Source organism: Candidatus Poribacteria bacterium, from assembly GCA_028820845.1.
In the GTDB taxonomy this organism is placed as follows: Bacteria; Poribacteria; WGA-4E; order WGA-4E; family WGA-3G; genus WGA-3G.
Genome location: JAPPII010000101.1, coordinates 142,934 through 200,604, shown reverse-complemented (window position 1 = coordinate 200,604; position 57,671 = coordinate 142,934). Strand labels below are relative to the sequence as shown.

The window sequence follows — 57,671 nt, the reverse complement described above, 5'->3', positions numbered from 1 at the left end:
ATTGCCTCTGCGGTTTTCTCGGTACGGGTCTGTGAATAAGCGAACCATTCCCCTGGATTCGTGTAGTAAGTTGTCTGCATCAGGCTGCCGACCATATAGGCGAGTCCATGTTTCTCGCGTACTTCCGTCATCAGACGTGAGGTGAACCCACCTTCTCCGAGAATCTCATTCATGACCCGGAGTGCGAAGAAGTCAGGAAAATCGGGAGTACGTTTGATACCGAAATGCCCGATTAACATCGTCGTTTGCGGAAAGTCCTTGAAGATGTAATTAACGGAGGGTTTCGGTGTACCATCCACGGTTGGAACATCCGGAAATGCAATCTTCGCACCTTCCCATCCCTCAAAAACTTTTTCCAGTTGCGCGATTAAGGTTTCTGTATCAAAATCGCCTGTAATTGCGAGCATCATGTTATCAGGATGGTAATACTTTGCGTGAAAGGCTTTGAGGTCGCCAACAGTGATACTCTCTATGCCTTCCATTTCAGTATACCAACCGAAGGGGTGATCCGTTCCGTATAACAGAGCAGAGAAGTTCCGCCATGCGAGTTGGATAGGATTATCGTTGCGTCGCCGGATACGTTCGATTGATTGTTGCTTACGGAGTTCCAATTTATCTTCACGAAACGCTGGATTCCTGAGTACATCGGCAAAGATTTCTAACCCTTTTTCGATGTCTTCGGCGAGTGTTGAGAGGTTAATTGTGCCGTATTCACGGGACATGCCGACTTCCACAGAAGCCGCCATAGATTCCAATTCCTCGTTCAGTGCGTCCGGTTCACGCGACACTGTACCCCCCGTCCGCATGACACTGGCAAATATGGATGACAACCCCACTTTATCCTGTGGATCGTAAATGTCGCCGGTTTTGATTAAACCGTTGATGTTGAAAAGTGGTAACTCGTGGTCTTCAATAAGATAAAGTTTCATTCCGTTCGAGAGTACGCGTTTCTCTGGAACGGGTGGTTTAAATTCAATCGGTTCATAGGTAAGTTCTTCGTATGGTCTTGCGAATGTGGAGGGAACTCCCCACACAACAAGACAAGCGATCAGTGTGACGATGAGAGTCCCTGTAGAAGTCCATTTTTTCATTACTCGTTCCCCTCCGCGTCGTTACCTGTAGGTGCTACGACCCCTTTTTTAACAAGCGTAGCGACGGTGCGGTTGCTTTTTGTAAAATAGGTGTTTGCGACTTTCATGATGTCTTCCGGCGTGATCCTATACATCGTTTCCCGCCAATCAAGGATATAACGCCAATCGCCTGCGATCCCTTCATAGAAGGTTAATTGCCTTGCCATTCCAGCGTTTGAACTCAGTCCGCGGATGAAACCCGCCTCAACCTGTTTGAGGATACGTTTAAATTCCCTTTCCGCAACAGGTTCGGTTTTGAGCCTTTCGAGTTCAGCATAGATTGCTTCTTCAACGTCGGCGGTTGTGTGGGGTGAGCGTGGTGTCGCATTCACAACAAAAAGATTATCGTAGCGTCCACCGGGATATCCGTTTACCGAATTAGCAGAGACAGCTATCCCTTCCTCAACGATGTTTTTATAGAACCGAGAGGTGCGTCCATCGGAAAGAATAGCACTAATCATATCAAACACATAATCGTCAAAATGCGGAATTGTCGGTTTATGGTACCCAATCATGAGTTGGGGTTCTGCGTCAAATTCGACTTCAATCCGGCGTTCCCCTTCTTGAGACGGTTCATCGGTTGTGACCTCAGGTGGGAGGGGTTGGGACGGTATATCACCGAAGTATTTCTCAATGAGCGCGATGGTTTCAGTGGGATTAATGCTTCCAACAATGGCGATAACGGAGTTGTTCGGTGCGTAATGGATGCGGAAAAATTCCGCAGCCTTGCGACGATTTAGCATCGCGATATCCGAGGGCCAACCGATAATCGGCATACCGTACGGATGGGCAGTAAACGCCGTTGCGATAAATTGCTCGTAGAGTTTACCGCCTGCTTGCGTATCAACACGCATCCGACGTTCCTCTTTGACCGCCTCACGCTCGACATAAAATTCACGTAGGACAGCATTCTTGATCCGATCCGACTCAAGCGTTGCCCATAACTCTAATTTGTTAGATGGCAATTCGACCGTATAAATGGTGTAGTCAACAGAGGTGCCGGCGTTGAAGCCTGTGCTACCGTGCTGCGTATAGATTTCGGTATACTCTCCTGTGACAATCCACTCCTTTGCGAGTTCCTGTTGCGTTTTAAGTGCTGCTTCTAATTCCGCAAGCTTAGCCTCATCTGCCCTGGAGCCTTTCGCCCGTTCCATGTCAAGTGCATCGCCTATCCGATCAATTTCGGCAAGGACTTCCTTCTCTTTTTCATAATCTTTTGTGCCGATTGTTTTAGTGCCTTTGAACAACATGTGTTCCAGCATGTGTGCGATGCCGCGTGTATCGTCTGATTCATCAACGGAACCTGCTTTGAAGAGGATGTATGGCGCGATAGTAGGGGAGGTGTGGCGTTCAATCATTAACAACTTCAGACCGTTCGGGAGCGTGTGCTCTATCACCCGATCTGAAAGGTCTTGCGCTGATACTATTCCGTGTAAGGCAATAAAAAATAGGATCAGCAAATAACGTATCTGTTTCATTGATTTCCTTCATTGCAGCAGCCGTCTCTGTTGGACAATGCTGCTTCCTTTCTTTTTATAGTAGATTCTGTAATTACTTATACACTCAGCGAATCAACGTCAGAATGCGCGTGTAGCATTCTGCGGGTGCGGTTAGGAAACCGCACCTACCGGGGGTTGGAAGTGTGTATTTGTTTTTGGAATTTACTATAAAATAAATAAAAATTGTCAGTTATCGGTTATTAGTTAAGAGGTATTTTAGTTAAGAGGTATTAATGTACCAATTCACCACTTCTTGGCGTACGCCAAAAGCGGGTGATTGTCCCAGTAGTCCCTCTAACGAACAACTGAAAACCGTTAACCGATAACCACTACGGCTGACAACCGATAACTACTTAGGATTTCTCAAGGTCACCGAGCAACCCGACGAGGGCAAACCTGATGTGTGATGAGAGTGCAGAATTTTCTGCGCGAAGGTCTGCGTCTTCTGCATCCGGATACATGACATGTGCTGCGACTGCGCGTTTGACCCATCGTTCCGCTCGGTCATCGTAAGGAATGTATTTTTCTTTGGGTGCCGTGCAAGCCGGGCACTCGTCTGGTGGGCTATCTGCTTCCTTCCACAAATAACCGCAAGCGACACAAACAAACATGGTAAAGTCCTTTCTCTATTCCTCAAGAAGATTAACATTTCGTGAAAAAATAATCCTCAGGAGATTCAAAGTTATGGGGTTTAAAGTTACAACTGATTCCTGCATATTAGCAGATTCAGCATTGGAATGCAAGATTTAAATGCTAAAGATTCAATCAGCGTTTTGGACAGCCTGAACCGTCTCTTGTTTCGTTGATTGTTCCTTCAGTTCAACGATACGGTCTCGCAAGGCAGCGGCTTCCTCATAATCGAGTTCAAGGGCAGCCTTTCGCATCTGCCTTGTTAAGTCAGTGATCAACGCTTCAACATCTCCAGGCGCGATACTCTCGACGGTAACCACTGGCTTATCGGGTTTTTTCGTGTTGTACGTATCCTCAGACTCGGCAATCAGTTCTTGGATCGCCTTTTCAATTGTTGCAGGTGTGATGTCGTTATCAACGTTATACTGGAGCTGAATGTCGCGTCGGCGTTGCGTCTCCTGTATGGCTTCCGCCATCGCGTCAGTGATATTATCTCCATAGAGGATAACCTCACCATCAACGTTCCGTGCAGCGCGTCCAGCGGTTTGAACGAGAGATCTGACGGAACGGAGGAAGCCGGGTCGATCGGCATCCAAGATTGCGACGAGAGATACCTCCGGTAAGTCAAGCCCCTCGCGAAGTAGATTGATCCCAACAAGAACATCAAAAACGCCTTCGCGAAGTTGGCGCAGAATACGCGCCCGATCAAACACATCAATCTCGGAGTGCATGTAATCGGCGCGAATTCCTGCTTCGGTTAAGTATTCGGTTAGGTCCTCTGCCATCCGTTTGGTGAGGGTCGTAACGAGGACACGCTGCTTGTGCCTGACACGTTCCTGGATTCTGCCGATGAGGTGATCGACCTGTCCTCTCACCGAGTGGATCGTAATTTTTGGATCAACCAGTCCAGTAGGACGGATGATTTGCTCAACAATTTGCGCACCGTTTTCCATCTCATAGGGACCAGGCGTTGCTGAAACGAAAATAACTTGATTGACACGCGCCTCCACTTCGTCAAAACGCAGTGGACGATTGTCTAATGCAGATGGCAGACGGAACCCATACTCGACGAGCGTCGTCTTTCTTGACCGGTCCCCGCGATACATGCCGCGTAGCTGCGGAATGGTTACGTGGGACTCATCAATAAAGAGCAGAAAATCGTCAGGGAAGTAGTGCATGAGACAATAAGGCGGTTCACCCGGTTGTAATCCAGAGAGATGTCGCGAGTAGTTCTCAATACCGGAACAGTAGCCAACCTCCCGCAACATCTCTAAATCAAAACGGGTGCGTTGTTCAATGCGCTGCGCTTCCAGTAATTTATTTTCCTTCTCAAAAGTTAGGATTCGTTCTTGGAGTTCGAGTTCAATATTAATTAATGCCTCGTCAAAGATTTCGGCATCGGTCATGAAGTGCTTCGCGGGATAAATTTCGAGGGATTCATGTCGTTTTAACACTTCACCGGTTGTGGTGTCAATTTCGTTAATACGATCAATCTCGTCCCCGAAGAGTTCAATACGATACGCGTTCTCGCTATAAGCCGGAAACACCTCAACGACATCGCCGCGTGCTCGGAAGACCCCTTGCCAGAATTCAACGTCGTTGCGGACGTATTGAATATCCACTAAAGCACGTAGGAGACTGTCGCGCCGAATTTCATCACCCACGGTTATCTGAACTCTTTGGTTCTCAAATTCACGCGGAGATCCGAGACCATAAAGGCAAGAAACACTTGCAACAACAATAACATCTCGACGCGATATTAGGGACGCAGTTGCAGCGAGCCGCATTCGCGTGATTTCCTCATTAATACGGACATCCTTTTCAATAAAGGTATCGGTAGCAGGGATGTATGCCTCTGGCTGATAATACTCGTAATCACTGACGAAGTAGTGAACGGCGTTATTTGGAAAAAATGTTCGGAATTCGTTGTAGAGCTGGGCGCAAAGTGTCTTGTTGGGTGAGATGACGAGTGTGGGCAATTGAACGTTTTGGATAACATTCGCCATGGTATAGGTCTTGCCAGACCCCGTCACACCGAGCAAAGTCTGTGCTTTATCACCCCGTAGCAGTCCATTTGTGAGTTTATCAATCGCTGCGGGTTGATCGCCTTGGGGTGTGAAATCTGAGATTAACTCAAATTCCGCATCATTCAATTCGGGGATGTCATTTTCTGGAGCGTCAATCTCCGTTAGCAATTCCCAATTCTCTCTCATTTCGGCTTCTTGCTCCTTCTCACAGATTCCGATTGCCTTTAGGAATCTGGGTTGTGGGGAATGCGTTATCTCGGAACTACAAGAAATTGATATGGTATGCAATGCATTTTATATAGTATACCATATCTTGCCAAAAATGTGTAGAGAGATGTATCTTCTAATGCTGCAAATTACAAAGTTTTTGGGGTTCCTGTCCTTCAATAAACGGCTCTGTGTGAATGTTCTCCTCGGGGCAATCTACCCTTTTAAGAAGTCCGCTCTTCTTATCAATGTCGCGGAAGACAATGCCCTCAGGCACCGGAAATTCCTCATGGGGTCCGCGTGCTGAATCAATTACAAATTGTGCCCAGATTGGCAGCGCTGCTTTCGCGCCTTCCTGATTGTAATTGCGACGACTTGAGCGATTTTTATCAAATCCGACCCAAACACCGACGACCAAATCAGCGGTATAACCGACGAACCATGCGTCCACGTTATCATTAGTAGTTCCCGTCTTACCGGCTGCCGGTCGGGTAAGCCCCATCCGTCCTGCACGTCTACCCGTTCCGTTTTGAATTACATTCTCTAAAGACGAAGTAATCTGATACGCGATCTTTTCATCTAAAACACGGGCGCGTTCGACCTGATGGTCTTCGGACGGATAGATTACGGTTCCCGTTGTATCAAGGATATATTGAATATGTACCGGTTTCGTGTGGATTCCGCCGTTTGCAAAGATGCCATACGCTGAGGTTAACTCAAGGACTGTCATGCCGGACGCGCCTAAAGTGAGCGCAGGTTTGGGGTCCATTGGACTCTCAACACCCATACGTTTCGTTAAATCGACGACGCGATTTATCCCTTCCCAAATACCGTTGTCGCCTATTGGTGTCTCCAAAACGGCTTTCGCTGTCGGCACGTTAATCGATCGCGTTAGTACATCGCGCATCGTGACGTTCCCTCTAAATCTTTCGCTATAATTCCGCGGATACCACGTCTTCTGTCCGGGGAAGGGAACGATCCCCCATCTTTTATCAGAGATGACTGTTGCTGGCGTTATGATGGACGGATCTTCCAATAAAGCAGCGAAAACAATCGGTTTAAAGGCAGATCCAGGTTGCCGCCTTGCGCTTCCAATCGCGCGATTGTAGTAATTAATCTCCGTCTTGGTGATATTGTAATCGCGTCCACCTACCATCGCTTTAACATGTCCAGTCTTCGGTTCAAACGCAATCAGTGCAGCTTGCAAATAACTATTAATCGGATCAATACCGTGCAGATTCCGTTTATTCGTATCATAATTCGGTAGGCTTCTTGGGCCGTACGTGCCATCCATGTAGCGGAGATGCTTTGCGACTTCTCGTTCAGCGACGGCTTGCATAGACATATCTATAGTCGTGTAAACCTTTAGACCGTCACTATACAACTTGTCTTTAAGTTCTGGGAGCCGGACGAGTTCTTCGCGGATATACTCAAGGAAGTGCCCCGCCTCCTTTGCGATAATTCTGGTCCGATTCTCATCCAGATTTTGTGGAAGTAAGGGAGCATTTCGACTGGCAAGCCACTCAGATGCTGGAATGTATTCTTCAGCCAACATTCTGTCAAGGACGACATCACGCCGATACTTAGCATCATGGGGATTGGAAAACGGCGAAAAGGCGAAAGGCCCTTTGGGAAGGGCTGCGAGCAAGGCACATTCGTGGTAGCTGAGTTCTGACACCTCTTTCCCAAAATATCCGAGAGCTGCTTGCTGAACACCGTAAAAAGTTTTGCCGCCATATCTCGATCTACCTAAGTCTACATGATTCAGGTAACGCTCTAAAATTTCATCTTTAGAGAAAACCTTTTCAATCCTCACAGCGAGGAGAATTTCTCTCGTTTTGCGGACGACGCTTCTTTTAGATCTCTGATTAAACAGGTAAATATTTCGCGCTAACTGCTGCGTTAGCGTGCTTGTCCCAGCCAATCGGCTGCCGTGCACAACGGTATTCTTCACTGCCCCGGTGAGGCGTATAATATCAATTCCCCAGTGGTTGGAAAAACGGTGATCCTCAATAGCAATGAATGCCCCTGTCAATTTCGTAGGCATCTGAAGGAGCGGAATCAAACGTCGCGTAGAACCTTCATCATCAGCGAATTCGGCTATCATCTCCGGTTGAAGATAAAAATTCTTGCGCACAGCACCATCACCACTGCGAATGTCGGTTATTCTTCCGTCCCGAACCGAAATTTGAACATGTCCTGCTTCTACGTCAAGATGCGGATATTCAAAATCCCGCAGGTGGATACGTAGGGTGCGGTTCCCTTTAGTATCCACGGTCTCGGCGTACTCACCCGGTTCGCTCAATTTTGGAATAATTTCAGCAACCCGTTTATATTCCAGCCGGTTCAATTTATCAACCAAAAATGCAATTTTATCCGCTTTTCGTACTTCGCAGACCGAAGAATAAACCTCTAAGTGTTGCCGCCATGTTTCGGTATCCACATTATATTCAAGCCGATCGAGATCGATGCCGCGCACATCTTCCCAACACGCGAAGAAAATACCACCCACAAACCCGATTCCGGCGAAGATCGCTATAAATACAAGAATACACACCACCCAAAACAGGCTTAGGACTGCTTGAAAACAATGGTATAAGAATCGAAGCATTTTGTTTTTTCACCTCCACGGTGATGTTCAACAGAGAACGAGGCTATGGACGAGTATTTACGGCGTTCTATCCACACTGGTTTTCCGCACGCGCTTAATGGTACAACCCACCGCTCTGGTCCTTTTGGATTCCTTGGAAATATTTTCTCCAGCAATCACTAAATCTAAGGCGTTCTGGAGATAGTGCTTCGTGGGTTCTTTGGGGCTGTTGTCAATTGCTCCCATGTAACGGAGGGCACGTTTTGCATCGATCAGAAATATCTCAGGCGTTCTTCTGGCTCCAAAATAGTCCGCAATATCGTTCTCTGGGTCCTTTAGTACAGTGAATTCAAATTTGTGCTTCTCACTATATTCCAAAATCTCTTTAACCTTCTCTTGTCTGTTTGAATTGATACCGATAAACTGCACATTTTTTTCGCCATAAGTCTTAGCCAAAGTGACAATCCGTTCCGCATAATCGGTCACTATTGGACATTGCGTAGCGAGAAACAGAACGACAGTAGCAGATTTTTCCTCGCTCAATTTGTATAAAGTGTGCGGGGTCCCCGTAGCGTCTTTGAGCGTGAAGTTCTTGACGACAGCATCAAGTTTTACTTTCTCTACTTTCTCTTGTGCCAATCCGAAACTCGTACTTGTGACGAACAGGACAAACACAATACATAAGCGATGCAAGACAGTAGAGAGGGGTGGGGACTTCTCAACGATAAGATGGCTATGCGTAAAAAAGGATGTAAAGAGTGTTGGACTTTCCATTTCTAAATTTTTCCCTTCAATTAAGACGTTAGCAACCCTGTTCGGTTTCACTTTTGTGGAACTGATTTATGCAAGTTAACATAAAATATTCAATTTTTTCTTGCTTTCTTAACCTGCATATAGTATAATATACGTATATTAACCAACACTTATCATGAGTTAAAGGAGATTTACTCATGGCAAAGAACCTGACCAAAAGGCAGCGCGAGATTTTTAATTTCATCCAGCGATGTATTAAGAACGGTTATCCGCCAACCATTCGTGAGATTGGCAGCCAATTCGGTTTTTCAGAAAAGGCGGCACATGACCACCTCAACGCGCTTGAGAAAAAGAAGTATATTGGACGCGAAGAAGGTAAACCGCGTGCGATTTCCGTTTTGAAGGAAGCACAACCTAAAATCGAGACCAGTAAATGGCTTGAAGAACAGAGCGCGAATCCGATTCTGACAGAAGCAGAACGGGATATTATAGAAATCCCGATTTTTGGACGTGTAGCGGCAGGAACACCTCTTCTCGCTTCACAAAATATTGAAGGCACCCTTCCTATTCCGACGCGTATGGTAAATAACTATGAATGCTTCGCCCTCCGGATCATCGGTTCAAGTATGATCGGGGTCGGTATCTTAGAAGGTGATTATGTTATCGTTAAGAGACAATCGGATGCAGATCCGGGCGATATCGTTGTCGCTATGGTTGAAGACGAAGCAACCGTAAAACGTTTCTTTATTGATGGTGACCAAGTCCGGTTACAACCGGAAAATCCTGCCATTGAACCGAGTATTTTTAACATTAATGAGGTGATAATACTCGGTAAAGTTATCGGTCTCCACCGAGAAATGTAGCGACGAGTTTTTATATTCGCCACTTGGGTTGATGGGCAGAATGAAACGTCTGCCCACTTCCACTCAAAATTTTACGACGCATCCAAAAAATCGGTCAACTCGTGTAGGTGCGAGAGCTTGACATCAACCATAGATGGGTCCGGACACGTTTTGTCCGCATCACCGATAAGCCACGCAGTCCACATACCTGCGTTCTTCCCGCCGACCATATCCGCAGCGTAACTATCCCCAACATAAATCGCTTGGTTCGGTGCCACGTTCAACTTGGACAAAGCTGCTTCAAAGATACGAACATCTGGCTTCGCTATCCCCAAAACCGTAGAATCTATAATCGCCCCAAACAGTGGGGAAAGTCCATAGTCGTCACACCAGCCTTGTGTATTCCCAAAGTTATTGCTAATTACAGCGAGTTGATAGGTGTCATGAAGCGTTTTAAGCCATCGCCGATTTTCCGCGAGTCTCTCGGCAGCCCCTGCACAGAACCAGTCAACATACTCATCTTTCATCTGCTTGCTTAGCCCTAATCGCCTATAAATTCCCGAAGCAATCGCGTCGGCAGTTTCTCGCAAATTACAGCGCGCCGCATGCTCAGACGCGACCGCACCTACGGGCAGCATCGAACCGTCTTGGTAAGACCACTCGTGAGAAGGATCACCGAGAAAGAATTCTGTTATTGTCGCTTTATCTGCCTCGTCGAATGCCTCACGTGTAATTTCTGGGCAGTGCTTACGGATGAACAGGTAGGTCCGTTCTAACCAATGGATACCGTTTCCATCTAAAGTCCCGCCGAAATCAAATACCAATGCGCGGATATTTCTCATTCACTCTCCTTTTTTCTACGTTTCATATTTAACAGGACTTACGCAACGCGCAATAAATTGCGCTACTACGAACTATGCAGCTTTTGAAACACACGTCCTTATAAAAGTGTATCTGTTGGTAGTAAGGCGATCCATCGCCTGTCTGCGCAAGTCCTATTTAATTTAAGCAGCGTCCGTTTTCTGACGTAACTTAATCTCCAATGCTTTCAGAACCTCAGCAGTGCCTATTTCTTTCATGCAGAGATGCGGTGCATCCTGTCGATGACATATCTGTTTGTAACACGGACGACAAGAGACAAGTTTCTCAATAACGGTATGCCCTGTTCCGTAAGGTTGATGGCGCGTCGGGCTCGTTGGACCGAAGAGTGCCAGCGTTGGGGTGCCAACTGCTGCAGCAATGTGCATCGGACCGCTATCACAAGTTACACACACTTCGCATCTTTCCAACAACGCACCCAGTTGGAGAATCCCTGTTTTCCCGACGAAATTAATAACCGATAACGAAGCCGGAAGGGATTCCGCAAGTTCCACTTCTTCAGACGAACCGACTAACACGACTTTAATTTTCGGTAGCAAACGGACAATTTGCTGGATAAGATCGGCAAAGTTCGTTACATCCCATCGTTTCGTTGCCCATGTAGTGCCTAAATTGAGAGCGACAATGCGGTTCTCCGGCAATATACCTTCAGCACGTAAGAGACGTTCAACAAACTGTCGATCTGCATCTGTATGCCAAAACTCCAAAGAAGATGGCGCAGTGTCAATATTGAGCAGTTTTAGAACGTGTAGGTATCGGTGGACTTCATGTACCCCTGTGTCGTCTTTACAAGACCCTGTTAGCAGCATCCCACGTCCACTGACATTTGTTCCAACACGTATTGGAACGCGTGCAAGGAACGGTAGGAGCGCGTTTCGGAATGAGGTCGGATGCAGTACAACGGCAATGTCAAATACGCTATCCCGTAGTTGGCGCACAAGGTTCCTAACGGATCGATAGCGGCCTTCTGTTTTGTTATCAACGAGGCAGGTGTCAACATAAGGGTGCGTTTGCATTAAATCTGCCACGCGCGGTCGCAAGAGAAGTGTCAGATTAGATTCAAGATATGTACGTTTCAGGGCGCGCAACGCGGGAGTCAGCAGCACCATATCGCCGATCCATCCCCCTGTTTGGCAGACCAGAATGTTTTGCATCGGATGCACCCGCGAAAAAGGCGACGAGAAACGTCAAGATGTTACCTTAGAAAAAGAAAGGGTTTGACCAGGCCTTCTTACCCGTTTCGTCGGTTATTTCAACGCGAACGTATTTCACACTTTCCGGAATACTGTAGGTCGCCTCGGTCAAGCGTTCACCTTCAGCCGGTAGAACTCGCTTGCCACGACTGCACTGCGCTTTAAAAACAATTGATTGTGCTTCCGAACATTTGACGGTCAACTCTTTTCCATCTAACGTCAGGTCCTTGATTTCGGGTCCAAGCGTAGAATAGAACGCGCCCGTCCGAAGCGATTCCATGATGCCATCAAGCGTCAGTTCTTCCGCTTTGACCATAATCCATCCGTGGAAGCAGTCGTGTTCTGTCCCGTGTGCGTCATCGGCAGCGATACCGAGAACAGGTCCACCCCTATCCAGTAAATCGTCCCACGCCTGTTCTGAAAACCCTTTGCCGATACCCATACAGGTGTCATTATAGACTTCAACGGCGAAATAACCGTGCAACGGCAGATAATCCAGGATCGTATGTCCACACCAATACGGATGACACAAAACCGCTTCACCACCCTGTGACTTAATATCATCAATTACTGCGTTCGGGTGCATCTTCGCGCAGTTTATGCGTTCATGTATATTAATAGCGACGATGTGGTACGTCCCACCGCCATAAGGATTTTCAGGATGCACCTCGCTCCCCGATATTGCCAAAAAATCGGATGTTGTGTAAGCCCCTACATCGTTAACCTTGCGGTGATCAGTTAGCACGAGGAAATCGTAGCCTGCGTCCCGGTATGCAGCGAACCGATCTGAGACGGAAAGTTGTCCATCGGATTCTGTACTGTGGCTATGTGTATTCCCGCGATACCACTGCCCGGGTTGTTGAAAAGGATTTGTATTGAACATTGCTGCTCCTTCTTCTCTCATGATTTTCTAAGTTATTGACAGGGCTTACGCAAAATCAGAGAATTCAGTCTATCTTGTCGCAATCGGTGCGGTTAGGAAACCGCACCTACCGGGGGAGTGCGTAAGTCCTATTATTGAATCGGAACACCCGTAGAAAGGCAATCTTATCTGCCAAGATACTCGCTTAGAAAAAGAAGGGGTTCGACCAAGCTTTCTTGCCGGTTTCGTCGGTTATTTCAACGCGAACGTATTTCACACTTTCTGGAATGCTATAGGTCGCCTCGGTCAAGCGTTCACCTTCAGATGGTAGGACCCGCTTCCCACGACTGCACTGCGCTTTAAAAACAATCGATTGTGCTTCCGAACATTTGACGGTTAATTCTTTTCCATCTAACGTCAGGTCCTTGATTTCAGGTCCGAGTGTAGAATAGAACGCCCCAGTCCGAAGCGATTCCATGATGCTCTCAAGCGTCAATTCTTCCGCCTTGACCATAATCCATCCGTGAAAGCAATCATCTTCTGTCCCGTGCGAATCATCAGCAGCGATACCGAGAACAGGTCCGCCTCTATCCAACAAATCATCCCATGCTTGTTCTGAAAATTCTTTGCCGATGCCCACACAACTGTCGTTGTAGACTTCAATAGCGAAATATTCCCGCAACGGCAGATAATCTAAAATGGTATGTCCTGACCAATAAGGGTGACACAAAACTGCTTCACCCCCTTGTGCCTTAATGTCATCAAGCACTGCGTTTGGATGCATTTCCGAGCAGTTTATGCGTTCGTGTATGTTAATGGCGACGAAGTGGTAGGTATCACCACCATAGGGATTATCAGGATGCACTTCGCTCCCTGATATTGCCAAAAAGTCCGGTGTGGTGTAAGCCTGTACATCGTTAACCTTGCGGTGGTCGGTTAGCACGAGGAAATCATAGCCTGCGTCCCGATATGCAGCAAACCGATCTCCGATCGAAAGTTGTCCATCGGATTCTGTACTGTGGCTATGTGTATTCCCGCGATACCACTGCCCGGGTTGTTGAAAAGGATTTGTATACAACATTGATACCCCTTCTTCTCTGATGCTATGGGTCAGCCGTTAGAGATAATGCCTTAATCTGTTGGGCCTATTGTCCATGTCCACATCCATTTTAGCATATCCACAACTTGTGTGTCAATTTTTTAGTTAATTTTGGGTGTGTAAATATTTTGGCAGTGGATTGTCAGAATGCACGTCGCATTTAGGCGAGTACGCCGCAAATCAGAATGGGCAGGATTGGAGGATTTGCAAGATTATACGGAGGTGAATATGATATTAACTTAATGGTATATTTTTCAGAAATCCACCTTAAAAATGTTACACCAGTGTAACATTTGGTGTGTCGTATGTAACGTTAGAGAACCCAGTCTCCATAAGGGTTTGTTAGCGTTTTATTTTTTCCCGTAAAAAAAATAATTTGGCGAAAAGTGTAACATTTTGTCGGTGAAGATTGTGGGTGTTAATCAGGTATTCAGTTTTGACAGATTTGCAGCGTCCATCCTCCTTTGAAAGTAGGTATAATATAATTATAGTATATTTGCTAACCTTTGTCAAGTAAAAAAGTGCCTTGTTCAATCGTTTTGCGTTGAGGTCTGAAGTGAGATCTGACAAAAGAGGATTCTGTGTAAGTCCTAAAATTTAAAAATTGACAATATCACGCAGTTGTGATATAATTTTGGAAATGCCAAAAACTAAAAATTTATAGAGCCAGAATATGAACCTTGACCTTCATATTCCTTCTCCTCAGGAGAAAAATTTTATGAAATCCTACAGGCAAATCGTTGAGGAAGCCAAAACAGAAATACCAGAAGTAACAGTCGACGAAGTAAAAGCCGAACAGGACCAAGACAGCGATTTCGTACTGCTGGACGTTCGCGATGAAGATGAATATCGTGCCGGTTATATCCCCAACGCTGTCCATGTCACACGCGGGATGCTCGAATTTTCGGTTGAAAATTATATTCCCGACCGGGACCAAAAGGTCGTTGTCTACTGTGCGGCAGGACTTCGTTCCCTTCTCGCTGCCAAATCGCTCCGCGAGATGGGATATACCGATACCGTCTCTCTTGCGGGGGGATACCGGGATTGGATGACTGCGGGTTTCCCGACTGCTCAAGACAAACCGATGTCGCACGATCAACTCGATCGTTACAGCCGACACTTTATGCTGACAGAAGTCGGAGAACAGGGACAAGCGAAGCTCCTTGATGCTAAAGTTTTAATGGTTGGAGCAGGCGGCTTGGGTTCACCGGCGGGTGTGTATCTGGGTGCTGCAGGTGTGGGTCACCTCGGTATTATTGATTCCGATGTTGTAGAACTGAGCAACCTTCAACGTCAGATACTTCATCGTACAGAATCCGTCGGCACCCCGAAGGTGCAATCAGCGACAACAACGATTAAGTCGCTGAATCCGGACATCGACATTACACCGTATAACCTCCGTCTGACTGCTGATAATGTTGAAGAGATTTTCTCGGAATACGACCTGATTGTGGATGGATGCGATAACTTCGCCACCCGCTACCTTGTTAATGATGCAGCTGTGCTGCTAAACAAACCAATCGTTCACGGTAGTATTTTTCAATTTGAAGGCCAGGTCACGCTCTTTAAACCGCACGAGGGACCTTGCTACCGATGCATGTATCCGACCCCGCCGCCACCGGGCATGGTGCCGAGCTGAAGCGAGGCTGGTGTCCTGGGCGTGCTCCCAGGCGTAATTGGTGTCATGATGGCAACCGAAGCGATTAAATACATCCTCGGTATCGGCGAACCTCTTATCGGCAGGCTCGTTCTCTATGATGCATTGGGTATGACGTACCGCGAGATGAAAATTAACCGAGATGAAAATTGTCCGCTTTGCGGCGATAACCCGGTCATTACACAACTGATTGACGACTACGATGCTGCTGCGGAGAATCCGGAAACTTTCGCCCCCGCAGCTGACTAACATTAGCCCGAGATAACCACAAGGAGGAACGTATATGCTGCCTTGCCCTGATTGTAATAACCCTTTGACGCAGTTTCCGATTGAAAACGACGATGTAGATATGGTCAGCTGTGACGGGTGCTATGGCGTTTGGCTTGTCTATCCGGGGGACGATCTTGAGCGTGTAGACAACGTCACTTTTGATGAACTCGTCGAAGCTTACGGCACTGAGTATCCGATTGATGTCGATCCGAGTACAGTGGAACTGCCCGAACCCGTTGAAGATGCTTTGATGTGAATCCAAAAGCATAGTGACGACGTAAATAGTTTAAACGAGAGATTGAGAAATAAAAAAGTAGCATTTTTCTTTTCAGTGTGCTACAATGACTTTAATCCACTTTTCTAAGGAGGTTTGTTAATGCGAACTATCGTTTTATTGACAGTTTTAAGCCTTATCGCGCTTCCCGCATTTGCACAAAAATATATCAGTTGGGAAGCAGAAGACTTTTCTGATTCAAACGGCACAAAATTTGAGGTCTTTACAGTCCCAACCGATCACCCGGGTAATGCTGCTGAAAGTGTAGACGATTACACTGTCACAGAAGCATCCGGTGGTGCTTACATCGGTTCACACAATGGTGCGACCAATGACGGTGGCGACTGGGTAAAATATGAATTCTCAGTCGACGCAGACGATTGGCATTTCTGGGGCCGCGTTATTGCTCCGTCAGTTGGCGACAACTCCTGTTACTGGGTATTCGATGCTGCTGATGGTGATGTTGCCTCTACCAATGATGCGACTATGAACATCTGGGATTTCTTTGAAGTACCAGATCTCCGGGTTAACTATACAACCGATTGGGTCTGGTTCCGGCTGAATACGCGTGATGGTCCGTTTGAAGGCACTGAACTTGTCCAGCACGGCGATGATCCCGTTCCAGTGGAGTTGACTGCTGGAGAGCATACCTTGCATATTGCGCATCGCGAAGACGGCACATACATTGATAAAATCTTCGCGACAACAGATATCGAGTTTGATGCCAACGAAACCGATCCACAGACGGCTGTTGAAGCACAAAACAAACTCACGACGACTTGGGGTTCGCTCAAAGGCGGATTCTAAATAGAACAGACATTTAAAGGCATCCACTCGCTGGGTGCCTTTATTTGTATTATCACCAATGCGAGATATAGGGAAAAAATTGAAGCACTACTGTTATCTCTCGCTCGGTGCTAACACAAATCCCCTTCTACTCACCACTCTCATACTTGCCATCAGTTTTCCTATCTTGCTATCCGCAGCTGAAAATAGAATCCACTTCACTGAACAGACGCAACAAGCCGGTATCCAATTCAAACACACCAAGGGGGCATCTCAACATAAATATCTACCCGAAACGATGGGAGCCGGTGGGCTCTTCTTTGACTACGACAACGATGGGCATCTCGACATCTACCTTGTCAACAGCGGCACCCTTGACCGCGACTCCAAGCCTCGCAGGCAGCCTGACGAAATGAACGTTCTCTACCGGAACAACGGTGATGGAATGTTTACTGATACCACAGTCGCAGCGGGACTTCAACACAATCACGGATACGGTATGGGCTGCATCTCCGCAGATTACGACAATGACGGTGATGCCGACCTCTACCTTACTAATTTCGGTCCAAACCAACTTTATCGGAACAATGGTGATGGTACCTTCACAGATGTCACATGGGACGCAGGGGTGGGAGATGGGAACTGGAGCGTTAGCGCGTCCTTCGGAGACTTCAACCTTGACGGACATTTAGACCTCTATGTGGTAAACTACCTGGATTACCAACTCGAAACAGCGCACGCCTGTTTTCTGGAAGGCGTGCATATCTACTGCGGTCCTCACGAATATCCGGGAGTTCGGGACACGTTCTATTGGAATAATGGGGATGGTACTTTTACAGATGCCACTTCCCGCGCCGGACTCCACAACGCCGGTAAAGGGTTAGGGACACTCTTTACAGACTACAACAACGACGGTTACCCTGATATTTTCGTTGCCAACGACGCTGTCCCAGATTTTCTCTATCGGAATAATAAGGACGGTACTTTTACAGATGTTGCATTAACAGCAGGAGTTGCTTACAATTCAGAAGGTCGAGCGACAGCAAGTATGGGGATCGCTTCGGGTGATTACGACAATGACGGCGCGTCCGATCTTTTTATTACAAACTTCTCCTTGGAAGTCAACAGTCTTTTTCACAATGACGACGGGGATTTCTACACGATGACCACCTTTGAAGCGGGATTGGCTGATCTGAGTTTCTCACAACTCGGTTTCGGGACCAAGTTTCTCGATGCGGACAACAACGGCACGCTCGACCTCTTTGTTGCAAATGGGCATGTGTGGGACAACGTATCAGAAATTACGCCGTCGCTCTCCTACAGACAGAGATGTCAGATCTTTGAAAACACCGGTTTGGGACAATTCAGGGAGGTATCCGAGACAGCTGGTGCGTTTTTCAAACGTCGAGTTGTTGGGCGCGGTGCAGCCATCGGTGACTATAATAACGATGGCGCGATGGATATTCTTGTTACATCCAACAGTGAATCCGCGGTGTTACTACGAAATGACTCTCAAATGACGAAAATAAATAATTGGGTGAAAATTGTGCTTGTTGGAACCAAAAGGAACCGAGATGGCATTGGTGCGAAAGTCTGGGTGCGGACAGCGAAAACAACGCAATTCCGAGAAGGGACGTGCGGTGGGAGTTATGCTTCAGGTAGTGAGCGGATGCTTCACTTTGGTATAGGTTCAGAAAAAACAATCCAATCTATCAAGGTAGAATGGCAAAGTGGACATATCCAGACGCTTGATTTTTCAAACGCGGAAAGCCCCATAAACCGAGTTATCCACATTACAGAAAATCGGTAAAAATAAGAGTTCTGCGGGTCTTTGTAGCGTAAAATTTGGGCAACTTGCGTTAATTCCTGACTTCAACAATTGCCTACCCAAACATTTATACACTCTTGGTTTTATTTATATTGACATTAGCTGCATTCGCGCGTATAATAGTATAGGGATTACACCTAATTATGGAGGCACGTTTAGAATGTCTCAATTTTTTGATTTTTTAACATGTGAGGAATAATCGATTGGCTCAACAGAAATCAACGAACATCACGTGGCATGAAGCAATTGTCACGGTAGAAGACAGAGAAAAATTACTGAATCAGAAAGGCTGTGTGATTTGGTTCACTGGACTTTCGGGTTCCGGTAAATCGACTTTAGCAAACGCGGTCGAACACGTATTGCACCAGCAGAACCACCATACATACGTTTTAGATGGCGACAACGTTCGACATGGGTTGAACAAGAACTTAGGCTTCTCACCGGAGGACCGTGAGGAAAATATCCGTCGTATCGGCGAAGTGTCGAAACTTTTTGCGGATGCAGGTACTATCGTTATGACTGCTTTCATCTCACCTTATCGCGACGATAGAGACACGGCAAGAGAACTCATTGCGGAAGGTAGATTTGTCGAAGTTTTCGTTGACTGTCCACTCGAAGTCTGCGAAGCACGCGACACGAAAGGTTTATACAAAAAAGCACGCGCTGGGGAGATTCAGGAGTTCACAGGTATCAGTGCGCCCTACGAACCTCCTCTGGATCCGGAAGTCACAGTGAATACGGCAGAACTCTCTATCGAAGAATCCGCAAAGACAGTCGTCGCGGCTCTTGTTAAGGCGGGTTTAGTGCCTGCTGACAATTAGAACCGAGAAAGGATGCCTTCATGACCCTATAGATACTACAGAGAAGGTATGGAACATGAAAGTGGAATCAGTCATCAAGGACTTCAATGAAAACGGCTTCTGTATTCTTCAGGGTATTTTGGAGCCAGTTGTGCTTACGGGGGTCAAAGACGAATGTGAAGCATTAGTCGCTGAACTTGCGGCACAACGGTATACACAAGGTAAGTTGATGAATACCTATCGTGATGCCCCATTTGAAACCCGCCTGATGCTGCTCTACGAAAACTATCCAGACGAAAATCCGACTATCTTTCGTCCAGAACTGCACCGAGAAGGCTTTTTCGGTGTGTTCGCCCATCCTGTCCTCCTTAAACTTGCACATAGGATCCTCGGTCCAGAGATTCGATTGTATCCAAACTATTCCGTGCGTCCGAAATTGCCTGAGAACAAACGTACAGAAGTTTTGTGGCATCAGGATGCTGGTTATACTTCAGAGACAGCGGATGTCTTGCGGATGATGAACATCTGGGCACCCTTAGTACCAGTCAATGTTGAAAATGGGTGTATGGAATTTATTCCGGGAAGCCATAAATGGGGAGTCGTTCCACACGAAAAAGACGAGTACTATCTACGTATCCACGACGACTATATCAAACCTGTCGAAGCAGCTGCGGTTCGTATAGAGATTGACCCAGGGGATGTTGTGATTTTCAGTAATCTCCTGTTTCACCGCGGGTTACCAAACCGGGCAGCACACGTCCGATGGAGTCTGGATTTTCGTTACCAAGATGCCAGACAGCCGACACTCCGCTCGACCCAAGGACATCTGCTCTCTTCACAAATCACACCCGATGCCGTCGTTAAGAATGCTGCAGTGTGGGCACAACTGGAGTTTCAATAAATTATGAATGTAGTTCCAAAAGAATTTATCCGCGTGATGCCGGATGCAATGCGAGACTTCATCAGTGAAGCCTTCCAGAAGGCTGGGACCTCAGAAGCGGATGGTGCGCACATAGCACACCTGCTCGTTCTCACGGATCTGCGGGGTGTGTTCAGTCATGGCACGCGCCAAACGCCCGGATATGTAGGGATGATGCTTGACGGCAAAGTAAATCCACGTCCAAATGTCCGCTGCATTGACGAATCCCCAACAACAGCAGTCTATGACGGCGATGGTGGTATGGGGCATTTTGCTTCGTATCATGCTGCAAAGGAGGCCGTCAAAAAAGCCAAAGAAATGGGATTGGGTGCTGCAACGAGTCGGAACCACTTCCACTTTGGGAGTGCTGGCAAGTATTCACGGCTCGCGCTTGAAGCAGATTGTGCCGGATTCGCGGTCTCCTGCCACCGTTTTCGACATAGTTCTGAGAGCGTAATTGCCACTGCAACGGGTGCTTCGCCGATGAGTTTTGCACTGCCAGCGGGCAACCAACCGCCCATAGTCGTCGATATGGCAACCGGCATTGACACCAAGCTGCCGTTGGAAGCGGCGTTCGAACAGAGTCCAGCTGCGTTCTTCAAGATGTTGGGGTTGAGTCATGTGAGTCATGCGCTCGGTGGGTTTATGGCAGGTATCTGGCTATTCGATAAACCGCCGGATCCGCCAACAATCTGGGAGGGTGCCAATCAAGGTGCTTTTATCGCAGCAATTGACATTTCTCGGTTTCGCCCAATTGCCGAGTATAAAGCAGAGATCGATCAACATATCCACGATGCTCGACAGATGCGACCGGCACCGGGTTATGACCGATCAGATTTGCCTGGCGGCTTAGAATGGGCGCGCGAACAGGAATGGGCTGAAATCGGCATCCCCGTTGGCAAAGAACATCAGGAACAGTTGAAAAGCGTCGCTGAACGCGTTGGTATTTCGCTTCCATTTTAAATGCTGACGCGGCATAAAGTATCAATAACATTGTGCAAGGACAATAAAGAATGAAACTCATCCAATTTCATCTACCAAACTTAGGCAAGCGGGTTGGGATTGTTACCCGCGAAGAGGAAGTCATTGACGTAACAAGCGAAGACTCACCGAATGTATTAGAGATACTGGAACTTGCCCATCGGGAGCAAGTCAGCCTCGGTGTAATACTCGCGGACATCCAAGAAAAGGTGGCGACTCCGACCCCTATACGACTTCAGGCACATCCCGATGAAGAAAATGCAACCACGGAATCAGATGGACTTACATTAAAAAAATTAGATGTTGCCCCTGCTGAAAATGTTCCACACCTCTTAGCACCGATCGACTCCCCCGAAGTCTGGGGATGCGGTGTCACCTACAAACGGAGCGCGGATATGCGGGACGACGACAGTGAACAGGACATCTACAGTCGCGTCTACTACGCCGATCGACCTGAGATATTTTTCAAGGCGACTCCCTCACGTTGCGTAGGTCCTAACGGCTTTATCGGGATTCGGAGCGACTCTGCGCTGACCGCGACCGAGCCTGAACTCGCCTACGTCCTCGGTGACAACGGCGAAATCATTGGATATACGCTCTGCAACGATGTATCCGCCTGGGATATTGAACGGGACAATCCGCTCTACCTACCGCAATCCAAAGTCTTTTATGGATGTTGTGCGCTCGGTCCTATGTTTGTTACACCCTCTGAAGTAGATGATCCGTATAATCTGGATATGACGTGTACCGTTCTGCGGGGCGATGAAGTTATCTATGAAGGTAGCGTGAACACCTCCCAAATCAATTGGAAATTTGAACAACTCACGGAATTCCTGATGCGGGATAACCCGATTCCGTTCGGCACCGTCGTCTCGACGGGGACAGGTATCATTGTACCGAACGATCTGCCACTCGCTGCAGGCGACCTTGTGAAAATAGAAATTGACGGGTTCGGCACCTTAGCAAACCCTGTAAAGCAGCTTTAGGATTTTTTAACGATTAAATCTGAGCTGCGGCGGACGTTGTCCTTGCAGATTCCTTTTAAAGAAAAGTAGTATGGAACTCTTGAAGTTTTTTAGGTGATTTATGAAAAAAGCAGTGAACTTAGAGGAAAACCACAAGGATGTAGGACGCAGTGCCCAGGAGCAATCGTTTAAAATGCCTTTTATCGGCATGCACAAAACGGAACTGGATACGCCTGCCCTACTCATCGATTTAGACAAAATGGAAGCCAACATACGGACGATGGCGGCTTATTTTTCGACGGTGAACGCACAGTTGAGACCCCACTTGAAAACGCATAAAACACCGATTATCGCCCACAAACAGATTGCGGCGGGCGCGATTGGCGTTACGTGCGCAAAGTTAGGTGAAGCAGAGGCGGTGATTCACGCAGGAATTCGAGACGTACTCATCGCCAATCAAATTGTTGGCACCCAAAAGATTGCGCGCCTTATTAATCTCGCAAAGCACTCGGAGATTATGGTTGCAGTTGATAATTCCGAGAACGTGCAAGCCATCTCTGAAGCAGCAGCGGCGAAAGACGCTAACGTCAGGATGTTAGTGGAAGTTAATATCGGCATGGATCGCTGCGGCGTTGAACCGGGTGAACCCGCATTGGCACTGGCTGAACTGATACGCAAAAGTCCAAACGTTGAATTTGAAGGCTTGATGGGATACGAGGGACATACTGTCGCGAAACCCGACAAAGCGGCACGGAACGCTGCTGCACGTGAGGCTATGCAAATTCTGGTGGATACAAAGTCCTTCCTTGAACAACACGGCGTAGCAGTATCCATCATGAGTGGCGGTGGGACTGGCACCTTCAACATTACGGGTAGCATCCCTGAAATGACAGAGGTACAAGCCGGTTCTTACGTTTTGATGGACTCTACTTATGGAAACGTAGAAGGGATTGGCGAACATTTTGAACGTGCTTTGTCAGTTCTGGCAACTGTTGTGAGCCGCCCCTCCACGGATCGGATTATCGTCGATACGGGTTTGAAAGTGCTTGCTAAAGAGTTTGGTATTCCGCAACCTATTGGCGTAACGGGTGTAGAGATGACCGGACTCTCTGAAGAGCACGGAAAGATACAGGTATCCGATGAAAACGTCTCTCTCAGTCCGGGAGATAAACTCGAAATTTTGCCAACGCACTGTTGCACTACAGTGAACCTCCATGACAGATATTACGGCATTCGTAATGGTATTGTCGAATCTGTGTGGGAGATTGCAGCCAGAGGGAAAGCGCAATAATGATCACAACTAATGCGTTTGGAACGTTGACTTGCGGAGTTGTAAGCCATCTTGTCATAAAACATCAGAATTATACAGGAGAATTTCAATGCAGATACCAACGTTAACCTTCAAGCTATACACTGTCCGCAAATCCTATTACCTTTTCTTTCTGCTGGTTACAAGCCTTATCGTACTAACACAAGCATCTGTGGAAGGCTACATTGCAAAACGGTATACCGTCAGACAAATCGTTGCGGAAAGCACAAACGTTGTCTTCGGAACCGTCAGTGAGGTTAACACCGAACGAAAGACAGCAAAAATCAAGGTCGAAGAAAATCTCAAGGGCAAAAGTGAATTTCAAGAGATTAAGATGCGTTTTGATGTCTATAAAGGAGAAACTGACTACAGAAAAGAAATTATCCGTTTCCTGAGGGAAGGCGAACCGATTATAGTCTTCTATCTGAAAGCTGGTAGGCGCATTGACAGCATCGCACACACGCGAGGAAAATGGTTTCAAACCCAAGTCACAAGACCGAGAGATAAAGACTGGGGTTGGTGGCTGTTCACACACTTTGAGAAATATCTCAATAGAGACAAGGTGTCAAGGCGAGATTCAACACCGAATTTTCAAGATGAGTTACGTAGAATGCTCAGTGGAGATGCGCTTCAGCTTCTGTTACTGAAAACAGAACGGTATGAGTCGGAACCGCGTGCTATTGGTGAACTGGATGCCGTAGCAGATTTCGGTTTCGTTTATCATGCGACGACTGACCGGAACCTGCCGACCCTCGATGAAGCAGATATTCTGTGGCTCGGTTTTCGCGCGCTCTCTGAAGGCAGATACCGGCTTAACGACAAACAAGAACGACAGATTAGAGAATTCGTGAAGAACGGCGGTATTGTCATCGCTTCGGGACAGGATAGCGACGACGATCGTCCGTGTGGCAGCGGGTGGTTACCTGAACCGCTCAAGGGTGTGGAGAGCCCAACCCGAAACGATTTCAAAGTGACTTCCCAAGCAGGTGAACTTTTCAAGGCACCCAACCGCATCCGATCTGGGCAGCTCGCGCTCGATGACTCATGGCGGGGATGGAACGATAAATATCAGATACTGGCAACGACTAACAATGGAAAAGAGATTGTCGTCGCCAAACTCAGATATGGAAAAGGGATGTATCTCATCACGAATCTTCACAACCAAAGGAGCGCGCAAATCGCTAAAAATCGTCGGATGCTTGAGAACTTAGTGCATTTCGCTGTCGGATTTATGGAAGAATCCAAGTAACAGGGAAGGAGATGCAAATGAGAAAAGCAGCATTAAAAGGGCTGTCAGCCGTCAGCCGTCAGCAATCAGTAGTTAGCCGTCAGTTCCTAACCGCTGAGAGTGGAGCGCAGCGGAACGCCCCGAAAGCCGATAGCCCATCGAAAGCGAATACAAAGTTGCTGCTAACAGCAATCTTTTCTTTTGTTTTTCTTGCCTCAGCAAGCCCTGCCTACGCTGTTATTCCGCAGCTTCTCGGACCCCTGACGGCGTTGCTGAGTATCGTCCCGCAAATTCTTGCTTTCGTTGGGGTGGCACTGCTGACAGGACTCGTGTTTGCCAGAGATACAGTTAAAATGTTTTTTTACAAGTGCCGCGATTTTGCTGCTGCACATAAGGTTACTGCGACTATCTTCAGCGTCGTTATTCTGGTTGGGTTTGTTTGGGGAACTTACTTATTGATTGACACGGCACGAAATTGGACAACTCTCACCCCTGAAGCAAATGTCCAGAACACGAGTGCAGGAAACACAAGCGTTAGCAGAGCATGGTCAACTTTCCGAGGTGAAAAAAATCGGACAGGACACGTAGACGGACTTCCGGGACCAACACACGGCACACTGGCATGGGTGTTCAGGGACGAAGAGGCGATGGCGGTTGACTTCTCTTCCTCACCAGCAGTTGTCGGAAATCGGCTTTATATAGGTTCTTCACACGGTTCGATTTTCTCTCTCGGCGGTGCGACGTACTGCATTGATACGGAATCACAGAAGGTCGTCTGGCGGCATAGTTCGCGTATCCCAATTTTCTCGCCCCCTGCCGTTGCCGGCGGCAGAGTCTACATCGGGGAAGGCTACCATCAAGACAGCAATTGTCATCTCCGGTGTCTTGACGCAAACACTGGTGATCTTATCTGGTCCTTTGCAACAGCGAGTCACGTGGAGTCAACACCATTTATCAGTCAAGGGAAACTTTATTTTACAGCCGGTGGTGATGGTGTTTATTGCATTGATGCCTTAGAAGGTCAACAGATTTGGCACTACGGTGGGGTTCATGCTGACATGTCGCCCGTTGTGCATAAGGGAATAGTCTATTTCGGGACAGGCTATGATGGTTACCAGATTCTTGCGGTCAATGCAGAGACAGGCACTGAAGTTTGGTCAAAACAGATGCCTTATCCCGTGTGGGGAAGCCCGAGTGTATACGAAGATATCGTCTTTTTTGGACTCGGAAGAGGAAACTTCTCCGAGAGTGCCCCCATACCCGCGGGCAAAGTCGTCGCGCTTAACGTAGAAACAGGGGACACCGTATGGGAGCACGAAGCGGAAGACGCAGTTCTCACGGCGATCGCTGTTCAAGATGGCTATGTTATCTTTGGTTCGCGCGATGGATATGTCTATTGCCTTGGGGCAATGGACGGGGAACTTAACTGGAAAACGGATCTCGGTGGACCGGTTGTCTCCTCACCGGCTGTAACGCCGGAAGTCGTCTATGCGGCGACAAAAAATGGATATATCTACGCCCTCTCTGCTGGTAGCGGAGAGATGCAGTGGGAGTTTGATACGAGAACTGTCACACGAAATATAGAATTCTATTCATCACCTGCGGTTGCCAACGGATTGTTGTATATCGGAAGCAGCGACCGGTATATTTTTTGTTTGGGTGGTGATGTATCGGACAGAACTATTGGTAACCGCTAACAAGGAGAAAGAAAAATGAACAATAATGTAAAGCAAAGACAAATTTTGCCGCGTATGGGCAAAATTTGGATACTGACAACCGCATTCGCGCTGCTTACAAACATCACAGCAGATGCCCAGTGGCGCAGCAAAACACACGATGTCTATAATGCACTGGTAGGGATTGATGTCACAATTGACGGAGACCTTAACGAATGGGACGGTATGCTTGAAGCCGTCACAGGTACGGATGGGAAACCTTTTTGTGGGGTTGAATACTCTGGAAACGTTTTTGAAACACATAATGGTGGAAAATGGACGGGTCCCGATGATCACGAGACCTGCTTCATGATTACTTGGGATGCTAGTGCTGTCTATCTTGCGCTGATTGTCACCGATGATGAGCATGAGCACGCTGCCGCTCCTGCGTGGAACGGTGATGGTGCACAACTCGCCTTTGAAATGAGTGGCAAACGGACTGCTGGACATCAAATGTTCCTGTACAATATCGGCTTAGACGATAAAGGGAAGGACATTCTCCCAAACGCACTCAATGAAAATCCGGGGGGTGGCGGCATTGTCCCCGGCGATGATATCGCCGTTATCCGCGACGAAACAGAAAAGAAAACCTACTACGAACTCAGATTCACGGCGGAAGAGTTGCAAGTGAAAGGCAAAAAATTTAGCGATGGATTAGAGTTTGGTCTGGGTATTTGTGTCAACGATGGCGACAAAGGTGCTGGACAGGACGGACAGAAAGGCTGGAGTGGTTGGTATACTCACTCTATTGTCTTCGGAAAGAACTCGGAACATACGGGTTTAGTCGTTCTCACCAGTGAGGAACTCGCTGTCAAAGCCGCTGACAAGTTAACGACGACCTGGGGGAACTTGAAGGCGATTAGTGATTAGCGGTCAGCAGTCAGGTCGCCTGCTACGCAGGCTTTCAGCGGTCAGTAACACGTTGTAGCAATGACAAATGTTCATAACCGCCACAACGATCTTTTCGCTGACTACTGAAAGGTTTCGGAGAAACCGCCCTGACTGCTGATAGCCGCTTCCTAATGATCGTGATGGTCAGATTTGTGGTAGTGCAACCGAAGCAGGTCGACACCAAAATCGTCTGCGATGTGCCGCCACACAGAGTGAATGTGGTTTGCATTGTTCTGGGTGTTATCGTATTCCACAAAGAAGAACGGCCCGTGTAGCCTATAATAGTGCGGAGTCTTCGGTACTTCATCCCCTGCCCATGCGAAATGGATATCGCTGACGTTCCCTTCGCGGAGTTTGCGCCGCTCAATCTGAGCAATCTCATCAGGCAGCCGATCAATGTATTCGTGGACAAGTTCCATCAGCAGTTCTCGCTGCTGTGTCTCCATAGCTTCCGCGGCTAACCCCTCAACAGCCTCAAACTCAACTTTAGGGACATCGCGCGTTAAAATATCGGAGGGTGCGTCTGCATTGATAATGGTTTGTGCCTTCTGTGCATTATTTAGGCTTGTAAGGAGTTTACGTGCGATGTCCTCCTCAGCCGAAAGGACTCTGAGTCCTTTTTTCTGCCCTTGTGGCACTTCAGCCGGATTTGAGCCGAAGAAAGACGGGTTAGGAGAAACCAATTCACGATTGACAACAGTGAAGTTGAGAGAGACATGGTGTCCTTCAGCCCGCCATCCCCACGCGCCGTTCCCCGTCGGATCACCAAAGACCGTGAAGAAGTATAAGGATGGATCACGGACGAGCCGGGCTTCACCGGCAGCCCGTTCAATCTCACCGAGCGTTGTCTCTAAGTTAATAATAGCGCGGGCCTTCTGATAGCCTTTTGCACTCAAACCGCTCTCCATAAGCGCGAAGGCTGCTTCCTGTTGCTTCTCGTTTAACTCTTTGAGAGATACACCTTTGCGTTCCCACATCTCAATGGGGATGTAGTGCCAACGGAAGCGTTCGTTTCCATCAAACGGAAGTGCTGCTTGCTGACGTAGGGGTGGTGTGAGCGTATCCAGGAAGTTCCCTGCCGCTTGTGCCATCCGCGCCGCTGTCTCAGAAGCAGGAATGACCAAAGGTTTTAATTCAGAATCAGTATGCGTATGTGCCACAAAAAATACCTCCATATAGTAGTTAGTTATCAGCCGTCAGATGTCAGTTAAATACTGAAAATCAATAACTATTCTTCGTTTTATTTTAAACCAATAGTATTAGAAAATCAAGTCAAAAGCTGCTTGACAAATTAATCACTAATTTTGTAAACTTATTTACATCGTTTCCGTTTAAGGAAGCGATAGTTCAATTTTGTCCATTGTTTTGATACGGACAAAACTTCCAACCGATATCGAAAGTCGGGAATTATGGATAAGTTGATTGATGATGAAATGTTAGTTGCCCAGTTTCAAGCCGGTCGCCAAAACGCATTTGATGAGTTGATGAAGCGTTATAAATCGAAAATCTTCTCGTATCTCCTGCGCTCGGTAAGAAATTATGAAGACGCTGAAGATATTACTATCGAAGTCTTCTTCAAGGCGTATCGCGCGTTGGAGAATTGGCAGCCGAAAGCTAAATTCTCAACATGGCTTTACAAAATAGCCGCCAATCTTGTCATCGACTATCACCGTGCGAAAGCGCGTCACCCTGTCTATGCGTTAGAGGATCTGGAAATTCCAGAAGAGAATCTTGTAGCCACCGACCAATACAGCAATCCTGTAAAAGAAGTGGAAGAGAAGGAGCTCGGACGCATTATTCGTGAAGCCGTCGATCAACTCTCCCCGAAACAGAAAGCAGTATTTATTTTAAATCGATATGAAGGTCTCCAAATCAAAGAAGTTGCGGAAACCCTTAATATGGCAGAGGGTACAGTGAAAATCCATTTACACCGTGCGATGAAACGGTTGCAAACGCTGCTGCACCCACTCCGGGAAAACAACGAACTCTAAAGGAGGGAACATTTATGCCTAAGTGTAATAAGTCTGAAGGACAAGCTATTGATTATGCGTCTAAACTTTTGTCGAGTAAAGAAGCAGAATCGTTTGAACAGCATTTGAAGAAATGTTCAGACTGTAGCAAAGCGGTTGAGTCCTTCACTACCTTACTAAAATTGACGGATATGGCAGAGAACGAAGTAACTTTACCTGAAGCAGCACTTCAGGATATTGAGATGAATGTGTACAAACGTCTCGCCGCCTCACAAGAGGAATCCGCCCCTTCGCGTATTCGATCATTTTTATCCAACATTCAAGCCCTTTTTCAATGGCACAAAACCGCTGCCGCAAGCACTGCTCTGATCGCTTTGATTACTGCCGTTGTCTTAGTTGGCGAGTTCTGGCAGCCGAAAGTGGAGTTGCAATTAAGCGAATCAGAATCGGCTGATGCCCGGATTGAGCAATATCTTCAACAGGACATCCAGCGGAATTTGGAGGATGCTATGATTACATATCACCTCCGAAATGACGCGTGGGACACAGAAAGCCGCCTCCAACGGGTCCAAGAACAGGCACAAGGTACCGATTGGATGAAGCTGGCGCAAAGTTTAAAGGTCAACAACACAACTCAGGTAGCTGCCAAGGGATATTAGCAATGAATAGTTGTCGGTTATCAGTTATCAGTTGTCAGTTAAGAGGTCTTCCTGTAACAATTCACCGCCTCTTAGCGTACACCGAGCGGTGGAAGACTTTTACAAATTGTTCTTGTCCGAAGCCTGACAATAGACGGCTGAGAACCCTTATCTCACAGGTACTGCTAATAATGTTCTTCCTTCCGCTTGCAGCGGTTGCGCACTTTGAAGAAGTGCACGTCTTAATTGAAGCGGGAGAGTATACCCAAGCACTTCATAAACTCGAAGCCCTTGCAGAATCTACCAAGGATATTGCGGTAAAAAGTTGGTGCTACTATCAGATTGGCGAAATCTACTACAACTACACGCATCAATACAATCACGCAGCTGCGGCTTATGACAAAATTCTGCAGTTTGAAAAAAATGGTCTCACTCCTGAAGAGCTCTTTCTGGCTATCATTAAGAAAGGGGATGTCTACAGTCGCATGGGTAACTACCAGGATGCGATTCAGACCTACGACAGGCTAATCAAACTCGCGCCAGCCTCCCACTTCGTGCATAAAACGGGTTTACAAAAGATTCGGGATATTAACACGGCACTCGCTGATCTCAGGGAGCAGCAGCGTGTAATGATTCAGCACCGTGGCACGCCGCTTGCTGCCGTTGCCCAGTTCCAGATAGCCGAACTTTACCGGAACCAGTCGCAACTCAATCAACCTTCAAAAGCAATTGTCAAGTACGAGGAACTGTTAGCAGCGCACCCAGATACCGTCATGGCACCAGAAGCGAGATGGCGTATTGCGCATTTAAGGCATACCGTTCTCAACCAATCTGGCTTAGCGATTGCGACCTACAGAAAGGTTGTGAACGATTATCCCACGAGCAATTTCGCAGCGGAAGCACTCTATCAGATTGCAAATATCCACCGGACTACTGAAAAATACTCACTGGCAATCCCTGTGTTTGAGAAACTCAAACAGAAATATCCGAACTTCTGGAATATGCACGCTGTCATCTATTGGACAGGGGTTTGCCACGAAAAAGCCTTGAACTATCCGAAAGCGATAGCGGCTTTTGAAACATTCCTTCATGCGTATCTGCCACAACTCGACCCCGCATATTTAGGACAGATTTCAATGCACGATAAGAGTGTGTCTGAAGTGAGAACCCAAATTCATAGGAAAATCGAGAATCTTGCAGAACAGATGTCGGAAACGGAATTAGAACGGTTGGACAAAGCACGGGCGGATAGAGATTTTAATGAGGCATTAAGCATCGTCCGAAACCTCGTTGCCACCGTACCGCATACACCCCAAGCAAAACTGGCATCCGAACAACTTTCGACACTCCAACACCTTGCAGCCATTGAAAATCTGCGCGAGCAGCTCCATAACAACGCCTTACCACCTATTGAGGCGGCACGGGCGCAATTGCAAATCGGGACCATCTATGAGCGACAGTTACAAGACTACCCGAAGGCAACTGAGGCATATCATACGGTAGCGAAGCATTATCCCGATTTAACATACGCCGCCGAAGCCCTCTATCGTAGTGGGCTTCTTTACGCTGAACGCCTCTCTAATCCTAACGAGGCACTTGAGACTTATAAAAGGGTTATTGCATCATATCCGGATACCTTGCAAGCGATGATGGCAAATTTCCAGTTGGGCGAGCTGTACAGAAAACTGAACCGCTATAGCGAGGCACTACAAGCCTATAAAACTACTATAGGTTATCCAGAACGTGATAGGTATCTTGCGGGTGGACACAAGGATAGTTTCTCGGATAGAGCACAGTTTCGGATCGGACGCGTCCATTACGACGATGGACGTTACAATGAGGCACGTTTCGCTTTTGAAGAGTTCATTCAGAACCGTACTGAATCTCCACGTCTCGCCGCTGCTTACATCTATCTCGCTGCTATAAATGAGAAGCACGATCAAAAAGCACAGGCAGCCTATTTTTACGAAAGGGCGGAAGACACACTCACCGACAACCCTGTCCAAATGACAGCACTCATAGAAGAAGCCAGTACGCTTGGCAACCTTCAAGCCACCGATCCAGACACAGTCATGCGTTTTCTTAAAGAACACCCAAAACGGCTGAAATAGTTATCCGTAAAGGCATTGTTGTATTTGAGACGACTACGGTTGCTGCTTCAAATCACTCCAGGTTGTCGTAAGTTTGCCCCTTGCAGAAACATGACCCCGCAATCGAACCGTTGCTAACTGCCTATGTGCGCCTGAGAACGACACCTCCTCCAAACGGTAATAATACACAACATTCGGCTTTGCAGTCGTATCTGTCCAGGTATAGGTATGACGTTCGCTCGTCGTGCCGTGCCCCGCAATCCGTTTGGGAGTGATTTTCACAAAGGGCCCTTGACGTATCTGACTCCGTAGGATATTGAAGCCTGCGTTGTCTTTCTCCGATGCCGTCGTCCACTTGATGACCACCCCCGTATCAACATGTTCCGCACGAAAACTCGATAACACCACTGGCAGCGGCCCCCCACCTCTGTGTCCCGGATTGCCGATGTCTGTCTCCTGACCGTAATACCACATCACATCTAAGGGCAGGTTCACCGCTGATACCCAATTGGATGCGACTTTGCCATCCAGCGGGATACCCGTCACGTGATAATACCGACGCAGCAGGGATGCCCGAGCCCCCTCTGCTGTTTCAACAACCGGCAGTTCCCACATCGGGGCATCCCTCGTCTGCGGATCGCCGTCCAGATTCCCAATGACATCACTCCGCGAACCCGCCGGATCCCGCAAACGCAAGAAGAACCCCTGCTCTCCCAGAACCGTGTTACTACCCCTGTTTCTCTGAAAGACATTCTGATGCTGACGCAATAGGTTGTAGATAGACGCTGTCGGCATACTCTGAGAGTGGGGCCCCGCTGCCGTCACGAGGAGTGCCGTCTCATTCGGACGCAGAATCAAGTCATTCAAGGTGATAACTGTATGCCAATGTTCACCATTTCCCGTGAGTGCCTCTATTTCAAGACTCCATCCTTTCAAGTTTACAATTTCCGTGTCAGCAGCGTTGTAAAGCTCTATCCACTGCGGCACGGAACGCACGGCACGGCGGCCGACTTTTGACGGAAACATCAACTCGCTAAAACTGACTTGATCGCCACGCAACCGGAGGGCTTCATTGACATATCCGGGATTGCCGATGTCTGTCTCTTGACCGTAATATGTTCGGACCCGCAACGGCTTTTCAGACGCAGGCACCCACGATGCGGAGGCTGTCCCGTCGAACGCCTGACCGAGCTTATCATATTGACGCAGCAGCGAAGTTCGCACCCCGTCTGCAGTTTTACCAGCACCGAGTTCCCACCTCGGCGTATCTCGCGTCCGTTTATCCCCGTCAAGGTTCCCCATCGTGTCACTCACTCTACCATCAGGGGTCAACAACTTCAAGGAGAAACCTTTCAGACCTATCACCCTATTTCGGTGTGTGCCATCTCTGAACGTCGCCCCGTGATGCATCAAGAGATTGTAGAGACGCGCTTTGGGCATCGACCGAGAGGCAAGCCCGTGCTGCGTCACGAGCAGCGCGACTTGGTTCGGAGGGATCCTGAGATCCTTCAACTGAAGCCTGATATGTCTGTGTGCACCGGTTTCATCTTGTGCCTCTATTTCAAGATGCCACCCTCTCAAGTTTACCGGCTCCGTCTGAGAAGCATTGCGGAGTTCTATCCATTGTGGCAGCGAATGGAGTCCACCGCGCGCGGCGAACAGAAACTCGCTAAAACTCACAGATGGGTACGGGGACAAGAGGTCTTCGTTTGTCAGTCCCGGTGTGCCAATATCGGCACTTCTGCCCCAATACGTCTGGACCGGCAATGGGATTTCAGATGTAGAGCCCCAACTCGCTGATGTTTTACCATCCAGGGGTATCCGCATCACACGCTCATACCGCCGCTGCAGCGATACCCGTTCCCCATCTGCAGTTTTGCCGGGAGGCAACACCCACGCCGGTGTGTCGCGTGTCTCAGCAGCACCATCCAGATTCCCAGCAATGTCTTGGACGCGTCCATCGGCATCATATAACTTTAAGAAGAACCCGTGCTGCCCGAAGACTTTGTTCCGGTGCTGGTGGTTGTGCTGATCGAAGCTATTTCCGTGATGAAGGTAAAGATTGTAGACGCGCCCCATGGGGATATCGCGAGAATGCGGCGCATTCCATGTCACCAGCAGGGCGGATTCCTTCGGTGGAATGATCAAACGTCTCAGCCTAATAAACGCATGCCGTCGATCGTCATTGGCATCAAGGGACTCTATTTTCAGCCGCCATCCGTTCAAATCTACACTTTCCGTCTCCGAGATGTTGTAAAGTTCTATCCACTGCGGGAGCGAATGCAGCCCTCCCCGTGAAGTTAACATCAACTCGCTAAAATGCACGCGATGCAACGGTGGAAACGGACCGCCTTGATCTTTATGTCCCGGATTCCCGATGTCTGTCTCGTATCCGTAATAGGTGATGAACTCCAAACGCACGTCCGCCGCCCGGTAGCAGTTTTCAAGGAGCTTTCCATCGAGTGGCGTGTCTTCCTTGGGATCATACCGACGCAAGAGTGATGTCCGGGCACCATACGCCGTGCTGCCATCCAGCAGTGCAAAAGCCGGTGCATCTTCTGTCTTTTTATTCCCATCGAGATTCCCAAACGTATCACTCACCTGTCCCGATGGATCGGACAATTGGAGACAGAAAGCTGTTTGACCGAGGAAGTTGTTCGGATCCTCGGTGTCCTTAAAAAGACGTGGGTGATGCGTGGAAAGGACACAGATGCTTTCTTGGGGAAGATTTACAGAGGTGGGCCCCTCCGATGTCACAATGAGACCAACCTGCTGCGGTGGGATCACCAAATCTTTGAGAGTGAGGTCGGTGTATTGATAGGCACCGGTATCGTCTTGCCGTTCTATTTCAAAGTGCCATCCATATAAGTTGACAGTAGCTGTCTCAGAGGCGTTGTAAAGTTCTATCCACTGCGGGAAGCGATCGCGCCCACCCCCCGGAGCGAACATCAACTCGCTGAAACTGATCTGTCCCGGGAAGGATAATCTACTCAAAGTTCCGCCGCCACCCCCTCCTCCCCCTGAAGGCACCGGCGGTGGCACTGTGATGTCGGCGGTCGCAGTGAACGTCACGCGCAGTTCCGCGTGCTCGATTTCACCCGGGGTCGGTGCGTTGGCGGGAACAACCGCTTCCACAGTGTGCGTTTCCCCATCCTCTCCAAGGGTAACGGGAACGCGCGCCAACCCATCGTCTCCGGTCAGCACTGGCCCGCGTGTTTCGCTGGTACCATCAGGCGCGGTAACGATGAAGGTAACAGGGACCTCGGAGAATTTCCTATTGTTGGGGATTCCACCTGGCGTACGGGGTGTCCAAGGGAAGCCTCGGGGCAGAGGGTCATGTGTATTAACGGCACGCACGGCAAACGTGTAGGAGATTTTGGGGTGGCCTCTCCAAGATTCCTCCGTCGGAAATTCTCTCTCGAGTGTAGGCGTAGATCCCTGCTGATATGGAAGATACCGAGCCCTTCCTAAGAGTGCGGGTATATCCGCGTAGTGGGACTCATAATCCAACCCATAGTTGTATAGCAAGACAATTTCGGAGGAACTGTTTATGAGCCTCCCTGCGTTCATGAGGTCCACCAAAGGGGTGAGATCCTTCAGATTGAAATACAAGTTCTCCCTGTTTCGCCCCATGAATCTTAGATCCAGAGAGGACAGGAACACGTTTTCTGGGAACCTGCCTAATACGGATAGGTCCGTGATATCGGTGTTTGAAATGATTAACTTACCCGCAGGAATAATAGCATCGAGGACTTGTATTGGACTATCGAAATTTACGAAAGAGGGTAGCAGGGCAGAGAAACTTTCATCAGTGATAGGAGTACCGGTGAGGGCCAAATTTGCCAAATTTATTAACTTCGATAGGGGTGAGATATCCGAGATCTTACTGTTTGATGAAAGAACAAGCTGTCTCAATTCTGTGAGACTTTGGATCGGTGTTAGGTTCGTGATGTCATTATCGGTAAGAGTGAGGGACCTCAATTTTGTTAACGTCGATAGGGGCGAGAGATCTGTTATGTCATGAGTCCTGTTAAGTGATAAGTATATTAATTCTGTTAACGTCGATAGGGGCGAGATGTTTGTAATTCGATATCCTTGAAGAGAGAGGAATTCCAATTTCGTTAGACCTGTTAAGGGGCTCAGATCCAAACTGCTGCGTGTTGAGTCCCTTGCAGTCTGCCTGCGGAATAACAGCAGATAAGTGAGTTCGGTTGCATACTCTAAACCCGTTAGCGCAATTAGGTCAACGTTCTGGTCGAGTGTGAGACGTGTTAGTCCACTCATCTCTTGTTCGGTGATGGTGTCTCCCGGATTCTTGTTGAGTAAGAATTCGATGCGGGCCCGGAGCGTCGGGTCCGGAATGCTCACGGGATCACTTGGGGCCCCGAAGACTGCAAGGGGGTATATGAGAAAAAGAATTAGGCAAATACAGTAAAAGAATTTTCGAAAGGGTCGGACAATTGATGTACCGTTCTGTCCGACATTTAACAGGTGGTGAGAACTGTCTGTCGAAATACTTAACTTATAATAATCTGGGGGGGGGGTAGTAGTAGTGACCTTAACTGACGAGATACCCATAACATACGAAACTCCCGGGAAGTACGCGCCATGCAAACTGAATTTTGAGATGTGAGGTTCATAGTATAATTTCTTACCATCACCAAGCTGCTACTCTTATTCAAGGCGCGGTTTAAGACGCGCTGCTGTTTGTAACGCATCCTCAATTGCATAGTTACAGGATTTACGCAGAATTACGGAATTTTGCTATTTGTCACGCGATCGGTGCGGTTAGGGGATTTGGTCTGGGAATAGACTAAATCCATTCCCTATATTACATTTCCATTCCTTGTATTACATTCTGCACCTACCCTGGAATTGCGTAAATCGTAGTTACAACTTGATCCGATAAATATTGACCTCCACACCGGGATGTGATAGAATCAATTGCGGCTTAACCCGAAATAATATGTGATTACACTGGCTTCGCCTATAATTACTATATCACATTTCACTTACAAAATCAAGTGTTTTTTGTAGTTTTTCCTCTCTATGCTGAAGCATGGAGATTCCAAAACTGAAGATTAATGTTGAAAAGTTCATGGGAGAAAAGAAATGAGACGTTTTGGAACCGAAGGTCGCTTGTATCTTGAGGATAACTATGTTGCTCCCCGCACAGAAGAGACTGCCGACTTCATTGACCGTATCAAACAGGGCAAATACATCGTCCTTTTCGCGCCGCGACAGACAGGCAAAACCACTTTTTTCCGGCTTGCACTTGACACCCTCACAACTGAAGATTTAACCTATTTCCCAATCCAGTTGAACTTCGAGGAGTACGAAGAACTCACACCCGTAGATTTTTATGGAGCTCTCTCTGAAGATATTTGTGATGAAGTCGAGGTTATCTTTCAGCGGCGTAGGTCGGTGCCTTCTGAAGCACTTACGCAATTTTTGCAGGGGACTCAGATAACCGATCATGTCGCGATGAGAAGGTTCTTTACCCAACTGGCGCGCCTTCTTGAGGAACACTTTGGAATTAGGCAGAAAGTTGTCCTGATCATTGATGAATTTGATGCGATTCCACAAGACGCTGTCAAAGGATTCCTGCGTTCCTTACGCCGTGTCTATCTTTCCGGTAGAACGCGCTGTCCACATAGCGTCGGCATCGTCGGCATCAAGAATATCATTCAACTCAACTACGATAGATCTATTTCACCCTTCAACATCCAGCAGGAGTTCCATTTACCCAACTTCACCCTTGAACAGGTGCAAGAACTTTTTGCGCAGTATACCGAGGAAGTTGGTCAAGTTTTCGCACCCGAGGCCATAACCGCTATTCACAAACAGACAGCTGGACAACCGGTGCTTGTGAGTCGATTCGGACAGATCCTTACTGAAGAACTGGACATCCCGAAAACTGAATCGATTACGATGGAACACTTCACAACGGCACACGCGCAGTTGTTACAAGAACGGAACACGAACATCGAGCATCTAACAACTAATGTTCAAAGGGATCCGCGTTTTGAACGACTGCTTATGCGTATTATGGAACGCGACGAAGGGGTCCCTTTCAACCCACGCAATAACATAATAGATGAACTGGCAACTTATGGGGTCATTAAGAAGGGTTCTGATGGTATGTGTGAGATTCTCAATCCGATTTATCTGTATTGCATCCTGGAAGTCTTCAAACCACTCGTGAACGGATTAGAGCAGGAATACCTGCCTAAAGACGGAGGCTCGGATTTCAGGGACTATCTCACACCTACTGGAGAGATTGAGATGGTGGCATTGCTGGATAACTTCAGGGATTTTATTGTACGTGCTGGGTTCAGAATCCTACAGGTGCCAGAGACCCCGCAAGAGTCTGTGGATAGACATCTGCTGCTTGCTTACCTCGATGCGTTTGTCAGGCGTATTGGGGGTATGATGCACATTGAAGCGCAAACGGGACGCGGTAGGATGGACATCCTTATCACGCATAATAGGCAGAAATACATCGTTGAGACGAAGGTATGGCGAGGTGAGAGTCGTTATCAAGCGGGTAAACAGCAGCTTGCTGCTTATCTCAAATCGGAGGGAGTCGCCGAAGGATATTATGTTGTTTTTGATCATCGAAAAGAGGCGGAACCGCGCGTGGAAACAGAGACGTTAGCAGGAGAGCTGACGATTCGGAGTTACGTCATTCCTGTAATTCAAGAAATGCCTTCATTGGAGGGAGGCACAGCCTAACAGGAAACTATGCTACAATAGAGGCACAACCTAAAAGGTTATGCTACAGAAGATATACGCAGCACAGCCTAACAGGAAACTATGCTACAATAGAGGCACAACCTAAAAGGTTATGCTACAGAAGATATACGCAGCACAGCCTAACAGGCTATGCTGCAACTGGATCTAACGCGACGAGATAAGGTGTTGCCCCCGTTATACGCTTATGCGACTCCGAGAGTTTTTCGAGGGCTGCAGCCGTGTATACCTGAATGTCGTGGAGGTTCGGAAAATCATATACCAATTCTCCATTCTGGATAATCGGAATTAGCAGTGGTTGTCCCTCGGAGACTTCCTCATCCCAAAGCGTCACACGGTCTTTTACATAATTCCCGTCAGCATCGGTTATGCGGTAAACCTGTTTCTTCCCGGGCACAGTGGCTTTAGAGGGTTCATCAAGCGACTGTTTCCCGACAGGTTTGCCACCACTTTCGACTAACTTATAGACCCCGCCCAAGGCAGACGGAGCCCCTTCATCTGTGAGTGAATTGAAATTAGCACCCGTCGCGAGCCGAGTGCCTACCCCGAAACTATCCAAGGGTGCCCCATTTTCGAGCAAAGTGTCTATCTGGAACTCATCCAGTTCATGGCTGGCAATGATCTGGACGTAATCGAGTCCGTGGGCATCAAGGATGCGACGGACTTTCTTGCTGAGTGTTAAAAGATTGCCACTATCCAATCGGACTGCGCGTAACTTTGTTCCAGATGCCTCCATCTCTTTTGCGACGATGCAAGCGTTTCGCGCTCCTTGAATCGTGTCATACGTATCAATTAGAAGTGTTGTGCTGTTTGGAAAGGCTGTCGCGTAATCTCGGAAGGCTTCTAACTCGGTAGGACGCTCAGAAATGAATTTATGTGCCATCGTGCCGACGTAGGGAATATCGAAATAGTGTCCTGCGAGTACCAATGATGTTCCCTTAGCACCTCCGATGAAGGAAGCACGGGCAGCCAAAATACCGGCATCCCTGCCGTGTGCCCGCCGCGCACCGAAATCAAAAACCTGTCTACCTCGCGCTGCTTGCACAATCCGCGATGCCTTCGTCGCAATTAATGTTTGGAAGTTCATAACGCAGAGCAGATAGGTTTCAAAAAGTTGGACATCTCTGGAGCGTCCTGTGACGTTGATAATCGGTTCATTCGGAAAAACGGGGGTGCCTTCGGGAACTGCAAAAACGGAACCGTCAAAACGAAAGTCTTTGAGCGAAGCGAGGTAGTCGGCACGTAGGTTGCCACGCTGTGCTAACCAGTCGAGCGTAGCATCGGTGAAGCGTAAATTTAAGATATAGTGGACCACCTGCTCCAGCCCGGCAGCGATGAGATATTGTCCCTGTGGGATTTTACGGACGTAGTAGTTCGCTGTAATAATGGCGTCGTTTTGTGCGTTGAAATCCGCCTGTCCCATTGTGAGTTGATAGTAATCAACAAAAAGGGACATGTTATCCTCTGTGAGCAAAGCGGATCTCGGCGGAGAAGAATGGAAGCGTGGAAGAATGGATTTCATAGGTCCTCTCCCTCAGTGAGAATGAGTCTCTGGTTGACAGAAAGGTTCCTATGTGTATCTACCTGACCGGAGGGCCAGATGATTTCAAGCGTATCAACTTTTGTGTGCGTTTCGAGACCGATTTCAAGGGGTAGACTATTGGTTGAACCGAACCCACACCCTCCGCTGACCTCTCTATAGATTGTGCTATCGCCGAGGTTCAAGGTCACTTTAGCACCAATACCGTCCCGATTACTTTTCACACCGACGAGTTTTAGGGTAAGATAGTTGTTTCCAGTACCAGCATTCTGGTAAAAGAGATTGTGCCACTGGTCTCCGATAAATGCCCCGCCAACAGGTACATAAATATCAACATCCCCATCAGCGTCGGCATCTCCGAAAGTCACACCGTGTCCTTTTCCGATGTTGCCTAAACCCAAAGCGACAGTTGCATCCGTAAAAGTGCCATCCCCGTTGTTTTGGAAGAGCGCGTCGCGTTCAAGTCGTCCCATTTGCGGTGCCCCCGTGGCGAGATAGATATCAACATAGCCGTCGCTATTGATGTCCCCGAAATTTGCTCCCATCGCGCCATAGGCGTGGTACAGACCGGATTTCTTTGTGACATCCGTAAAGGTGCCATCGCCATTGTTCCGATAGAGCACCTGTCGGTCGCTATCGTGTGTAGCACTCCCTGTAATTTGCCCTGCAATGAAGGATTGAAACGATCCTGAATTGGAGATGAAAAGGTCGAGATCGGCATCGTTATCCACGTCTAAAAAGAAGGTAACAAATGCATCCGTAACAGCGAGACTCATGCCAGCCGCCGCCGTTACATCCGTGAACGTGCCGTCCCCGTTGTTCCGATAGAGAACGTTAGATTGTCCGTAATTAACGACGTGTAGATCGATGTACCCGTCTTTATCGTAATCACCCCAAGCGGTTCCGAGGGAGTTCCCCGTGTTCGCTACACCTGCTGTCTCCGCAGTATTGGTGAAAGTGCCATCACCATTGTTCCGATACAAAACATTCGCGGCACCGTCCCCGATAACTCCATTTGCAATGTAGAGGTCGATGTATCCGTCGTTGTCATAATCCGCCCACGCGGCACAGAAACTGCTTTGTGGGTCGGCGACACCTGCGGTGTGCGTTACATCGGTAAACGTACCGTCTCCGTTGTTATGATAAAGTGTGTTTTCCGCTGCCCCCGACCAACCGCCACGCGTGATGTAGAGATCTGGGTAACCGTCGTTATTGTAATCGGCAAAGAGCGAACCCCAACCGCCTCTCGGATCGGCAACGCCTGCTTGTTCTGCTACGTTTGTGAAAGTCCCATCCCCATTATTGCGATAAAGGACGTGCGGTTGATACGTCCCGACGGCGACGATATCCAAATCTCCGTCATTGTCGTAGTCTCCCCAAGCACTGCCGCGCCCGCCATCGACCTTGTCCATTTTTAAGTCGGGGGCAATATTGGTGAACTGGCTCTGTAGGGGCGAGGTAACCTCGCCCCTACGTGCTACTTGAATCTTAAATTCCGCTGGCAGATCCTCGGGGTAGCCGCCGAGTTGACTGTATGCTGTCCATAAATTCCATAAGGTTTCAGGATCGCGGGGTTTGAGACGGAGCGACTCTTTGAAATTCGCAACGGCTTTTTCAGGATCACCGTGTCGGAGATGATAGACACCGAGATAGTAATAGGCACCGGAGTGGCGACGGTAATTTTGGATGATATTCTCAAACCTTTCGGCTGCTTTGTCCGCCTCCCCGAGCCGGAATTCGGCTAAACCGAGTTGTAGCATCGCCTCAAGGTTATTCGGTTCAAGTTCCAGTACTTTTTCAAATTGACGCTTAGACGCTGAGAGGTCGGGGACGAGCATTTGTTGCGGGGCACCTAAGAAATAGCCCAACCTAATGCGTGCATCTGTATCGTCGGGATTCACCTCCAGCGCGTTGGTAAGTGCGGCAGTGGAATCAGAAAAGCGTTGTTGATAACTGAAAACCTGTGCTAACGTCAAATATGCCCTTGATAACTTATCCTGTGCCCTTGGTATCTGCTTCAGAAGTCCTATTAACATTTGTAATTCTACCTCAGCGGCGGTAAACTTCTGCTGTCTGATGTAGGTCCGTGCCAACTGCATACGTGCATCGTGGGTGTTGGGATCCATCTGTAAACACGCCCGAAATGCTTTTTCGGCTTCAGCGAAGTCGCGCCTGTCTAAAGCATCAATACCGCGCTGATAGTGTGCCGCCAATTGCGGATCCATCTTATCTGGTGGTGTATCCAGATCGCAACCGGCGATGATGAGAAGAATCAGAAAAATAAGACTTCTCGTAATGGGTATTAATAGAGGGATTCCAGCATATTCATAAGTTGGGTTGTGATTCATATATTGCTCCCTATACGCTTAGCTGGACAGATATGGGGACCGACACGATAAAATTAGTCAGGACTTACGCAATTTTGACCGTAGGGCACTCTGTTAGATAGCGTTCACTGAAAAACACAGACGTTTTGGTGGCACAACCTAACAGGTTATGCTACAAAAGAGCATCATGTGTAAGTCCTATTAGTTATCCATCTCCGTAAAGTTCTGTTCCCCGAGACGCGCCGTGATTTCTGGAAACTCCCGCTCGTTAAATACAAGCTGAAAGATACCTTCGCGTGTTGTTCCTTCACGGACACACATGGTACCGACGTTATTGAATGTATCTTCAAGAGTCTTCAAGACCTTTTTCTTATATTCGGTATCAAGGTTGCCGCCAAGATGCTCACCCTTTGTCTCGAAAATCAGGACGCGTGTTACGTCACCAAATTCACTCGTCATTGCAACGAAATCCGGGTAGATACGTCCCTGTTTCCAACCCTGCACGTAATACTCACCGCGTTGACGAACAGCGATTCGATGCCACCATTGTAGTGCGCGCCGTTCATCAAGATAATAGGCAAATTTCTTTTCAAATTCGTTATCAAAATGTTGTTCAAACACGGGTTCAAAGAGGCTGAGTTGAACAGGGTTCCCATACCTTGTGAGCGGTCTATCGTTGGCTCTGACCTCTATTTCATACTGGTCTCGGAGTTTATAATTCGGCTCTCCTGTCTCTAAGTCAAATTTGATTTCACCTTTCTCTAATTTTTTACGAAAGATCTGCTCTGCTTGCTGTTCGACTTCACGCTTTACATGCTCCCGCAGGGCATGGACGAGATAAGAACGCCTATCGTAAATATCTTCTTCGGTTTCGCCGTTTTGTCTAAGGCTTTCGCGCATCTGCGCTGCAATACGAGCCGCTCGCCAGGGATTCGGCAAAAGGTCTGAAAGACGGCGCGCAAAATCGGAGATGCCGACTGTTTTGTCAATATAGGGTTCCTGATCGGGATGGTAGACAGGCGGTGCGTCTCCAACGTCAACGGCTGCAGATTGCCATATCATCGTATCGGGTGCAGAAGCCTTCAGATCGGGTGCTTGAATTGCTGCCCACTTTATATGGGGTAGAATATGAGATTGATAATTGAGTTGAATCCACTCGTCCCCATTCTTATGGAGCACCATCGGCAAATAGATCTCCTGACCTCGAAATCGCGCTCGGCGTTTCACGGTTTGTGTGCGTAAATCGAGGAGTTCCTGTGTATCTGCAGCACCAATGACCTCATCGCCTAAACCGGTGAGACCTTCGGATTCTAAACCTTTCTTGACTTGCTCGACGGCGACAGCGACATCTGTGTTATTGCAATAGACATAACATTGATCCAATGCTTTTCGTCCGGTGAGTTGGGCATGCGGTTGCCGCATCACACGTCCTACAAGTTGTGTGATTGCTTTTTGCGCTTGTGTATTGTCCAACATGACCAAGAGGTAAGCGAAGGGGCAATCCCATCCTTCCATGAGTGCGGCTTTTGTGATGATCCAACGGACCTGGGACATTTTAGAAAGCAGATCTTCGTCTTGAAGTTCATCATTTTCGGCGGATTTGACGCGGATCGCCTCCGGTGGTATACCTAAGCGTGTAAGATAGGCGCGCGCGTCTTCGGCATGGATACGCTCACCATCTTGCTGATCCTTGCCTGTCCGCTCGACTCGGACAACGGCGATGGGTCGGATATATCGGTTGGTGGTGTTTTCAAGTGCCTCTGCTTCTTTATTGAGTTGTTCAAGTTCGTCAACTGCCTGCTGCAAAGTGTATTGCCAATCGTCCCGCCAAGAAGTCGTTTCCGCATTTTTCCTGAAATTGGATTTCACTTGTACGGGTAACTTAATCATCTCCTCCTGTTTTAGGGCGGTTCCGTCAATATCAACGAGTAGATTGCTGATGCCACGGTTGGGTGTAGCAGAGAGTTCTATTATCATTTGGGGATCGAGGCGGTTGATAGAGCGGGCAAATTCTTCGTTTGCTTTCTGTCTTTTCGCGCCATACGCTTTATGTGCTTCGTCTAAAACAATAATAGGACGGAGCATTTTAAACACATTAAACAAACTCTGTTTAACGACTCCACCTTCCGCTTCACTTTTACACTCCAGATCGGGATATTCATTTCGCATGCGAGTGTCGCCGAAAATGTCGTCACTGTCGGGGAAAAAACTGGGATATTTTCCGGTGTCTTTGAACATCCGGAGGAATTCCTTGCCTTTTTGTCGATTCGCCGCTGGCAACATCAGCAGCATAACACAGAGGTAATTGGCAATATCGTCTCTATTGAAAGGGTCATCCTTTTCGAGCATTTTGACTTTACCGGCACTGGCGCGCTCCAACATTTTACGGTAAGGGTGTTCTTTGTCCCATAAAGCTTTTTTGGTTTGTGCATAGATTGCTCTCGTCGGCACAATCCATAGTGTTAGCCCACGTTGCCGATGGAGACGTTCCAAAGCGGATGCTGCGAGCAGGGTTTTCCCGCCACCCGTTGGGACTTTAAAACAGATATGTGGAATGGGACGTTTTGCGTCGTCGGTGCGTGTAACGTAGTCGCCGGCAGTTGGGGCAACGCCGTCGTTCTGTTTCAAATTCTGCCATGCATTTTGGGGGTAATTATGCAACTCGGCGGGAATACTATCAACACCTGCTTGTTTCAGTGCCTCTATAGCGGTTTTTGAAGTATTTTCAGCCTCAGATAGTGCCTCTAACCAGCGGGTGAAAGCGTCCAATGCGTTCTGTTGATATACTTTTAATTCCATTATAATTCCACCTCTTTATCTTTCCTGCAGGACATAAGGGAGTTGACAAAATACGATTCCCATCTTTGTGAGTTCACGCTGCCCGATGTAATTGCCTGCAGCGTAAACAATCGCTTTTTTACCGTTTTGACGACTGGCATCTCGGATGTGTTCGGCGTGCTCCTGTGTTAGCAGTGCCTCGTCGCTGGATAAGAATTCAAGATCGGGTTGGTAGTGCAAGTAGTAGTCGTTTTTGCCATCCGAATAAAAAAGCCCGTCACCGTTTTTCTGATCGAGTTTCTCCTCTCCAACAGAAACGCCAGCAGCAGTAAACAACAAATGGGCAGCGAGAACTGAATACGGTGGCAAAGATTCTCCGGTGAGCATCGTTTCTATTGCAATAGGTTCACCGAGCGTGCAGTAGGTGAAAGAGCCGCCGAGACCTTCCTTCAACGTTTTATCTTTAGCGTTCTCAACGCCGTTTATGACGCGCCGAACGCGTTCGGCTGTGATAGTGTCTGCATAGTCTTCGCATTCAATGAGGATAAACTTCCGGTTGCCGCCATCTTCTTTGTTCAAGGCGAGGACGGCATGAGCAGTTGTTCCACTACCAGCGAAAGAGTCCAAAATGAGGTCATTAGGTTGCGTCCCAATTTGTAAGATACGTTTTAGTAAAGTGTGTGGTTTAGGATTTGGGAAAGCAACTCCAATTTTATTGAGTCCTTGCGTTGCACTCTGTGTATGTCCTACATCTTCGTGTAGCCATACAGTTAAAGGTGTAATACCTTGTTTTACCTCCGATAGAAATCGCTTTACACGAGGGACATTATTGCCCTCTTCACCAAACCATATCCGATTATCATTCACTAATTCATCAAATTTTTCTCTACCACACCGCCAACATCTACTTTGCGGAGGGTTCACAACTCGGCCTGATGGAGTGGTAATGGGATAGTCATATTCTTCTTGATAGGTTTTAACATCTAATCCACTAGAGCTCCAAGGGCCCCGTGGATCATTGTCGGGGTTAGAATATCGCTTGTCATGTTTCTCAGTCCTCGGCAGCAGAACGGGTCTCCATATATCTTTGTTCTTTGCGTAACATAAAACAAAATCGTGATTATCGGAAAAATATTTAGCGTCATTTTGCGGGCTAAATTTTTTCTGCCAAATTATGTTAGTTACAAAATTTTCCGCTCCAAAAATCTCATCCATCAACATCCGCAAACGATGCTGTTCGTGATCATCAATAGATATAAAAATAGCACCGTTTTCAGCAAGCAGCTCCTTTAGCAGATGCAACCGGGGCCACATCATGCAGAGCCACTTGTCATGCCGTTCCATATCTTCGTTGTCGACCCAACTATGCTCCTTAAACCATTCTTGCATGGGTGGATTGCTTACGTCGTCCTTGTATATCCAATTCTTATTGCCGGTGTTGTAGGGTGGGTCTATATAGATACACTTGACGCGATTCGCGTAGCGGGAGAGTAACGCTTTGAGAGCATGTAGGTTATCGCCGTGAATGATGAGGTTATCTTCTTCACCGGATGGATTACAGGATCGGCTTTCGTCGGGTTCAAGGGGGCGATACGGGACGGAGAGATGGTGGGCGTAGATGTGGTGTTTTCCTTTGAAATCGAGTGTAGGCATGTTGCAAGTTCTCCTTAACACCAGTTTGATAAAAGTGACATGTCCGGTTTCGCTATAGTTTCTGACCCCAAGGGGGGATGAAAACCGGATATTTGTCCGCATTTCAAGGGATTTCGTGTGTATTTACCGCTCTACCCGACCTACAGATCTATTTTCAAACTCACGTTCCTTACGCAAAAATCCCACTATCAGATTACACTGTCGAATCGTTTCCGAAATATTCCGAAACCGTGTCCCACTTGTCGTAGGCAGCAACGGATGTCCTTATCTCTTCAATGTGCTGATATTATACATAATGTATATTATCAGAAATTGGGGAGAAATGCAACATTTTTCTGAAGTCCGAAACACACGCCGTACTCATCTTATCTTTGGATTTTCGGAAAATATAAGATTGATTTCACAAAATATCTGTGATATAATTTGATTACCAGTTTAGGGTGGTACTGCTACGAAACGGCACCTCAATTCCGTTTCTACTACCTTCCTACCGTAGTAGGAGGATAAAAGAGCTGGAACTAAGACGAAATGAAAATGCGACTACGCTTTTGCGAATCCGAAATCGCCTATTGGGCAAACATCTATACGGAATACCAAACGACGAAAGGCCAAACGAGGGAACAGCAGGTTATCGGATTTCGGGATGGTATTCAGGAGCGAGGTTACCTAACCAAAGATGAATTGCATAAGGTCACTTATTGGAAAACCAGAAATATTTTTGGGAGGGCAGACCTGACCTTAGATAACCGGGACGGTTTTATAAGGGAAATTACTAAACAGGTATTCACGCCTACAGACGATGAGGTAAAATTGTTGTCTTTGACCCAGTTACAAGGCATTGGGGAGTCAGTTGCTTCCGCGATCCTACACCTCTATGACAAAGGGCAGTATCCTATACTCGATATTCACGCCCTCTGGTCTGTTGGGCTTAAATTCAGACAAAGAAGTTCGTATCCATTCTGGCCGAAATATATTGCGTTTTGTCGGGATATTGCCAACCGAAACCGGATAAAGATGCGAACGCTTGATAGAGCGTTATGGCGGTATTCGTATGACAGCGAAGAACGTTGAAAACAGAACCATTTTTGAATGTGAACAACAATACTTGTCTTAACTTTGCTAATTTTTGGTCTAAATAAACGGTGGCACTTCAAGTCACCTTAATTTTCAGGTGTCTCTCTTACGGGAACACGCCTGTATTTTGTCTAACCAACTCTATGTTCTTAACAATAAGGAATCTTCAGTCTTTAGACTGGAGAGGATGCCAAAGCGTCCAACGACAGAGCCATTCAATTGTCGGATTTTTGAGTATTTTCGCGAAGGCATCGCGAGTTGAAAGTTTGCCGCTACAGGAATGTGTCGGGAATCGGAGTTCCCTCCTACAGAAGAATTGAATGGCTCTGTCGCGATTGAGAGTTCATTACGGCTATTTAGCTTTCAGTTTTTTCTGGATTTTCTGGGAGAAGTCGCACCGGGAGATCACTCCTACAAGAAGCATGTAAGAAAGGTCGGGATTACAGCCCTGCCAATCGTGCCTTCAATTCTTCTTCTTGAATGGGTTGTGCTAAATCCATGAGGTAAATCCGCATGTGATCTGAACGGTCAGAACTAAAGACGAGGGTTTTTCCATTCAAGTGCGCTCTGAATCATTATTGGACAGGTTCTTTAGATCCCACATCGGGATAGCCACTGTTAGTTCGCTTCGTAAAGCACTGATCTCTTGGGACAGGAAAGAAAGTAAACGTCGCATCATTCGAGTCGCATCGTCTGCGGGTCGTGTCTCAATGGTTCTTTCAAGTTCTATCTGTAATTGATACGCGTCATTGAATCGCGTCCACTTCTGAGTCCGATCACGACGGTGTTGCTGCAGCCATGAACGATTGAGACGGAGCGTGGCAATATGGTATTCACCGCAAGGTGTAAGAGGCTGCAGTAAACCGTCGTCGGACTCAGTGAAATGAACACCCACATCTTGTTCACGACACGGATCAGCAAAGCGATACCCACGTCGCAGTTGTTCATCTGTCGGCCATCTGTTATGTTTTATCATATTGCATGGGATGCAGACCCAATATAGATTGGTATAGTCATTGACAGATCCGCCTCTACTTCGTGGTTTGAAATGGTCAATACAAAAGGCTTGGGGACCGCCTTTTGTTTGTTCATGAACACCGCAATAGGCACAACGGAACTCGAAGTCTCTGCGCAGATACGGCTCAGCGTTTCGATATCCTGTCCTACCTCGCATCACAGGGGGTGATTCTCGTCGGCGAATACGAGGAGAGGCATTTTGATTCACATCAGCTCCTTCAATTCACGGAGTTTGGTAACCACCTCCTCAAACCTTTGCTTCCACTCTTCATCGCGTGCGGCGGTTCGTTTCCGCATGGATTGTATAAGCGGTTGCGCTGCTTCTACATCGTTCAATTGACCGTCCAACTTAGTCAACTCAATTTCCTCTTGAGGTGTTAAGCTTTTAGAGAACTTTTTATTTAATAATTTGTGATAGGTTTTAAGCAGATCCGCAGGAAGTTCATAATCAAAGACGTTTTCACCTGCGTCCGGGTGCCACTTGCGATACGCATCCATCGGGATAATCGCGGCGACAGGCTCCCCATTGTGTTCAAGAACGAGACTCTCATGTCCTTCCCAATTTGCCTGTAGTAAGTTTTCAATTTGACGTGGAAGTTGGTCCAACGAAATCGTTTTACGCATAAGTTCATCTCCTTTTCAAGTAGCACTTTCGGTCATTATTATACTATATTCTTTAGCGTGTTTGCCACATCTTTTGTGAAACAGCTGAGGAAATACCCAAGCGTAAAACTCACTCCTACAAGAATGGTCAAATTAGGAAGAATCACGAGTAAAACTCGCTCCTACAAGGATGGTCAAATTAGGAAAAATCGCGAGTAAAACTCGCTCCTACAGCAGCAGGGGCGAGGGAAATGCAGTGCGGCTACAAACCCGCCAACCGCGCCTTCAATTCTGCTTCTTGGACAGATTGTGCTAAATCCATGAGATAGATCCGCATGTGATCTGAACGGTCAGAACTAAAGACGAGGGTTTTTCCATCTCCTGAAAGACTGGGTTCAAAATGGGCACCGACGTGGCTTGTGAGTTGGGTCTTGTTTGTGCCGTCAGCGTTCATCATCCATAGCGTATAATGATTATGCGCACTTGAGATATAGATAATCCGCTTCCCGTCTCGACTGAAAGTCGGCTGATAGTGGCTTGCGTTAGAGAACGTTAGCTGCTTCGCCGTACCACCCGATGCACTAATGACGAAAATCTGATAGACATCCTCCACCATCGAGGTAAAGGCAATCCGTCTGCCATCGGGTGCCCACGTTGGATGTCCGTCATCAACAGTGTTATGGGTCAGCTGCATCTGATTTGTGCCGTCTGTCTGGATGATGTAGATTTCCAAAGTATCGTCATTGTTAGCATCTCCAGGCGTGCTTCCGTTTTCCCGTGTCGGTGCTCTGGATTCAAAAGCGATCCGCTTTCCATCAGGAGAAAAGACAGGTGCGCGATGCGCACCTTCTATATCAATTACCGGACGTTGGTTCCTTCCGTCAATATCCATGAGATAAATCGAGGCACTGCTCGGATCAGAACCGCTTGCTTGGACAGGTGGGAGCATCATGCCGCCGCGGGTACGCTCTGTCACGAAGGCAAGCGACTTTCCATCGGGTGAAAATGCTGGCATGTATTCGTCAAGTTCATCGGTATGCGTCAGTTGACGGAGTGAACGTGTGTTGAGATCCATGAGATACAACTCAGCGTTCTGGAGGCGGTTTGAGGCGAAGGCGAGCCACTTACCATCGGGCGAAATTGCGGGACTATAATCGTCCGTGTACTTCGCCGTAAAGGTCATCATGTTCCCTTTTTCAGTGAAGGTCTGCTCGTAATCGTCGCTGCCTTCCGTGCGGAGACGTTGAACGTGGTAGGCATCTCCCGTGAGTGCCGCTAACTGAAGGTGGACATCTTCATTTAAAGAATTGCTTAGCAGGTTTTGAAATTGGGAAATGGCGAGGTCCCGGTTACCAGTGTGCCAGTGGAGGCGGCCGAGAGCGAGTGCGATTTCTGGGCGTTGGGGTGCTAATCGTTGTGCGTTTTTAAAAGCATCGGTTGCTTGGGTAGCGTCTTTCAATTCTTCATACGCTAAACCGAGTTGGTAATAGGCTTCGGCATCAGAAGAATTTTGTCTGATTACCGATTCAAACTGCTGAATCGCTGCCGCGGTGTCACCAGTTCTGACTAATTCCTTGCCGCGTTTGATGGCAGGATCCTCACCGCACGCGAGCAGGATTAAGCATAGAGAAAAAATCTGAACTGTGATTCTTATGATTTTAAGATTTGTGTGATTCCATAAATCATAGCACATCTGATAATCCTATAAATCTTGGTTCTTATTTCTGCATTATACGGAGTCGTTGGTTTGTCGGCACGTTATGCAGCGTTTGGGTATCGCCGTTCGACCAGATGACCTGTACACGCTCGACCTGTGTAGCACTCCCTACACCGAATTCAGTGATGAAACTATTAAAAGACATGTAACTATCACCGGCATAAACCTCGCGTATCTGTGTCCGATCTGTCGTTTTCACTTGAATCTTCGTGCCGACTGCGTTTCGGTTGGCATTGGTGCCAATTAATTCTATATGCAGCCAATTGTTACGGTTCCCACCGTCATTGCGCAATAGCGTCGGTGCTGCATGGTTATTGACGATGAAAATATCAACATCGCCATCGCTGTCGTAGTCGCCAAACGTCGCGCCACGACCGACTCGGATAGGAAGCACAGCAATCCCCGTGATTCCACTCACATCCGTGAACGTGCCATCCCCCTCATTACGAAACAAGGCATCGCGTTGGGGGATAAGCACCTGTGGACGCTTGAGTTCTTGGAAGGTGCTACCGTTCGTTACGAAGATATCTAAATCGCCATCGTTGTCGTAATCAAAGAGCGCAGTCCCCCATCCAATCTCTTTGATGCTCGCTTCAGCAAGCATAGCCGTATAAGATTCATCCACGAATCTGATGTGTTCGGCAACCGCATCCTCCTTCAAGAGATTTCTGTAGAGCGCGTTTTCCTCGTCAACCCAATGGCTCATAAAAAGGTCTATATCACCATCACCGTCGTAATCCCCAGCAGCAAGTCCCATGGAACCCCGAAAATCCGCCGCCCACGATTCGGCACTCACATCAGTAAACACACCCCTTCCGTCATTACGATAGGTATAGTTGACAGAGGTATCATTTGCGACGTACAAATCAAGGTCGTTGTCTGCATCAAAGTCGCTGAAGATGGCTTGCATACTTCTGCCCCCCGGTGCAGCGATACCCGCTTCAGCCGTTACATCCGTAAAGGTGCCGTCCCCATTGTTGCGATAAAAGACATTATCCTGCGGTTCAAAGACGTGCGGATTGAGGGCACTCGGTACGGGTTTGCCAGATTGTAAGGATTCCTCCTTCATCTGCTCTAACGCTTCTAAGTCGTAGGTGACGTAGTTGCAAACATAGAGGTCCAAATCGTTGTCGCCGTCCACATCAGCGAAGGCAGCCCCTGTGCTCCACAATTCACAACCGACCCCAGCAGTTCCCGTCACATCCCGGAAAGTGCCATCGCCGTTGTTGCGATAAAGCACATTCGCCCCATAATTGGTGATGTATAGATCGATATTGCCGTCGCCATCATAATCCGCAAAAACGCATCCCATACCGTAGCCTCGATGTCCAACCCCTGCGGTCTTAGTAATGTCCGTAAACGTGCCGTCCCCATTGTTCCGATAGAGAACATTAGCAGTCCCGGAATTAACAGGATTCCGATCTCGTTTAAAAGGTCCAGGGAGGTTCACAACGTAGAGGTCTATATCCCCATCGTTATCTATATCGGCGAATCCGGCACCGGATCCCATGTCTTCAGGTAGTAGGCTTGATCGAGTACCACTTGAATGCCGAAAATGGATGCCAGATTCATCGGTGACATCAACATAGGTAACCGCCGCTACAGACATAGATGTTAGCACAATGAACAGCGAACAGCAAACAGCGAATAGCAAACAGCGAACAGCGGTACATTTCATAACTTTCCCTACGTTTCAAGAAAATTTGTAAAGATAGCCCGGTTGCGGAAGCGTTCGTCGTTGAGAATTTGCTGATAGAGCGGAATTGTGGTTTTTATGCCCTCAATTCTGAATTCGGACAACGCCCGATCTAATCGCGCAATTGCCTCTTCCCGGTCTCTACCGCTTGCGATAAGTTTCGCGACAAGTGAATCGTAGTGAGGTGGCACGGTATACCCTGTGTAGAGGTATCCATCGACTCGAACACCTATGCCCCCTGGCGGGTGGTAGGTGGTGACCAGCCCTGGCGAAGGCATAAACTGATTCGCTGGGTCTTCGGCATTAATCCGGCACTCAATAGCGTGTCCGTGTATCTCAACATCAGATTGGCTGTATCCGAGTTCCTCACCCATTGCGAGTCGGATTTGTTCTTTAATGAGATCAATACCGGTAATACTCTCAGTGATCGTATGCTCAACCTGAATACGCGTGTTCATTTCAAGGAAATAGAAATTGTTATCTTTATCAACAACAAATTCAATAGTCCCTGCGTTTGAATAACCGATGGATCTTGCGGCTTTTGCGGCGGCTTTACAGATGTCAGATCGAAGTTTAGATGGAATAGAAGCGGCGGGTGCTTCTTCAAGCAGTTTCTGCTGCTTCCGCTGGATAGAACACTCACGCTCACCCAAGTGAACGACATTCCCGTGCATATCGCCTAAGATCTGGACTTCAATATGCCGTGCCTCTTCAATCCATTTCTCGATATAGACATCGCCATTGCCAAAAGCAGCCTCACCTTCAGCCTTCGCGGTGCGAAAGAGGTTCATCAAACTTGGACGGTTCTCAGCAATCCGAATGCCGCGACCTCCACCGCCAGCGACGGCTTTAATCCCGACGGGATAACCGATTTTCTCGGCGAGTTGCGCCGCCTCCTCAGCAGTATCGACTGTCCCTTTTTTATTGTTTCTGCGTCTACCACTTTGGCTGCCGGGAATCAATTTCAGACCAGCTTTCGCTGCTGTTTCCAATGCCTTTACCTTGTCCCCCATTGTCCGAATATCCTCAATAGAAGGACCGATGAATCGTATTTCGTGTGCCTCGCAAATCTCGGCGAACTGTGCGTCCTCAGCAAGAAAACCCACTCCTGGGTGAATAGCATTGACGTTCGCAAAATCCGCGACAGAAATAATATTGGCATACTTGAGATAACTTTCTGCTGATGGGGGCGGTCCGATGCAATATGCCTCGTCAGCGTATTTAACGTGGAGTGCCTCCTCATCAGCAGTAGAGAAAATAGCGACCGTCTTAATTCCCATGTCTTTACATGCGCGAATAATACGGACAGCGATTTCACCGCGATTTGCTACTAATATTTTTTTTATCATTTTTTAAACTATTAAATCTGGTCACCGTTCCACTTCATTTCACGGTGGTTTTCGCCTAAGTCAACTGGATTTGAATTATGAAAAGTAAAAGAATCTATTGCTGCCTCACTCGGAAGAGGGGTTGGTTATACTCAACTGCGTCACCGTCTTCGACGAGGATTTCCAAAATCTCGCAGCTAAAAGGTGCTTCCACTGGATTATATGTTTTCATAACCTCAAGCACGGCTACAGGTTCACCAAGACTGACGACATCCCCCGCCTCAACAAAGGGAGGTTCATCAGGTCCAGGGGCGCGGTAAAAACGCGAAGGCATCGGCGCATTGATGAAGTTATTTTCGACCTGCTCGCCATCTTCAATATCCATATCCTCAACAGGTAGGCTTTGTGGACTCACTGCGATGCTCGTCTCTACCGGTTGTAACGGCAGATTTTCATACTTAGGTGGACTCCCGGGGTGCTTGGAAACTTGGACTTCCAGTTCATTTTCACGGATGCGGACTTCCGTAAGGTCAGTGCGCTCAAGAATCGCTGCCAGCTGTTCAACGAGTTCCAGCACGCTGCTGAAGTCTTGTTCCGGAGATTGGGATCTGTCCTTAGCTTTATTTTGACGCATTTGTTTATTGGCTATCAGCAGTCAGCAGTCAGCAGTCGGTTAAGAGGCATTCTGTAACAATTTTCGGGTCTTGGAATACACCAAGCAAGTGAAGCTTGTTACAAACTGTCCTCAGTCTCCGAAAGCCGAAAGCCAAAAACCAATGGCTATTAAATCCTTTCTACATATTTTCCAGTACGCGTGTCAACTTTGATGCGCGTTTCGTTTTGAACAAACAGTGGGACGTTAACAACCGCGCCCGTCTCAAGCGTAGCACGTTTTGAACCACCGCTCACCGTATCACCTCGTAACCCTGGATCCGTCTCAACGATTTGAAGTTCAACGAAGTTAGGGAGTTCAAGGGCAAGCGGGGTTACCCCTTCCATTTTGATAGTGACCGTCTCGCCTTCCTTTAGGAACTTTAAGTTATCACCAACAAATTCTACAAGCAGCGAATGTTGCTCGAAGGTTTCGTTGTCCATAAACCACAAACTATCGCCATCCCTATACATATATTGCATCCGGTGATCCATGACCCGCACGGTCTCAACGTTTTCATTGGAACGGAAGGTCCGATCCAAAACAGCCCCATCGCTAACGCGCTTGATTTTTGTGCGAGCAAAGGCACTGCCTTTCCCTGGTTTGACATGTTGACAATCAACTATAGTATAAATCGTATCGTTAAGTCGGATAACCAATCCGTTACGTAAATCGTTAAGTGCCGCCATTTTCTCCTCGTTTCTTCGCCATCCGCGGACCGCGAACCGCGATTAGCGAATCAAGGCAAGTGCCTGTTGCAATGCCTTGGCTCTGTGACTAATTTGGTTTTTTATGTTTTCTCCCAATTCTGCGAAGGTCTGTTCGTAGCCATCGGGTACAAATATCGGATCATATCCGAACCCACTCTCGCCAGCAGGGATATAGGTGATTCGCCCTTTGCAAACACCGATAACGACTTCAGGATCAGTATCCGGACACACGACTGCGATTGCGGCGACAAAACGGGCACGCCGATCTGTAACACCTTCCAAGGCTTCAAGGAGGCTCGCAATCCGTTTTGCATCAGTCGCGTCTTCACCGACCCAACGTTTGGAGTTAACACCGGGTGCGCCATTAAGGGCGTTTACTTCCAATCCTGCATCGTCAGCAAGTGTAAGCTGCCCAGTATATTGGGCAATTACAGATGCTTTCTTAATAGCATTTTCAGCGTATGTTGCCCCGTCCTCAACGACCTCTGGAGCGTCAGAATAGGACTTTAAGGATATAACTTCAATAGAACGATTGTTGGCTGTTCGAGATTCGCGATTCGCAGTCCGCGAAGACGCAAGCGTTACCGAACGCCTCTTTTCTTTGCTATTCGCGGTTCGCGGTTCGCGGTTCGCGGTTCGCGAATTACGAAGCATTTCCGCAAGTTCTCGGACTTTGCCTTGATTACGGGTTGCCAATACAAGCTTCATCTAAACCCTCCAGCATCATACGATTCTGTAATCGAATGAGCTCTTGGATACCGTTGACAGCGAGATCCAACATCTGGTCGTAATCCTCACGCGAAAACGGGGTCTCTTCCGCAGTGCCCTGTATTTCTATGAACTTCCCGCTTCCGGTCATAACGATGTTCATATCAACATCGGCAGTTGAATCTTCAGTATAACAGAGATCCAACATCGGTGTGCCTTTAATCAACCCTACACTGGTCGCGGCAACGTTATCTGCGATCGGAAAGTTTTTGATTTTTTCACTGTCAACAAGTCCACGGCAGGCATCCCATAAAGCGATAAAAGCCCCAGTAATAGCGGCTGTGCGTGTCCCTCCATCGGCTTGAATCACATCACAATCTACCCAGATTGTTCGCTCTTCTAAAGCATATAAGTCGACAGCAGCGCGTAAGGAACGACCGATAAGGCGTTGAATTTCTTGCGTTCTTCCACCGATGCTCCCACGGGTGACTTCCCGTTGCATTCGCTCAGAGGTGGAACGGGGCAACATTGAGTATTCTGCCGTTACCCAGCCCTTATTCCTGATACGTTGCGCACGCATGAAACGGGGCTGCTGGTCTATAACAGAGGCGGTACAGATAATATGGGTGTCCCCTGTTGCGACGAGGACTGAACCTTCAGCATGTTTGATATAGTGTCGTTTGATTGTGACGGGACGCATTTCATTTGATTGTCGCCCATCTTCTCTTTCCATCCTTAATCTCCATGTATCGCTATTCGCTATTCGCTATTCGCTGTTTGCTTTTTGCGGTCTGCGGTTCGCGGTTCGCGGTTCTGCTATAAGGCTCTGAGAAATTCTAATGCCTTGGTATAACTTTTCCGTTCAAGATAGTGTAGAAGCATTTTAGGAGCTGTCGGTGCAAGTTCTTGCGACAGTGCATCAATTCCTTCCAACTGTTCCATTATATCCTCGCCTGTCTCAATCCGTTGCATCATAGTTTCCAACGTTTGCCTGAGATTTGTAAGTTTAGACTTCGGCGTTGCGTCAAGAGATTTAACTTGCATCTAATGCCTCCAACTCTTCAACGGCTTTACAGGTCCGCA

At 47.8% G+C, this 57,671-nt stretch carries 45 protein-coding genes (2 of these 45 running past the window's edge); 18 read left to right on the top strand and 27 right to left on the bottom strand.

Features of this window, described 5'->3' with window-relative positions; all coding sequences use genetic code 11:
- The 6 genes from OXN25_19115 to OXN25_19090 form a co-directional block, all read right to left on the bottom strand.
- Window positions 1–1,091 carry the 5' portion of a pitrilysin family protein gene (locus tag OXN25_19115; protein MDE0426968.1) on the bottom strand. The gene continues 1,060 nt to the left of window position 1, outside the view, so the window shows 1,091 of its 2,151 coding nt (coding positions 1–1,091); its start codon is at window positions 1,089–1,091; the stop codon falls past the left edge of the window.
- Complete coding sequence (locus tag OXN25_19110) at window positions 1,091–2,608, bottom strand: pitrilysin family protein (protein MDE0426967.1); 1,518 nt, start codon at window positions 2,606–2,608, stop codon at window positions 1,091–1,093. Before OXN25_19110 ends, OXN25_19115 begins: the two co-directional genes overlap by 1 nt.
- A 374-nt stretch (window positions 2,609–2,982) precedes the next feature.
- Window positions 2,983–3,240 carry a hypothetical protein gene (locus tag OXN25_19105; GenBank protein ID MDE0426966.1) on the bottom strand — a complete coding sequence of 86 codons (258 nt, stop codon included), beginning with the start codon at window positions 3,238–3,240 and terminating at the stop codon, window positions 2,983–2,985.
- 150 nt (window positions 3,241–3,390) lie between these two features.
- Entirely contained in the window at window positions 3,391–5,472 is a 2,082-nt protein-coding gene (gene uvrB, locus OXN25_19100) for an excinuclease ABC subunit UvrB (protein MDE0426965.1), read from the bottom strand.
- Window positions 5,473–5,629: 157 nt separating this feature from the next.
- Window positions 5,630–8,104, bottom strand: a complete 2,475-nt coding sequence (locus tag OXN25_19095) for a PBP1A family penicillin-binding protein (protein MDE0426964.1) — start codon at window positions 8,102–8,104, stop codon at window positions 5,630–5,632.
- 57 nt (window positions 8,105–8,161) lie between these two features.
- Window positions 8,162–8,857, bottom strand: a complete 696-nt coding sequence (locus tag OXN25_19090) for a redoxin domain-containing protein (GenBank protein MDE0426963.1) — start codon at window positions 8,855–8,857, stop codon at window positions 8,162–8,164.
- A 176-nt stretch (window positions 8,858–9,033) separates the two neighbouring features.
- Between OXN25_19090 and lexA the strand changes: the two genes are divergently transcribed.
- The gene (gene lexA, locus OXN25_19085; protein MDE0426962.1) at window positions 9,034–9,699 is read left to right on the top strand and encodes a transcriptional repressor LexA; all 666 of its coding nucleotides are present in this window, start codon (window positions 9,034–9,036) and stop codon (window positions 9,697–9,699) included.
- A 71-nt stretch (window positions 9,700–9,770) separates the two neighbouring features.
- Here lexA and OXN25_19080 read toward each other — a convergent pair whose 3' ends face one another.
- The 4 genes from OXN25_19080 to OXN25_19065 form a co-directional block, all read right to left on the bottom strand.
- Entirely contained in the window at window positions 9,771–10,520 is a 750-nt protein-coding gene (locus OXN25_19080; protein MDE0426961.1) for an HAD family hydrolase, read from the bottom strand.
- A 162-nt stretch (window positions 10,521–10,682) separates the two neighbouring features.
- Entirely contained in the window at window positions 10,683–11,711 is a 1,029-nt protein-coding gene (gene waaF, locus OXN25_19075) for a lipopolysaccharide heptosyltransferase II (GenBank protein MDE0426960.1), read from the bottom strand.
- A gap of 46 nt (window positions 11,712–11,757) precedes the next feature.
- Window positions 11,758–12,633 carry a CehA/McbA family metallohydrolase gene (locus OXN25_19070; protein ID MDE0426959.1) on the bottom strand — a complete coding sequence of 292 codons (876 nt, stop codon included), beginning with the start codon at window positions 12,631–12,633 and terminating at the stop codon, window positions 11,758–11,760.
- Between the two features lie 184 nt (window positions 12,634–12,817).
- The gene (locus OXN25_19065) at window positions 12,818–13,693 is read right to left on the bottom strand and encodes a CehA/McbA family metallohydrolase (GenBank protein MDE0426958.1); all 876 of its coding nucleotides are present in this window, start codon (window positions 13,691–13,693) and stop codon (window positions 12,818–12,820) included.
- 736 nt (window positions 13,694–14,429) lie between these two features.
- Here OXN25_19065 and moeB point away from each other — a divergent pair.
- The 12 genes from moeB to OXN25_19005 all read left to right on the top strand — a co-directional run bounded on the left by moeB (window position 14,430) and on the right by OXN25_19005 (window position 27,313).
- Window positions 14,430–15,617, top strand: coding sequence for a molybdopterin-synthase adenylyltransferase MoeB (gene moeB / locus OXN25_19060; protein ID MDE0426957.1), 1,188 nt, complete (start codon window positions 14,430–14,432; stop codon window positions 15,615–15,617).
- Between the two features lie 34 nt (window positions 15,618–15,651).
- On the top strand, window positions 15,652–15,894 hold the full coding sequence (locus tag OXN25_19055; GenBank protein MDE0426956.1) for a zf-TFIIB domain-containing protein: 243 nt from the start codon (window positions 15,652–15,654) through the stop codon (window positions 15,892–15,894).
- Between the two features lie 120 nt (window positions 15,895–16,014).
- Window positions 16,015–16,719 (top strand): hypothetical protein, encoded by a 705-nt coding sequence (locus OXN25_19050; GenBank protein ID MDE0426955.1) that lies wholly within the window; start codon window positions 16,015–16,017, stop codon window positions 16,717–16,719.
- Between the two features lie 79 nt (window positions 16,720–16,798).
- Window positions 16,799–18,508, top strand: coding sequence for a CRTAC1 family protein (locus tag OXN25_19045; GenBank protein ID MDE0426954.1), 1,710 nt, complete (start codon window positions 16,799–16,801; stop codon window positions 18,506–18,508).
- A 221-nt stretch (window positions 18,509–18,729) separates the two neighbouring features.
- Window positions 18,730–19,347 (top strand): adenylyl-sulfate kinase, encoded by a 618-nt coding sequence (gene cysC / locus OXN25_19040; GenBank protein ID MDE0426953.1) that lies wholly within the window; start codon window positions 18,730–18,732, stop codon window positions 19,345–19,347.
- Window positions 19,348–19,402: 55 nt separating this feature from the next.
- Complete coding sequence (locus tag OXN25_19035; protein ID MDE0426952.1) at window positions 19,403–20,227, top strand: phytanoyl-CoA dioxygenase family protein; 825 nt, start codon at window positions 19,403–19,405, stop codon at window positions 20,225–20,227.
- Window positions 20,228–20,230: 3 nt separating this feature from the next.
- Entirely contained in the window at window positions 20,231–21,208 is a 978-nt protein-coding gene (locus tag OXN25_19030; GenBank protein MDE0426951.1) for an Ldh family oxidoreductase, read from the top strand.
- A 50-nt stretch (window positions 21,209–21,258) separates the two neighbouring features.
- The gene (locus OXN25_19025) at window positions 21,259–22,212 is read left to right on the top strand and encodes a fumarylacetoacetate hydrolase family protein (protein MDE0426950.1); all 954 of its coding nucleotides are present in this window, start codon (window positions 21,259–21,261) and stop codon (window positions 22,210–22,212) included.
- Between the two features lie 100 nt (window positions 22,213–22,312).
- On the top strand, window positions 22,313–23,482 hold the full coding sequence (locus OXN25_19020) for a DSD1 family PLP-dependent enzyme (protein MDE0426949.1): 1,170 nt from the start codon (window positions 22,313–22,315) through the stop codon (window positions 23,480–23,482).
- An 88-nt stretch (window positions 23,483–23,570) separates the two neighbouring features.
- Complete coding sequence (locus OXN25_19015; protein ID MDE0426948.1) at window positions 23,571–24,749, top strand: hypothetical protein; 1,179 nt, start codon at window positions 23,571–23,573, stop codon at window positions 24,747–24,749.
- 17 nt (window positions 24,750–24,766) lie between these two features.
- The gene (locus OXN25_19010; protein ID MDE0426947.1) at window positions 24,767–26,425 is read left to right on the top strand and encodes a PQQ-binding-like beta-propeller repeat protein; all 1,659 of its coding nucleotides are present in this window, start codon (window positions 24,767–24,769) and stop codon (window positions 26,423–26,425) included.
- 15 nt (window positions 26,426–26,440) lie between these two features.
- Entirely contained in the window at window positions 26,441–27,313 is an 873-nt protein-coding gene (locus OXN25_19005; protein ID MDE0426946.1) for a hypothetical protein, read from the top strand.
- A gap of 149 nt (window positions 27,314–27,462) precedes the next feature.
- Here the strand turns inward: OXN25_19005 and OXN25_19000 are convergent, their stop codons facing one another.
- Window positions 27,463–28,494, bottom strand: coding sequence for a DUF3500 domain-containing protein (locus OXN25_19000; protein ID MDE0426945.1), 1,032 nt, complete (start codon window positions 28,492–28,494; stop codon window positions 27,463–27,465).
- A gap of 249 nt (window positions 28,495–28,743) precedes the next feature.
- On the opposite strand from OXN25_19000, the gene OXN25_18995 reads away from it, so the two are divergent.
- The 3 genes from OXN25_18995 to OXN25_18985 all read left to right on the top strand — a co-directional run bounded on the left by OXN25_18995 (window position 28,744) and on the right by OXN25_18985 (window position 32,053).
- Window positions 28,744–29,325 (top strand): sigma-70 family RNA polymerase sigma factor, encoded by a 582-nt coding sequence (locus OXN25_18995; GenBank protein ID MDE0426944.1) that lies wholly within the window; start codon window positions 28,744–28,746, stop codon window positions 29,323–29,325.
- A 14-nt stretch (window positions 29,326–29,339) separates the two neighbouring features.
- A complete protein-coding gene (locus OXN25_18990; protein ID MDE0426943.1) occupies window positions 29,340–29,963 on the top strand; it encodes a hypothetical protein in 624 nt (207 codons plus the stop codon).
- A 170-nt stretch (window positions 29,964–30,133) separates the two neighbouring features.
- A complete protein-coding gene (locus OXN25_18985; protein MDE0426942.1) occupies window positions 30,134–32,053 on the top strand; it encodes a tetratricopeptide repeat protein in 1,920 nt (639 codons plus the stop codon).
- A gap of 33 nt (window positions 32,054–32,086) precedes the next feature.
- Here OXN25_18985 and OXN25_18980 read toward each other — a convergent pair whose 3' ends face one another.
- Window positions 32,087–36,400 (bottom strand): lamin tail domain-containing protein, encoded by a 4,314-nt coding sequence (locus OXN25_18980; GenBank protein ID MDE0426941.1) that lies wholly within the window; start codon window positions 36,398–36,400, stop codon window positions 32,087–32,089.
- 744 nt (window positions 36,401–37,144) lie between these two features.
- Between OXN25_18980 and OXN25_18975 the strand changes: the two genes are divergently transcribed.
- Entirely contained in the window at window positions 37,145–38,767 is a 1,623-nt protein-coding gene (locus OXN25_18975) for an AAA-like domain-containing protein (GenBank protein ID MDE0426940.1), read from the top strand.
- A 148-nt stretch (window positions 38,768–38,915) separates the two neighbouring features.
- Here OXN25_18975 and pncB read toward each other — a convergent pair whose 3' ends face one another.
- The 4 genes from pncB to OXN25_18955 form a co-directional block, all read right to left on the bottom strand.
- Complete coding sequence (gene pncB, locus OXN25_18970; GenBank protein ID MDE0426939.1) at window positions 38,916–40,307, bottom strand: nicotinate phosphoribosyltransferase; 1,392 nt, start codon at window positions 40,305–40,307, stop codon at window positions 38,916–38,918.
- A complete protein-coding gene (locus tag OXN25_18965; protein ID MDE0426938.1) occupies window positions 40,304–42,673 on the bottom strand; it encodes an FG-GAP-like repeat-containing protein in 2,370 nt (789 codons plus the stop codon). Before OXN25_18965 ends, pncB begins: the two co-directional genes overlap by 4 nt.
- A gap of 180 nt (window positions 42,674–42,853) precedes the next feature.
- Complete coding sequence (locus OXN25_18960; GenBank protein MDE0426937.1) at window positions 42,854–45,451, bottom strand: DEAD/DEAH box helicase family protein; 2,598 nt, start codon at window positions 45,449–45,451, stop codon at window positions 42,854–42,856.
- Window positions 45,452–45,466: 15 nt separating this feature from the next.
- Window positions 45,467–47,083, bottom strand: a complete 1,617-nt coding sequence (locus OXN25_18955) for a site-specific DNA-methyltransferase (protein MDE0426936.1) — start codon at window positions 47,081–47,083, stop codon at window positions 45,467–45,469.
- Between the two features lie 534 nt (window positions 47,084–47,617).
- On the opposite strand from OXN25_18955, the gene OXN25_18950 reads away from it, so the two are divergent.
- Complete coding sequence (locus OXN25_18950) at window positions 47,618–48,154, top strand: hypothetical protein (GenBank protein ID MDE0426935.1); 537 nt, start codon at window positions 47,618–47,620, stop codon at window positions 48,152–48,154.
- 559 nt (window positions 48,155–48,713) lie between these two features.
- Here the strand turns inward: OXN25_18950 and OXN25_18945 are convergent.
- The 11 genes from OXN25_18945 to OXN25_18895 form a co-directional block, all read right to left on the bottom strand.
- Window positions 48,714–49,382: an HNH endonuclease signature motif containing protein gene (locus tag OXN25_18945; protein MDE0426934.1), complete on the bottom strand. Its 669-nt coding sequence runs from the start codon at window positions 49,380–49,382 to the stop codon at window positions 48,714–48,716.
- The gene (locus OXN25_18940) at window positions 49,379–49,798 is read right to left on the bottom strand and encodes a hypothetical protein (protein MDE0426933.1); all 420 of its coding nucleotides are present in this window, start codon (window positions 49,796–49,798) and stop codon (window positions 49,379–49,381) included. The genes OXN25_18945 and OXN25_18940 overlap by 4 nt, the downstream gene beginning before the upstream one ends.
- Before the next feature lie 241 nt (window positions 49,799–50,039).
- A complete protein-coding gene (locus OXN25_18935; GenBank protein ID MDE0426932.1) occupies window positions 50,040–51,470 on the bottom strand; it encodes a tetratricopeptide repeat protein in 1,431 nt (476 codons plus the stop codon).
- Window positions 51,471–51,495: 25 nt separating this feature from the next.
- Window positions 51,496–53,172 (bottom strand): CRTAC1 family protein, encoded by a 1,677-nt coding sequence (locus tag OXN25_18930; protein MDE0426931.1) that lies wholly within the window; start codon window positions 53,170–53,172, stop codon window positions 51,496–51,498.
- Window positions 53,173–53,180: 8 nt separating this feature from the next.
- Window positions 53,181–54,539: an acetyl-CoA carboxylase biotin carboxylase subunit gene (gene accC / locus OXN25_18925; protein ID MDE0426930.1), complete on the bottom strand. Its 1,359-nt coding sequence runs from the start codon at window positions 54,537–54,539 to the stop codon at window positions 53,181–53,183.
- Window positions 54,540–54,633: 94 nt separating this feature from the next.
- Window positions 54,634–55,152, bottom strand: coding sequence for an acetyl-CoA carboxylase, biotin carboxyl carrier protein (locus tag OXN25_18920; protein ID MDE0426929.1), 519 nt, complete (start codon window positions 55,150–55,152; stop codon window positions 54,634–54,636).
- Window positions 55,153–55,301: 149 nt separating this feature from the next.
- Complete coding sequence (gene efp / locus OXN25_18915; GenBank protein ID MDE0426928.1) at window positions 55,302–55,859, bottom strand: elongation factor P; 558 nt, start codon at window positions 55,857–55,859, stop codon at window positions 55,302–55,304.
- 42 nt (window positions 55,860–55,901) lie between these two features.
- Window positions 55,902–56,588: an RdgB/HAM1 family non-canonical purine NTP pyrophosphatase gene (gene rdgB, locus OXN25_18910; GenBank protein ID MDE0426927.1), complete on the bottom strand. Its 687-nt coding sequence runs from the start codon at window positions 56,586–56,588 to the stop codon at window positions 55,902–55,904.
- Window positions 56,563–57,321 carry a ribonuclease PH gene (gene rph, locus OXN25_18905; protein ID MDE0426926.1) on the bottom strand — a complete coding sequence of 253 codons (759 nt, stop codon included), beginning with the start codon at window positions 57,319–57,321 and terminating at the stop codon, window positions 56,563–56,565. Before rph ends, rdgB begins: the two co-directional genes overlap by 26 nt.
- Window positions 57,322–57,404: 83 nt before the next feature.
- Window positions 57,405–57,632, bottom strand: coding sequence for a hypothetical protein (locus OXN25_18900; GenBank protein ID MDE0426925.1), 228 nt, complete (start codon window positions 57,630–57,632; stop codon window positions 57,405–57,407).
- A protein-coding gene (locus OXN25_18895) for a phytanoyl-CoA dioxygenase family protein (protein ID MDE0426924.1) crosses the window boundary here: on the bottom strand, window positions 57,622–57,671 show its end. 868 nt of this gene lie beyond the right edge of the window; 50 of the gene's 918 nt are visible here — the last part of the coding sequence; the start codon falls outside the window, past its right edge; it ends in the stop codon at window positions 57,622–57,624. The genes OXN25_18900 and OXN25_18895 overlap by 11 nt, the downstream gene beginning before the upstream one ends.

Bases quoted from the DNA above. Each gene is read 5' to 3' on its own strand.
- OXN25_19065 (MDE0426958.1), bottom strand. From the start codon at position 13,693: ATGTTGTATACAAATCCTTTTCAACAACCCGGGCAGTGGTATCGCGGG.
- waaF (MDE0426960.1), bottom strand. From the start codon at position 11,711: ATGCAAAACATTCTGGTCTGCCAAACAGGGGGATGGATCGGCGATATG.
- rph (MDE0426926.1), bottom strand. From the start codon at position 57,321: ATGGAAAGAGAAGATGGGCGACAATCAAATGAAATGCGTCCCGTCACA.
- OXN25_19020 (MDE0426949.1), top strand. From the start codon at position 22,313: ATGAAAAAAGCAGTGAACTTAGAGGAAAACCACAAGGATGTAGGACGC.
- OXN25_18930 (MDE0426931.1), bottom strand. From the start codon at position 53,172: ATGAAATGTACCGCTGTTCGCTGTTTGCTATTCGCTGTTTGCTGTTCG.
- OXN25_19090 (MDE0426963.1), bottom strand. From the start codon at position 8,857: ATGGAAAGTCCAACACTCTTTACATCCTTTTTTACGCATAGCCATCTT.
- efp (MDE0426928.1), bottom strand. From the start codon at position 55,859: ATGGCGGCACTTAACGATTTACGTAACGGATTGGTTATCCGACTTAAC.
- OXN25_18960 (MDE0426937.1), bottom strand. From the start codon at position 45,451: ATGGAATTAAAAGTATATCAACAGAACGCATTGGACGCTTTCACCCGC.
- OXN25_18975 (MDE0426940.1), top strand. From the start codon at position 37,145: ATGAGACGTTTTGGAACCGAAGGTCGCTTGTATCTTGAGGATAACTAT.
- OXN25_19110 (MDE0426967.1), bottom strand. From the start codon at position 2,608: ATGAAACAGATACGTTATTTGCTGATCCTATTTTTTATTGCCTTACAC.
- OXN25_18935 (MDE0426932.1), bottom strand. From the start codon at position 51,470: ATGTGCTATGATTTATGGAATCACACAAATCTTAAAATCATAAGAATC.
- OXN25_18965 (MDE0426938.1), bottom strand. From the start codon at position 42,673: ATGAATCACAACCCAACTTATGAATATGCTGGAATCCCTCTATTAATA.
- pncB (MDE0426939.1), bottom strand. From the start codon at position 40,307: ATGAAATCCATTCTTCCACGCTTCCATTCTTCTCCGCCGAGATCCGCT.
- OXN25_19025 (MDE0426950.1), top strand. From the start codon at position 21,259: ATGAAACTCATCCAATTTCATCTACCAAACTTAGGCAAGCGGGTTGGG.
- OXN25_18900 (MDE0426925.1), bottom strand. From the start codon at position 57,632: ATGCAAGTTAAATCTCTTGACGCAACGCCGAAGTCTAAACTTACAAAT.
- OXN25_18955 (MDE0426936.1), bottom strand. From the start codon at position 47,083: ATGCCTACACTCGATTTCAAAGGAAAACACCACATCTACGCCCACCAT.
- OXN25_19095 (MDE0426964.1), bottom strand. From the start codon at position 8,104: ATGCTTCGATTCTTATACCATTGTTTTCAAGCAGTCCTAAGCCTGTTT.
- OXN25_19030 (MDE0426951.1), top strand. From the start codon at position 20,231: ATGAATGTAGTTCCAAAAGAATTTATCCGCGTGATGCCGGATGCAATG.
- OXN25_19010 (MDE0426947.1), top strand. From the start codon at position 24,767: ATGAGAAAAGCAGCATTAAAAGGGCTGTCAGCCGTCAGCCGTCAGCAA.
- OXN25_19055 (MDE0426956.1), top strand. From the start codon at position 15,652: ATGCTGCCTTGCCCTGATTGTAATAACCCTTTGACGCAGTTTCCGATT.
- OXN25_19105 (MDE0426966.1), bottom strand. From the start codon at position 3,240: ATGTTTGTTTGTGTCGCTTGCGGTTATTTGTGGAAGGAAGCAGATAGC.
- lexA (MDE0426962.1), top strand. From the start codon at position 9,034: ATGGCAAAGAACCTGACCAAAAGGCAGCGCGAGATTTTTAATTTCATC.
- OXN25_18950 (MDE0426935.1), top strand. From the start codon at position 47,618: ATGCGACTACGCTTTTGCGAATCCGAAATCGCCTATTGGGCAAACATC.
- OXN25_18920 (MDE0426929.1), bottom strand. From the start codon at position 55,152: ATGCGTCAAAATAAAGCTAAGGACAGATCCCAATCTCCGGAACAAGAC.
- OXN25_18995 (MDE0426944.1), top strand. From the start codon at position 28,744: ATGGATAAGTTGATTGATGATGAAATGTTAGTTGCCCAGTTTCAAGCC.
- OXN25_19080 (MDE0426961.1), bottom strand. From the start codon at position 10,520: ATGAGAAATATCCGCGCATTGGTATTTGATTTCGGCGGGACTTTAGAT.
- OXN25_18985 (MDE0426942.1), top strand. From the start codon at position 30,134: ATGTTCTTCCTTCCGCTTGCAGCGGTTGCGCACTTTGAAGAAGTGCAC.
- OXN25_18990 (MDE0426943.1), top strand. From the start codon at position 29,340: ATGCCTAAGTGTAATAAGTCTGAAGGACAAGCTATTGATTATGCGTCT.
- OXN25_19050 (MDE0426955.1), top strand. From the start codon at position 16,015: ATGCGAACTATCGTTTTATTGACAGTTTTAAGCCTTATCGCGCTTCCC.
- rdgB (MDE0426927.1), bottom strand. From the start codon at position 56,588: ATGAAGCTTGTATTGGCAACCCGTAATCAAGGCAAAGTCCGAGAACTT.
- uvrB (MDE0426965.1), bottom strand. From the start codon at position 5,472: ATGAGAGAGAATTGGGAATTGCTAACGGAGATTGACGCTCCAGAAAAT.
- OXN25_19005 (MDE0426946.1), top strand. From the start codon at position 26,441: ATGAACAATAATGTAAAGCAAAGACAAATTTTGCCGCGTATGGGCAAA.
- OXN25_19015 (MDE0426948.1), top strand. From the start codon at position 23,571: ATGCAGATACCAACGTTAACCTTCAAGCTATACACTGTCCGCAAATCC.
- OXN25_19070 (MDE0426959.1), bottom strand. From the start codon at position 12,633: ATGTTCAATACAAATCCTTTTCAACAACCCGGGCAGTGGTATCGCGGG.
- OXN25_19035 (MDE0426952.1), top strand. From the start codon at position 19,403: ATGAAAGTGGAATCAGTCATCAAGGACTTCAATGAAAACGGCTTCTGT.
- accC (MDE0426930.1), bottom strand. From the start codon at position 54,539: ATGATAAAAAAAATATTAGTAGCAAATCGCGGTGAAATCGCTGTCCGT.
- OXN25_18940 (MDE0426933.1), bottom strand. From the start codon at position 49,798: ATGCGTAAAACGATTTCGTTGGACCAACTTCCACGTCAAATTGAAAAC.